The organism is Gilliamella sp. Nev6-6 (assembly GCF_001690605.1).
GTDB lineage: Bacteria > Pseudomonadota > Gammaproteobacteria > Enterobacterales > Orbaceae > Gilliamella > Gilliamella apicola_C.
Genome location: NZ_LZHP01000019.1, coordinates 1 through 41,750, shown reverse-complemented (window position 1 = coordinate 41,750; position 41,750 = coordinate 1). Strand labels below are relative to the sequence as shown.

Genomic DNA, 41,750 nt, shown 5'->3' with positions numbered 1-41,750 from the left:
AGTTATTAATGCAATTTCTGTTAACTTACATAGTTAAAAAATAACGATGGATTATCCAATAAGCGAAAAATTTGTAAAGGACACATCCTTACTCCCAATCGTTTTATATATACAAAGTTGCTTAAACCATAAATATAAATATAAATCAGATTTTAATAAGTTTGACGATCATTTGGGAAGAAAGCTTTACATATTTCTTTAATTTCTCCGGTCAAATCTTTCCTTTCTAGTAATTATTGCCTAATAACATTTATCTTGAAAAAAATCACTGCATAATTGATAAATATCTACAATTTTTAACAAAATCAGCCACTTAATCAATTGAAATAATATATGCCTAGAAAAACTCTAATGCTCTAATTGTCCACAACTTTTTGATATTAACTACCTAGATTAAAACATGAAATACATTCGACAATAGGTCGTGAAATAAAAAAACTAAAAACATAATCAAGCGCACGAGGCGGCGGCACTTTCTAGAAAAGGCGAAAAAACAGCGGTAATGGTAATGTAAATACCCCCAAACTTAGTACACAACTCACGTAGAAAATCATGCTGCTTGTTTTAGTGTTTTATACTCAATCGGTGTCATGTTATTTAATGCCTCATGCGGTCTTTCGATGTTATAAATCGTTAACCATTCTTCAGTTATTCTCCTTGCTTGCGCTAAGTTGTTAAAAAGATATAAATCGAGTACTTCAGTACGATAGGTACGATTAAATCGTTCAATATAGCCATTTTGATAAGGACTACCGGGCTGGATATAATTAATGGTTATACCATGTAATTTAGCCCAGTTGGTAAAGGTTTTTCCTGTAAATTCTGGCCCATTATCGACCCGTATTTTTAATGGATACCCATGATATTCGGCCAGTTTATCTAAGTAACGGGTAATCCTTCCTGCGGGTAAACTTACTGCAATATCAATCCCTAACGCCTCACGATTAAAGTCATCGATGACATTGAATGTTCTAAAGCGACGTTGATTACGGCTACTGTCACTCATAAAATCCATTGACCAACATTCACCTTGTTTATTGGGAACCGATAACTTTTCTGGCTCCCGAGGTGGAATTCGTTGTTTACGTTTTGTTTTAAGATTAAGCTTTAGCTCACAATACACCCGATATACCCGTTTATGATTCCATTGATAGCCGAGCTTTCTGATACGATTAAAACATTTAGGAAAGCCCCAGCGTAAATGCCGGTCTGTGATAGTATTCAACACCGAAATAATCACGGAATCAGCCTGCAACTTAGGTTGATAATAGTAAGCACAACGGCTTAAACCAACAATGGCACAACTCATAGCAATAGTAACCTAATGATTTTTTTTGTAGTTGTGCGCCCACGTTTTACGTGCCTTTGTGGGTACTAAAGCTTTTTTATAATTTCTTCCTAGAGCTGGGATTTTAAGCTCAGTTCGGCAAACATCTGCTTAAGCTTGCGGTTTTCAGCCTCCAGCTCCTTCAAGCGTTTGATATCCGAAGTTTCCACACCGCCATATTTTTCCCGCTATTTATAAAAAGTTGAATTACCCATGCCATATTTACGGCACAGCTCTTTAACGAGAATACCCGCTTCAGCTTCTTTTAAAATAGCGACGATTTGATGTTCAGTCATTTTTTTCATAATTAAATCCCCTTTTCTTTTATCATAGAGAATTTTCTACTTTTTTTCTGTGCTATTTTAGGGGATAGTTACATTTCCATTAAGCATAAATTGACAAATTAAATTACTTTAAATACTTATCATTATTAGCCCCTGGTAGCTTTACAACCACATTTATAGTACCATCTTCTAGGCATTCGAAATCCGTTGCTTCACGTGGCTCAATTACAATTATATCACCCGAACTATACTCTATACCATTCATTCTCACCTTTCCAGAAAGAATTACAGTATATTCGGTAGCTATTTTATGATAATGCTCTTCTTCATAATCGCCTTTATTATATTTTTTTACAGCAACTTCAACATCATTAGTTTTATAAATAGAAGGCTCAAAGTTTCCGATAAACCAACCTTTTGTCATATCATCTAATTTTGCAATTTTCATTACTTACTGTCCTTTACATCCAATAATTCTGCTAAATATTGAGCTAATTGCATCTCCGTTTTAAGAGGATGAAACTTTTCATTATTAATTTTATAAAGAGAGACTTTTTTTTGTCTCAAAATCATCTCATTAACAGACTGACTCAGATAAAAAGAACCATTGATCAAGTTATCTTTTCGAATAACATCCATAGCACACTCTACAAAATCGGCCCCCTTTTTGTAATAATAAAAGGAAGCTAACGCATTTTTACTAATAGGTTTTTTTTCTGAGACTTCAATCACTAAATTATTTTTGTCTAATTTTGCAAAAGAATATCTTGGATGAACAGAATTAAAAGAAACTACACCTGTATCACTTTTATTATCACGAAAATATTGTAAAATTCTCTCGCTTGAGACTTCAATAAAATCATCTACAGCTAAAAGTATTAATTCTTCATCGTTATTAATATACTCTATACCAAGCAAAGCCGTACATACTGCCCCCTTTGTTTGGTCATTTATAATAACAATTTCACTATCAGGAACCAATTGTTTTATAACTGAATCGACCTGAAAATTTTTAATATCATCATTTTTAACACAAAACAAAAATTTTCTTGGATTTAATCCTTTACAATATTCAATCTGTCTCTCAATTACCAATTTTTCATTAATTTCTGTAAGATAAAGAGGGTAATCTTCACTATTTTTTTCAAAATTTTGCCCCCCCATCAAGAAGATTATTTGCATTTAATATCTCCTTTCTCTATTTCTAAAATACGCTTTTTTATATTTTTATAGTTAACATCATCAACTGTTTTAACTACTAATACATGAGCCCCAGAAGCAATTGCAGCTTTGATACCATTTGCGTTATCTTCAACTATCAAGCAATCTTGAGGACAAAGCTCCATTCTTGATATGGCAGTTAGGTATATTTCAGGATCCGGTTTAGCATTTTTTACATCTTGGTTACTTAGCATAAAGTCGAAATAATCTGTTAATTTAGCATAATTCATCATCATTTCAATCGTCATTCGAATTGAATTAGAGCCTACTGCAAGTCGATAACCCTCTGATTTTAACTTCGATAACGCATATTCATGATTAAAGCGAGGTCTACATAGATTTTGAATCATTGATACAGTGTACTGTTGTTTCATTTCATTAATAAAATTATGTAACTGCGCAGGTAATCCTTTTTCTAAAGTTAATTTCTTTAGCTTCATTGAAGTCGGCAATCCGTCATAACTAGTTAGGTGCTCAAAACGATTTATTTCATATCCAAATAAATTTAAAGCGCGGTTAAGAGCTTCATAATGCCAATCTTTAGCTTCTATTAATACTCCATCCATATCAAATAATACAGCTTTAATTTTCATTTAAAATATCCTCTTGCTACTTCAGGAAAATCAGTACAAAGCATTAAATTTTCATTAGTTACGTACTTACTTTTACGAATCATATCCCATTGTTTTGATACATCCCTTCTATGTAAATCAGCCGAAACTAAACAAACCTTTTTTCCTTGTTTAATAAGATTATCAATTTGCGTGTGATCATACCAATCTGAATTAAAGCAATCCAACCAAACACCACAACAATCATCAATTAAAACTGGTTGATTCAAAATATCACTTAGTCCAGTAAAGACATTGAGTTTGTTATTAATTTGACAAACCATATCTGGTATTGACATATCAAAAGTAAAATAATTAGTATGGTTGTATTTTTTGAGTATTTCTTTGATAATTTTAGATAATCCATCAGCTTTAATATTTAGAGCCAATGGTAAATTTCTTCCATCCATAATGGATAAAAGCTGCTCAAATCTCATTTCATCACCTACAGGCATATCATGTGAAATAACTATTTCACCATCATGATCTCTTAAATCAGTTTCTGTACCAAAACCAAGATCAAAGCTTCTCTTGAATGAAATCTCAGTATTTTTTTCTTCAATTGCTTTCCAATATCCTCGATGAGAAAGAACTATCATTTTTTTACCCTCAAAGAAATAGGATTATTAAGAAAAAAATCCAAATCTTTGGGAATACCTAATCCATACATACCATTATATTCTTCACCTATACCATATATACCGATTTTCTTCCCTTCTCTTATTAGATAGTTATAACAAGGGCAAGTATAAAATTCGTTATTAACTCGAATATTATCCTTTATCATTTGTTCAGCAGCTTTAACAAGATATTTACCTTTAGAAAAATTGAATATTCCAACTGTAGCATCATTTGAGATTACTTTTTTTTCAGCTGTTTCAATCACAAAACCCTCATTATTTGTTTTGGCATATGACCACTTAGGATCATTAGATTTCATCGTCATAATCATACCATCTAGATTTTTGTCAGAAATTGCATCTAAATATTCATTTATATCAAAATCAATATATTGATCAGCATTGGCACTCATTAAAGGTTCATTATTATCGAAGTATTTTTTAGCAAGAAGTGCTGTACAAACTTGACCTTCAGTTATTCCATTAATACCAATAATTTCCACATTTTTTGAATACGATTTCAATTTAGGTATTAAATTATACTGATCTATATGTTGTTGTTGGCAGACAAAAATAAAACGATGTTCACATTTCGGTGATAGGTTATCTACAACAACCTTTATCATGGGAACATCATGAATTGGAATAAATGGTTTGGGTATAGAAAACCCTGCATTTGCAAATCTACTTCCCCTACCAGCCATAGGCAATACGATGTTAAGCATATAATTATTATTCCCAATAAATTAAAATAAATGATTAAATTTTCGCATTTTAACAGAAAAAATTAATTCCTTATTATTTTTTTTCTAATTTTTTTTCGCAATTCTTTATTTTTTTTACCTAAAATAAACAAGGTTACTAACTTTGCAATCGTTTTTACTAATTGATAATTCAGCAAAATGAAATTCAATTTTAATCTTTCACAATTAAATCCAGCAAATTTAGTAGAGGTTAAAGTTACATACTTGTAATACAATCTCTTCCACTCAACATGAGTTATACATGAAAAATGATCTAATTTACGATAATTATAAAATTTTTTAGGAGGCTTTAAATTAAAATTTTTCCAATCTAAAAAAATAAAATTAGAAACAAAGTAACGTTCTGTTTGCGTTATTTGGTCTTTGTTAACAGCTACTTTATTATTACACAATACTTTTCGATTATTTTGTTGTAAAAAACTAATGAATATATACTGTTCGGGAGCATATCTTCTATCCGATTTGCCATTTTCTTGAAAATAGAATTCATCAGATTCGCTCATTAATTTGATATCAAATAGTCTTAATAAATCATTTTTCAGACCAAAAAAGGCAATATCTGAAGGATGATAGGGCAAATTAACCTTGTTGGGATTGCGTGAAAAATAACTACAAGCCAAAACTTTATGCTCAAATAAAACATACTTTTGCTCAACAAGATTGTACAAATTGAAAAACTTTAGAAAGGAATTTCCTTTTAACAAAAAATCACTACGAATCTTAAACACATACCGACTTTTTACCTCTCTAATTCCATTTAAACTTGAAATAATGAGTCGATTAACATTATTGATTTTTATTCCATCACAGTAAGTGTGAGCAAATCCGCCTGGATCTTCATTAAGAACTAATTCATCAAAATCTAATCCTTCCAAATTAGAAAAATTCCAAGTAGATAATATAATTTTAGATTCAGGAAGGTACTTTCTAATACTTAGCAAGCTAAGTTTTGTCAAAATAGGTACCACAGGTCCTTGTACAACTACTGAGATATCCTCATTTTTTATCATTTTTTCGCAATCCACTTTCAAATGTTTCTTGTGGCTTCCAGCCTAACTGTTTTTGTATTTTCGATGAATCGATAGCATATCGATAATCATGACCAAGTCTATCGGATATAAATTGAATTAAATCTTGGTATCGTTTGATTCCAATTGGGTGTTTGGGAACAAGGTAATCCATCATTGAACAAATAATTTGCACTATATCTAAATTGGTATGTTCATTATTAGCACCAATATTATAAACCTCGCCAATTTTACCATTTATTAGTACTGCATATAAAGCTTTAGCGTTATCTTCTACATATATCCAATCACGTATTTGTAAACCATTGCCATAAATGAGTATAGGTTTACCAGCTAGAGCATTTATAATTACAGATGGAATCAATTTTTCAATATGTTGAAAAGGGCCATAATTGTTGCTACTGTGGGTTATAATTGCAGGAAATCCATATGTACGAAGCCATGCTTTAACTAAATGATCACTTGATGCCTTTGATGCGGAATAAGGGCTGCTTGGGGAATAGGGGGATGCTTCGGCAAATAATAACTTCGTACTACCTAAATTTCCATAAACTTCATCAGTTGAAACGTAGATAAATCGGAAATTGCCTTTATCTTTCTCTGATAAATTGCTCCAATAATTTCGCGAAGCCTCCAAAAGAGTAAAAGTTCCAATAATATTGCTTTCGATAAAATTAATTGGACTGATTATTGAGCTATCGACATGGCTTTCGGCGACTAAATGAATAATAGCGTGAGGTTGATATTGTCGAAATACACGTTCAAGTCCTTGCCGATTACAAATATCCATCTTTTTAAAGATATATCGACTGTTGCTTGAAACCTTTGCTAATGAGCACAAGTTTGCTGCATAAGTTAATTTATCAATATTAATTACATAACTTTGAGTATGTTCAATAATATAACGAATAACAGCAGAACCGATAAATCCGGCTCCACCTGTTATTAATATTCTTTTAACATTATTTAGCAAAATCACCGCCCTATCCCATAATCCCTCAACTTATTAGCAATTGCTGTATGCGACACTCCGAGCCTTTTAGCCAGTTTTCGGGAGCTTGGGTATTGGTCATAAAGTTTTAATAAGGTTTCTTTTTCAAACTGCTTGGTTATTTCATCCAGAGTTTTATTTTCGATATTGTTGACCCATGATACTTGTGATTTAGGTGTTGGCAATACGATATTTTTAACCGTTAATATTGGGGTAGTTAATTGGGCTAATGCAGAGTATAAGATATTTTTAAGTTGTCTTACATTGCCTGGCCATGAATAGTGAACAAAGTAGTCAATAAGGTCATTATCGATCGCAGGTGGTATGAACCCTTGTTTATTGGCAAATTCATTAACAAAGATATGCGTAAGTGGCAAAATATCATCTTTACGTTCTTGCAATGAGGGTAAATTAAGCGACAGTACATTAAGTCGGTAGTAGAGATCTTTTCTAAATTTACCTTGTTCGACTAAATCAGCTAAATCGACTTTTGTTGCACAAATAATTCTTACATCGACATAGACTTCATTATCGTCACCTACTCGCCGAAAATAACCATCATTAATAAAACGTAATAATTTGGTTTGCATTTGAAAAGACATTTCATCAATGCCATCAAGCAATACTGAACCACCATTAGCTTGCTCAAAAAAACCTTTTTTACTTTCAATCGCCCCTGGGTAAGCGCCTGCTGCGTGCCCGTATAATTCACTTTCTACTACCTCATCAGGCATAGCTGCACAATTTAATGCTAGAAAGGTTTGATCGCCGCGAGGGCTATATTGGTGACAAGCATTAGCTAGTAAGTCTTTACCAGTACCTGTTTCGCCTGATATTAATAAAGGTTCACTTTGCATAGAAAAAGCTTTAGCTTGTGCAATAAGTTTTTGCATAACTAAACTTTGAGTGGCAAAGATATCGAAAGCATGGTGCCCGACGACTTTGATTTTCGACAATCGTTTTTTTAAGTAAGCAATTGGTTGCACAACAAAGACTGTTTTAGATGGATCAACCATTTTTTGCAATAAAAAGTGCTGAGAATTTAAAACGATGATTGCATCATCTTGTTCATTTATATTTATTGTATTATCAAAATTAAATATTTTTTGATAATCAAAAGGTTGATTTAATACTAAAACGTTATGAGGAAATAATGCTTTAGCCGTATCATTATACGCAACTAGAAGTTGGTTATTATCAATTTCAATCATTGCTGCTTGCATATTCTTCCCACTTTTCACTAAGTTTTTTTAAATTATCACGTCGATGTTGCCACTGAGAGTTGTTTTTTAATTCAGCATAAGTGATTTTTGTATTAGTTAATAGATGTTTCGCTTTATTTGATATTAATGGATAAATCTTATTTAGCTCTGTTAATCTTTCTAAAATGGCAATAGTGCCTTGTCGATTATTACAAGCTAGCAGTAGATCACAGCCTGCCGCTAATGCTGCTTGGGCTCGCTCGGCATAGCCTCCCATTATTGCTGCACCTTTCATCGATAAATCATCGGAAAAAATCACCCCCTCAAAACGTAATTGCTCACGCAGCACTGTTTTAAGCCAATAAGGTGAACCACTAGCAGGCTGATCATTAAAAGCAGGATAGATAACATGAGCAGGCATAATGGCATCGAGTTTTTTATCAGCGATCAATTTGGCAAAAATTTGCATATCGTGTTCAATGAGTGATTTTTCACGATGATCAATAGGTGTTTCTTTATGCGAGTCAGCAAGCACATGACCATGCCCAGGAAAATGTTTACCGGTTGTTTTCATTCCTGCAGCATGCATACCATCAATCATAGCAGCAGCAACTTGATAGGCGATATTGGCATCTTGATGAAATGAACGAGTGCCGATAGCAAGACAATGATGACCTAAGTCTAAAACGGGCGCATAGCTAAGATCGATATCAAAAGCAATAAGTTCCATTGCAAGTACCCAACCCGCATCAAAAGCTAACGATTTAGCTTGCTCAAGCTCATTAAGAGCTGCAAAAGATTGCGCAGGTGGAATAGCAGTAAAACCATCACGAAAACGTTGAACGCGCCCACCTTCATGATCAACCGAGATTAATAAACGCTGTGTAGAAACTGCCCGAATCTGTTTTATCAATTCTCTTAATTGAGTTTGATCCTGATAATTGCGACTAAATAAAATCACCCCACCAACCAACGGGTTTTGTAATAATGCCTTATCTTCTTCGGTTAATGATTTACCTTCAACATCAATCAGCAATGGTCCCATTATTTGTTATCCTCAATAACTTGATTTGATCCCTCGTTAATATTGGGTTGTTTAGAAAAATCTTTAGAGGTAGATCTAGCTAGAATTTCTCCACTTTGTGTTGAAATTAATTCCATTGCAAGATCTGCTCCATGGCTTTCATCAGGCACTTTATAGATAGTGGTGAAAAGAACATAGTTGGCATTTATTGACTTAGCCAACCCAATCATCTTACCGCGAGAAACTAACTTATCATCAGCCGAAATACCCAGCGTTTGTTTAGCTTGATTTATGACCTGCTTATTAACCACTGTGAACGTGTTTTGTTTATGCATTAATTGGTGTAAAGCTTCATCAATTTGATTGCTTGCAAGATAATCACCGCTACGATTTTGAATATCGCTAATTAAAATAAGCTTATTATCAGAACTTGCAAGTGATGTATTAGCCAACTTATTGATAAAAGGCGATAAGATTAAATGCCAATCCGTTTGTTTAACAATTTGAGGAGGCATTTCAATGACCGCCGTATCGCTAGACTGCGTTTCATCTACTGGCGGTTTCACTTCCACTTTTGGGGTATTGCTAATAAGATGACAGCCAGTTAACGCAAAAATTAATGCACTAGTAACAAATATACCTTTGAACTGTTTCATATAATGATTAACCTATTAATCGCCCTAAATTTTTACCGCCCAATAGATGCATATGAATATGAAAGACCTCTTGCCCTGCATCTTTGTTGCAATTCATGATTAAGCGATATCCGCTTTCATCAATACCTTCTTGCTTTGCAATTTTAGCAGCAACGGTCACCATATGCCCTAATATCACTTCATCTTGTTCAGTAACATCATTAATAGTTGGAATAAGTTTGTTGGGAATAATTAAAATATGCTTCGGCGCTTGAGGAGAAATATCACGAAATGCCGTCACTTTATCATCTTGAAAAACAATATCAGCAGGGATTTCTTTTCGAATAATTTTACTAAAAATAGTTTCCTTCAAAATAATTTCTTGAGCCATCAAATTCTCCTTACTATGCATATACCTACAATTAACATTTTACATACTCAAGCATAACATATTTTAACAATAAAAATGTATAGAAATCGTTACATTTTAAAATGCATTTTACACCCTAAAAACCGTTCAGAAAAACCATTGATTTTATTTAAGTTTTTATTGTGAGTTATATTTTAATATCTCCTATAATCTGAAATACTCAAATGCAGAAGGGCTTGCTTATAACGATCAAAGTAAGTATTAAAACCACTTAGCATATTCATTTGTCAAATATAATAAGTTGATATATAATGCCACGTCGATTTCAACCGCCTATTTTCATGTTCCTTGCTTTCAATGGGTTGCGGTTGCCCCGACAGAAAGCTGATTAATCCGTAGGGAGCGATAATGCGTCATTACGAAATAGTATTTATGGTTCACCCAGATCAGAGTGAACAAGTACCTGGTATGATTGAACGTTATACTGGTACATTAACCACTGATGGTGGTAAAATCCATCGTTTAGAAGATTGGGGTCGTCGTCAATTAGCCTATCCTATCGAAAAACTGCACAAAGCACATTATGTGTTAATGAATGTTGAAGCAACTCAAGAAGCTGTTAATGAACTTGAAGATAACTTCCGCTTCAATGATGCAGTGATTCGCAGTTTAATTATGCGCACCAAACACGCTGTAACTGAAACTTCACCTATGTTAAAAGCTAAAGAAGAACGTCGTAGTTCTGAAGAAGATTTTAACGAAGTAAACATGGACGATGATTCCGACGAATAATCGTTTAGTGTTATCGGGTATTGTAAAAAAAACACCGATAAGAAAAGTCAGTCCAAGTGGGATTTCGCACTGCCAATTTTATTTAGAACATGTTTCTAAACAAATCGAAGCAGAACTCACAAGGCAAGCATGGTGCATAATGCCCGTAATTGCTAGTGGACAACAAGAGTTAAGTTACATAAAAAAAGGCAGCAAAATTTTAGTCAGTGGATTTATAAGTACCCACACTAAACGTAACCAAACAAGCCAACTTGTATTACATGCTGACCAGATTAAACTATTAGGAGAATAGCCAAATGGCACGTTATTTCCGTCGTCGCAAATTCTGCCGTTTTACTGCAGAAGGCGTTAAAGAAATTGATTATAAAGATGTTTCTTTATTAAAAAGCTATATCACAGAAAGTGGTAAAATTGTACCAAGCCGTATCACTGGTACTAGCGCAAAATATCAACGTCAATTAGCTCGCGCAATCAAACGCGCTCGTTACTTGGCATTATTACCATATACTGACAACCATCAGTAATTAGCAACAGAGGGAACATATAATGCAAATTATTCTACTCGATAAAGTTGCTAATTTAGGCAGCTTAGGTGATCAAGTTAATGTAAAAGCGGGTTATGCTCGTAACTATTTGATTCCACAAGGTAAAGCAGTAGTAGCGACTAAAAAGAATATTGAATTCTTTGAAGCTCGTCGTGCTGAATTAGAAGCAAAACTTGCTGAGACATTAAAAGCCGCTGAAGCGCGCGTTGCTGAAATTAATGCTCTAGGTAAAGTCACTATCGCTTCTAAAGCTGGTGATGAAGGCAAACTATTTGGTTCAATTGGTACTCGTGATATCGCTGATGCAGTTAAAGCTCGTGGTATTCAAGTATCGAAAAGCGAAGTTCGCTTACCAAATGGTGTATTACGTACAACAGGTGAATACGAAGTATTTTTCCAAGTACATAGTGAAGCTTTTGCTAAACTGACTGTTGAAGTTATTTCTGAACAATAATAACTCAAATTAAATAAAAACCCGTTTAATCTAAACGGGTTTTTTATTATCTATTTTTCAGTGGCAATGATAAAAATAAAATTAAATATTTATTATATACATCAACATGAAAAATATTTTTATCTTACAACCATTGATTTACCTCTACCACGGATATCTGATACTGCTTCAGGTTTTTTATCTGTGATTTTTATCGCCTGAATATCACCGCTAAAATCTTGCTGCTCAAAGTGGTAGCCCATTTGCTTGAGTTTATCTTTTAAATCCTCTGGTACTTTGTTTTGAAATCGTTCAATAAAAATAAGATTAGTTGGTAATAATTGATGATGATAACGAGGTGTATCCATTGCTGCTTTTAATGACATATGATTATCAAAAACATTAGTTACAACTTGAAAGATGGAGGTAAAAATTCTTGAACCACCTGGCGTACCAATAACCATTGCAACATCATTATTTTTAATAAAAATACTTGGTGTCATAGAAGATAAAGGACGCTTATTAGGCTCTATGGCATTAGCATCTTTGCTCACTACACCAAACTGATTAGCAACACCTGGCTTACTACTAAAATCATCCATCTCATTATTGAGTATAATACCTGTACCCTCAATCACAACCGCAGATCCAAACCAACCATTAAGAGTGTAAGTATTAGATACTGCATTACCCCATTTATCTACAATAGAAAAATGCGTTGTCTGTAATTTTTCATGGTTGTTGTTCAGACCAGGTTTAACTTGTTCGGTAATAGAAATCGCTTTTGGGTTAACTTGTTTTGCTCTTTCTGCCAAATAATTAGCGTCAATCAGTTTAGCAACAGGAACCGAGATAAAATCAGGATCGCCCATATATTCTGCTCGATCAGCAAACACACGTTTTTCTATTTCTGCTAATAAGTGAATATATTGAGGTGAATTGACCTTAACATTCTTAAAATCATTCGCTAAATTTTGCTTCATTAATAATAGTTGAATTAAACCTACACCGCCTGAACTTGGTGGTGGTGCAGTTACAATTTGCATATCTTGCCAGTTAGCAACTAATGGTTCTCGCCATTTAGCTTGGTAATTAGCTAAATCATTTTCAGTAATTAAACCTGCATTTTCTTGCATCTGTTTTGCAATTAATTTAGCCGTTTCACCTTTATAAAAACCGTCACTACCTTGATCGGCAATACGCATTAATACCTTGCCAAGCTCGGGCTGCTTAAATAGTTTTCCTTCTTGCATAGAACCAAAGTATTGCTTAAAGTGGCCATTAGCCGGCGCTAGTGATTCTACTTCATGATACCGTTTAACGAGTAGTTTATCTACGGTAAACCCTTCATTGGCAAATCGTATAGCTGGCGCCATAACTTCTTTCCAAGATAATTTACCAAAACGTTGATGCACAGCCCACATACCAGCAACCGTACCTGGTACGCCTGAGGCTTTGTAGGAATATAGACTTAAATTCGGGATCACATTTTTATGATCATCAAGGTACATATCTCGATCAGCCTTATTCGGGGCAATTTCTCTATAATCGATAAAATAAGGCTTGCCTTCCATCCAAAGCGTCATAAAACCGCCACCACCAATATTACCCGCTTCAGGATAGGTAACAGCCAGAGTAAATGCTGTAGCTACAGCAGCATCAGCGGCATTTCCCCCTTTTTCTAATATCTCTTGCGCAGCTAGTGCGCCATAATAATCTGGGGAGGCAACGGCTCCAGCCTCAAATTTTTGTTTTAAATTGTCTACAGCAAATACTGGGCTTATCACTAAAAAAATAACAAGGCTACAATACGTTATCAGCCTGCGTTTAAGATAGAACATGTTGTACCTCCTAATAAAATATGATTTATCCGCCCCACCTAACACAAAATCGCATAAAAAAATAGGAAAAATTATGCAATATTTGGTTAAGGGGAATTATCAATATAACATAGAAAATAAAAATGTTGAGTAAATATTGATCATATAGAAATTTCTATACTTGACTTTGTGATGATTTTCTTATTAATTTCGAATCAAGCCTGCTTAGATAATTTTGATTTGCCTATTTTTTGTAAAAAATATTCAGGAATCTATGCCGTTTCAATTATGGTGAGGATTCAATACATGATTAAAAGAAAATACTTTCTTATTCATTACTTTTAGAATTGGATTTCGTGTAATTAGCTCAAAACAATTAAAAAAGAGTGTAGCAAACTAAATGGCATACACCCTTTAATATAAACTAATTAAAACTAAGCTGTTTGAGCTTGATTTGCTGATTTACCTTGTTCATCTTTATAAAGTTTATTGTCATATAGTTTGACAAAAGGAATATAAATTAGCAAAGCTAAAATGGCCGACACGACCGCAATAATAGCAGCTTTATAGTCACCACCCGTACCAATAAATGCGCCTATACCCATTGGTGATGGCCATGGAATTAATGCAATGATTGGATGGATAAAACCCGTATTAATTGCAAAATAACCTAATGTTCCACACGCCATCGGCGCTAAGAAAAATGGAAATGCCAAGTAAGGATTATATACAATCGGCATACCAAAAATAATAGGTTCGTTGATATTGAATATTGCAGGCACTGCTGAAGCTCGTCCCAAGATTTTTAATTGGCTAGACTTAGCGCAAAAAGCAATAAAGAATGTCATTAATAAGGTAGAGCCCGAACCGCCTAGAATCACTAATGAATTATTAAATTCTCCAGCAAAAGGAATATGTTCACCACCAAGTGCATTTTCGTTCATATTAGCTAACATAATTGGGGTGATAAATGCGCCAATAATAGTAGCGCCATGGATCCCAACAACCCATAATGCATGGATTAAAAAGAGAATGACCATAACACCTAGCCAACTTTTGGTTAAATTGGTCACAAAAGCAAATGGCACAGCAATAATATTAAAAATATCAGTACCAAAATAGATAAAAACGCCATTAATAATGATCACAAAAAACGCAATAATAAACGTTGGAATCAGCGCAGTAAAAGACCGCGAAACACCTAGCGGTACAGTTTCTGGCATTTTCACAACCCAATTTCGCCTAACACATAAAAAATAAAGATGAGTTGCCAAAATTGCCATTACGATTGCAATAAATATACCCGATGTACCTAAGCGGAAAATAAAAGGTTTTAAACGTAACCCATTAAAGACTAAATTACTTTGATCATTAAGTAATGTAATCACGCCTTTTTGCATAACTAATTCAGGCAAAGTCATGAAAAAAGCAAAAATAGATAACATAGCGCCGTTAAGAGGGTTAACTTTAAGACCAGTTTCTTCTTCTTCGATTTTAGTCAGTTCATAACCAACAACAAAGTTAAAATAGAGAGCTAAAATGCCGATAGTTGCTGTGTTGGCAATCATATAAAGATCGCTCACTCTAAAAAAAGTATTTTCAAAAAAGCCTTCTAATCCTGTAAATGTCATTGGTAAAGTATTGAATACTAAAAACATAGATCCCACAATTGAGAAAGGCACTGAAGCCATCCCCGCGGCCATTACTGCTCGAACAATTTTAAATTGCGATACTTTAGCCATTGGCGCCATTAAAAATTTCTGTAAAATTACAAATCCGGTATTCATTTTGTTATCCTCATCTAATTAATGACCTGTTGGTAAGCTTGAATTCTTTGGAAAGATTTATCCTTATTAAGCTCAATTTTTTTTATTTTTTTAAGCAGTAAAAAATTAATTAATAAACTTGCTGTTAACACTATCATTACGGTATTTAAGACATATTGAGTGTTTTTAAAAAAAGGAAAGAATAGATGAAATAAAGATGTATTTACCGAAATCAGCAAAACAATACAAATTACCGATAATGTGGAATAAAACACCTTTGCATAAGGTAAACGATTATTATGACTTCGATAAAGTTTAATCTGCTCATACATCGTTAATATCGCTAGCACAAGGATCGATAGTGGCAAAAAGGCCACAATAGATAATGATCCACCTAAAAATACAAACCAATACAGATTGATAAATAAAAAAAATGCCGTGCTATAACGAATAGCTAAAAAGCGATTAAAATAGAGGTTGGTTAGGCTCGTTTTTTGGTGCATTTCTAATTTTTTAGTTGTCATATGATGGATTCCCCCCCTAATTTGACTGCTAAGCGGTGGTTTTGCTCATACAAATGAGCCATCTCAAGTGCAATTTCGCGCATTGTCATTGTTGTCATTAAGTGATCTTGCGCATGTACCATAATAATTTCCATGGTAATTTTTGTACCGTTAGCATAATTTTGTAGTAACTCTGTTTGTGAGTAGTGAGCTTGTAAAATATCTTCATTCGCTTCGTCAAGAAGCTGGTTTGCGGTAATAAAATCGGCTTGTCTCATTGCCTTAAATGCATCATGAATTTTAGTTTTAGCATTACCGCTATATAAAATAATATTAAAAGCGATAAGTTGAATATCTTCTGAGCTCATTTCATCGTTCATTACTATGCTCCTTTTTCAATAAGTTGGATAAAAAGCCGTTTAAATTGGCCATAGTTATGCGTTTTCAACAGTTTTGATTGCATTGCTAAATCATCAATTAAATTAATAATGGCTTTAGTTATCATCGCTAAAGTTGAATTTTGATAAATAGAAGGGGAAATCATAAAAACGAAGCGAACCTGTGGGTAATTTTCATCCCAAAATAATCCATCAGGGATCATCGCAACACCAATTTTAGATAATTTCCCTACAGGAATTGCAGGGTGTGGCACCACTATCGCTTGGCTAAAGAAGATGTCACCTAATAGCATACGATTTTGCATTTGCTTTATCATTTGTTGCTTATAATTGCTATCTTCATTTAACGCTAAAAGATCAAGTAAAGAATCTAAAATATGTTCTTTGCTTTGAGGTTGTCGGCATGGGTAGAAATAATCTGCAAATAAATCATCAATAATTTGCTCAATATCAATAAAATGATTGCAAGATTTTTGTGTTGCGAACATTGGAATTTGCGTTTTACGCTCAGAGACAGGCATATTTCGTGATGCAAGATAACGGCGAATTTTTTGTACATCATCATCCGTTAAGAATACAGAAACATGAAAAACAGGCACTTTAAATACTTGCGCTGATAAATCAACGGACGAAATAATAAAATCGACCTTATTTAACGTTTCTGGTTCAATTTCATAATATCCTTGTGTCGCAACAATTTTGATTCGTTCATCAAACTCACATTCAACTCGGTTTTTTAATAGCTGGGCACTGCCAAGACCCGTTGCACAAATAATTAGCACTTTGGTTTTTTGTTCATTTTTTAATTTTTCAATCGAAGCTAAAAAGTGCAAAGTCAAGTAGCCCCACTCATCATCGTGAATCGTAAATTGATTAAGCTGAGGTAGCTGGCTAAGGTAATTTTTAACTAATTCAAATAATTCTGGTGAATTAGCTTTAATTTCATCAAGTAATGGATTTTCTAATTTAATATTTTGTTGTAAACGAACGATCATCGGTTTTAAATGTTGAATAACGCCGTTTTTCAATTGTTCGTCATTTAAAAATAAATACCCTGTCTGCTGCTCAATTTCGATTAATATATTAGTCACAGATAAATATAATTCGCAATCCACATCATTATGAGTAACATTCGATTTACTCATCAAATGTAAAGTTAAATACATTTGTTCTTGTTTGGGAAAACAAAAACCAATTACTTTTTCGACTCTATTGATAATTTTCTTAGCAACTTGATATTCCAATGTATTTTTTGTCGATTGTGGCATATCAAGATTTTGAATAGAAAGCCCTGATTGTAAGCGTTTAATGCTAAGTGATAGATGTAACACGATATTTTGCATCATGACATCAGATAATTTTATCTTTGCCTCACGACATTCATCTAAAATAATAATGGTCAAGGAGTCAAAACTAATTACATCACTAAACTTGTTCAAATAAGTAAGATTTTGTAAAAAGTTAATTGATTCTTCATGAAAAAAATAACTTAAAATAAAATGCCTTTTAGCTTTTTCCTCGCCTTCAACATAAAACAAGGATCGACTTTTTTTGACAGTTAGCCCATAAGGTTGAAGCTGGTGTTTGATTTCTAAAATATCTTTATTTAGTTGAGAAGAGCTAATAAATAATCGTTCTGATAACGCCTCTATATCAATTTTTTGGCTTTCTAATAATAATAGATTAAGAATATGGTGCTTTCTTTGACATGCTTCTCGGCAGTTTGCTTGCTCTTCGTTACGATAGAATAAATGATGTTCAATTAAAAATAAGTTGAAAGCCGTTCTATCTTTAATTTGTAATTGATAACCATAACCTTGTTTACTAACAATAGTTCCGCCATTGTTTTCAATCAACGGTTTTAAGTCATTAAGGTAAGTACGAACAGTTCGATCTGATAATGATAATTCACTTGCCAGCAATGCGCTGCTTTTGAATAGATTTTTAGAGCGAACCATTAAACTAATTAGATCTCGTTGTTTGTTCTTAATCACAATCATCCGTACCTGTGACAGCTAAAACTAGGCTGTTAATCATAGTGTAGTTACTCTGATATGTTAGATAAGCACACATCAAGCAAGTTAATAAGGCGCTGCCATGTCTGGTAACCTAATGACAACGCCAAGCCGTTTTTCTAAAACAAAGGCTTATTTTGGGCTATTTGATATTGTCTTCGGTTAACTTAGCCAATTGCTCAATACCCGACGGTATAGGGATATAGGCCTGAAAAGGAATACTTACTACAGGCTTACCCACTTCATCACCCAAATTTTTTAACTTATCAAACATCATCATCGTTTGTGGACTGATTAAAAATAATGAGAAATCACTATTTTTAATCATATTGCTTCCTTCGGTTGCCGATACTGCATCAACCGAAATAGCTTTATCTTTACTAGCAAAATATTCTGTTACTTTTTTAGCCATTAATGATGATGACATTCCTGCTGCACAAATAATTAATGCTTTTTTCATGGTTTTTCCTCAACGCAATTATGATCCCTTAATAAAACTTTTATAGAGCTTCTATTCTACTTTTATAGAGCTTCTATAAGTTTCTATAAAACTTCACCGTTTGAAGCAATGACATTCTTAAACCAAGCAAATGAATCTTTTCGGCTACGTTTTAAGGTTCCATTACCTTTATTATCTTTATCCACATAAATGAACCCATACCGTTTTTCCATTTCACCAGTGCCCGCCGAAACCAAATCAATACATCCCCAAGGGGTGTAGCCCATTAAATCAACGCCGTCTTCTTCAACAGCAATCTTCATTTGTTTGATGTGTTCTTTTAAATATTCAATACGATAAGTATCATGAATGCTACCATCTGCCTCGACTTTATCATATGCACCAAACCCATTTTCAACAATAAACAGTGGCAATCGGTACATATCTGTTAACCAATTTAAGGTATAACGTAATCCTTCAGGATCAATTTGCCAGCCCCAGTCAGATTTTTTAACGTATTGATTACCAATCAGATCCTTTTTTTCGTCATAGCTATAGCTGTTATCATTTTCCTTTTTCCTAATAGCATTAGACATGTAATAGCTAAAACCAATATAGTCAACCGTACCTTTAGTAAGCACTTCAAGATCCTGCGCTGTAATATCAAGCTCAAAACCATTGCGTTGCCAATATTTTTTAATATGATTCGGATACTCGCCATGCACATGAACATCCGCAAAGAAGTATTTACGCTCCATTGCTTTTTGTGCCATCAAAATATCACCTGGTTTACAGGTTTCAGGATAAATTGGTATTACCGCCAACATACACCCAATTTTAAAATCAGGGTTAATGGCATGACCTATTTGTACTGCTTTAGCACTAGCAACTAATTCATAATGGGCAGCTTGATACATAATCTGTTCGCGATTATCGCCTGCTTTATAGTAAATACCTGAATTAGTAAATGGTGCAAAATCTTCATTAAAATTAGCTTGATTATTAATTTCGTTAAAAGTCATCCAATATTTGACTTTATTTTTATAACGATCAAAACATACTTCAGCAAAGCGAACAAAAAAGTCGATCAATTGACGATTACGAAATCCGCCATATTCAGTGACAAGATAATAAGGCAACTCAAAATGAGAAAGGGTTACAACAGGCTCTATATTATGTTTCAGACATTCATCAAATAGATCATCATAAAATTTTAAGCCCTCTTCATTAGGAGCAAGCTCATCTCCGTTTGGAAAGATACGTGTCCAAGCTATCGAAGTTCGAAAACATTTAAATCCCATTTCGGCAAATAGCTTAATATCTTCTTTATAGTGATGATAAAAATCAATTGCATCGTGGTTAGGATAATATTCTCCTTCAATAATGCCTTCGGTGATCTTACGATAACTTTTAGGCGACCCCACCGTCATCACATCGGCAACACTAATACCTTTACCACCCGCTTGCCAAGCCCCTTCTAATTGGTGAGCAGCAACTGCACCTCCCCACAAAAAATCTTTTGGTAACCCGTTATTTTTCATAATCAAATACCTACATTTATTAATAATTCAAATTTAGTATAAAAAGAAAAAAATAGAATTACTAACCAACTTTTTCCGTATTGATCAGGAAAAAGATAAATACATTGTGAAAAATTTTACTTAATAACATTATTAAACAATAATTTTATGCGACTAGTTATACACATTTAGTGTGTAACTAGCTTTGTGCATGATATCAAGAATATAGGCATGATGTGCCAGAGAAAAAGGCAAACTGGTCATGATAAAAATCATTCAGAAAAGCCATTGATTTTATTGGAGTTTTTATTTTAACAAATAATAACATTACTCCTTTTGCGCAAGCCTATCTTATGATGCAAGGCTCAATACATTAAATAGGTAGTTTAATCCAGAAAAAACAATACAACCTTAATAACGCATTTATATGGGTGGATGCTGCTAATATTTTTGCTAGGATGAGATATTTTTTACAGGTGCATTTTGACGCCAAATCCTTTTCTTGCATGATTCAACCAATTCGGCATCTACTGTTATGACTTACTTTCTAAGCGCTGCCGCTGCCTGTCGCATTCTTGTTCCATAAGCTTGATAGTGATAATACCTCTCACCCACTTTGGCACTGAGCGCTTTGTTGTTTTTTCCAGATAAATTGGAATTGAGAATTAAATCGATCTCGTAGTATATCCATACTTTTCAGTAGCAAAAAGATAAAATCATGGAAATAAACACTAATTAGGATAGCCTATCCAAGCAATAATTTTGTGGAATTTAATGATTTATCGAAATGCGACAAACACAGCTACACTAACTTTTAGCATATAAGTAGCTTTTAAGTAAGTAATATATCATCAAAAATTCTTTTCTGCTCAATCAATGAGAAAGGGTATATAGGTCAGTATATCGATAAAAATAGTAGTTTTTCTCACTAATCGGGCAGAAAAAATTAAAGATGTTTAGTTTTATGGTTCAGCTTAAATTATTTAGCAACCCAGTTACCCTCTTCATCTTTATGATAGGTCTTTTCAACAGCAGCCCAAGCTACTTTGAAGGCAATCGTTTCTGGATCACTATGATCACGCCTTTTGTGGGGATCTTGATATTCTTTTATTGCACTATTAAATGCTTCTTTAAAAATATCTTGCGCATGCGTTGGCAAAACATGACGCACAGAAGCTGGCAAATCATCACGAGTTTGATACAGCATATAGATTTCCTCCATAAATTAATCTTTTATGGTTAAAAATTCCAAATAGCAATCGCAGACATCATTTGCAAAACAACTTATAAGCGTCAAATTTATGCCTTTTTAGAAAGAAACACAAGCATTATTAATAGTTAATAAACAGTATATTTTCTTTTCAGTTTTCCAAAATTAATATATAACACTAAAATAAACACATATTTTATTGGAAAAAAAAGAAAAAAAAATGTAAAGTATCAAATTATTAAACTAATAATAACATTAAGGAAAAAAGATGCAGAAAAAATTCTTAACAATATTTATTGCTGGGCTTTTAATGATTGGTTGCAATGATCAATCAGAAAGTAAAACCGCTCAGTCGACCACAGTTTCCGAAGCAAAAACTTCAGAAAAAACTTCAGAAAATACTTCACAACAAATAGCAGCAAAAGCGAATAAAGGTAATCTGTGGTTAAGTGTTTTTAACACCAATTTTACTTTAGCCGAGCAACAGTTAACAAACAGAGTTTCCTTACCATCTACACTGATTAATCTTGATAAGCAAGTTGACAGATATTTAAAACAATTTCAAGACAAAAATGGTAACATCGATTACAATCGCATAAAAAATGACCCAACAAAACGTATAAATCTTCTTGTCGGTTCCAATCCTTCTCCTGAAGATCTTGATGATTATAAGCAATTGATTAATAAATTAATAGCAATCAAACCAGAACTTCCTGAGCTTGATAGTGCTGGCAAAGCCTTAGGTGATAAATTTGTTGAGTTAGGCTTAGCTTATGACAAAGTTGCTAAATATTATACAACGAATGAATATAAGTTAGATGAACTGGCTAAATTACCTGAGCTATTCAACAATCTAGAAAATGCCTATAATCAATATATTGAAGCAGAAGATATTGCTCTTATCGCTTACGATAAATTATATAAAGAGATCCACGCATTTCAAAAAGCAGAAATTAAAAATCAAGGATTAATGCTTCACTACAATTGTATTGAATTCATAGATATATCTGAGGAAGTTGTAGCATTAATTAATCGAAATTTTGCTGAAAATAATGACTTTAAAAATCTTGATAAATCAGCAATTGAACCAAAAATCGAACAACTAGAATCTATAGCCAATGAATTAATTGCCAATAAAGGCAAAACTGACTTAATCAAAAAACAAGCTTTGAACAATATTTATTATGATAGGTTTGCCGATAAATTACCTGAATTGGTTAATCAAATGAAAGTTGTTTTAAAAGATTTACAGACTGCCAAGATAGAAAATGAAGTCAAGTATTTGAATGGTACACTTGGCAATGTTATTGACAGCTATAATTCTGTAATCAATTAAAATTACGTTATAAACTAAGTTGGTGGTAATGCTGAACTACCAACTTTTAAGCGTTTGAGTGACTACAGGTGCTATTGTTCAATATAATCATTATAATATGACGATTTAGCCCAATCTAAGCATCCTAAGTCGATTTGTTTACATCAACAACACAACGCCCCTTTATTTGCCCAGCTATCATTTTATTTGCTGCCTCAACACATTCAGTTAATGAAATTGTATTGCTAATATGCGATAGCAGTTTTTCATCTAGGTAATATGCCAATAAATTCCACGCAGCAATACGCTTATCATAACTCGCCATCACGCTATCTATACCAGTTAACGTAACACCGCGTAAAATAAACGGTGCAACCGTTGTTGATAAATCTATACCTTGAGCAAGTCCACAACAAGTTACAATACCACCATATTGGGTTTGCGCACAAATATTGGCTAAAGTATGTGACCCAACAACATCCACAGCAGCTGACCATTGCTCTTTTTGTAATGGCTTGCCTGTTTCTTTTAATGTTTGGCTATCAATGATATTAACTGCGCCAAGTTGACGTAAATAATTCTCTTCATCAATTTTACTAGTCGATGCGGTAACTTGATACCCAAGTTTGGCCAGTAACGCAACGGCAATTGAGCCAACGCCACCTGTTGCACCTGTCACTAAAATCAGACCATCTTGTGGTTGTACACCAACATCAATAATTCGTTGAACACAAAGTGCAGCAGTATAACCCGCTGTGCCAATAGCCATTGCCTGATGAGCGGTAAACTGATTGGGCAAAGGTATTAACCATTCAGACTTCAAATAAGCATATTGTGCCAAGCACCCCCAATGAGTTTCACCGCACCCCCAACCATTTAAAATAACCGTATCACCTTTTTGATAACGACCACTACTACACTCAATGACAGTTCCAACACCATCGATACCGGGTACCATCGGCCATTGCCTTACAATAGGGCTTTTGTTAGTTAAAGCTAACGCATCTTTATAGTTAATACTGCAATAAGCTACTTTGATTAACGTATCACCTTGTTGGTCTAATAGTTGCTGTTTGTTAATGGCTTTAAGTGAACATGTAAAACCTGTTGTTTTATCTTTTTCTAAGACAATAGCATTAAATGACATAATATTTCCTTGTAGCTTAAGGTAATAAATTACTCAAGCAAAGTAAGCAGTCAACCTCAATAAAAACTTTTAATAATAAATAGCCATTGGAGAAAAAGCAATGAAACATATTACTTATGGCTACAAGATGATAAATTCTATCAAAAGAGGAAAGGTTCACTATCTATAAATCATTGAAAAACTGAGCAGATAATCAAACAACCACCATACTCAGCCTATAAAAAACAAGTAAATAAACTTAACTATTGAATAAAAGTTAAGATCATCTTTCATTAATAATGATTAACTTTTATTGTCTACCATTTTCTTGTGCAGCCGAGGAAACAGCGCCAATAAATACTACATCACTTGACGAATTTAACGCCGTTTCAACCGAATCTTGAATAACACCGATGGCAATACCAATACCAATGACTTTGGCTGAAATTTCATTAGGTATACCAAACATACTACAAGCAACAGGAATTAGTAATAATGAACCACCAGCAATCCCCGACGCACCGCAAGCACACACAGAACTGACTATACAAAGTAATACCGCAGAATAGATATCAACATCAATATGCATTGAGTTAACTGTTGCGAGTGTTAAAACGGTAATTGTTACTGCTGCCCCTGACATATTAATCGCAGCACCTAAAGGAACAGCAACTGAATAGGTATCTTCATCCATATTTAATTTTTTGCATATTTCGATATTAACTGGGATATTAGCAGCTGAACTACGAGTAAAAAAGGCAGGTATTGCGCTATCTTTTAATGAGGTAAAAACTAATGGATATGGATTTTTTCGCATTACACAATAAGCCAATAATGGATTAAGAACTAATGCCACAATCAACATGCATGATACTAATACACCTAATAGATGTGCATATTTTAATAATTCGCCAAAACCTGTTTCGGCCAGCGTTGAAGAAACCAGCCCAAACACACCTAATGGTGCAAAACGGATAATAATTCTTACAATAAAAGAGATAGCATAAGATAAATCATTCATCATCGTTTTAGTCGTTTGGCTTGCATGCCTTAATGCTAACCCTATACCTATTCCCCATATAATCAAACCAATATAATTTGCGTTAACAAGGGCATTAACAGGATTATCAATCATTTTATTCAGTAATGTTTTTAAGACATCTTTAACCCCGTTGGGTGGAGTCAACTTGATCTGCTCCAGTGCATCGCCAAATGAAATTTGAGATGGAAATAGGAAGCTGGCAAATGTAGCTAATAAAGCGGCTAATATCATACCTGATAAGTAAAGCATGATTAACGCACGCATATTTGCTTGCTTACCTTGTTGGTGATTAGCGATTGATGCAACAACTAAAATCAGTACAAGTATTGGCGCAACTGATTTTAAAGCATTAATAAATAGCTCTCCGATAAGTGACATCCCTAAAGCGGTCTCTTTCGACACGGCAGCGAGAATAATACCAAGTATTAAGCCCAATAAAATCTGCGGTATCAACCCTACTTTTAAGTAAAAACGAACCAACGGATGAGAAGAATGAGTCATAATATGCCTTTCTTATTAAAATAAAGACAAAACAGTAACATAATTCAATATGATGTTTTAGAAAATAATGATTATCATAATGTTTTTTTATATAACAATTTGAATAATTACTAAATTTAATTATTCACAAATTAAACATGCTTAACATTACCAAATGTATTGTTAAGAAATAACTACATTACTTAATAAACTCAAGCAATTGTCTTGCTTTATTTACTGCCGTTGATTTTACTTTTGCATGGGCTATGTCGGCTAATCCTTGCCAATGGGAATCAGATTCAGAGAGATAACCACGCTTTGTTGCTTCTTGTAAATAAGGCACATAAATGAATGACATATCTAAAATTCGATTGATCCAAGCAGGTATTTTTTCATCTCGTTTTGCTATTTTTCCTACAAACTTAATGCACTCAATTAATACAGGGTAAAATACTGATAATAAATTAGGTTTTTTTTCCAGTAATCGGATTAATTTAGCTGGACTAAAATCGGGATAGTCAAGGAATAAGATAATTGCTTTACGCATGATGTCAGCGTCAATGACGCCTTGTTCAACATTTTGTTCAAAAATTGAATTTGTGTGATAGGTATCACTATCTTGCGCTAATAATCCAATAATCACCATTACCAATGCGTTAGAAAAAATTAAGTTATCGGCATTTTTACAATTTTCCAACCCATATCGGCTCTTTTCAACAACAAGACATTGGCTCGCCTCACTCCAGTGTAACCAAACGCTTTCTGTTTGAGAATCAATGCAAAATTCTGAATGATTCAATGGCGCGGGATAAGCTTCGCATTGCCATTCGTTTTCTAAATCATAATACCAATCACCTTTAACAATCTGGAAAACTTGATTTGCTACATTAGGAAGTTTCAAAGTAAATAATAACGATTTAGACAAACGTTTAGAAAATTGAGAAGATGGGTTAATGACAGGTTTACTCACAGCAATAGAAACATTATCTTCAGGTACAACGCTAGTTTTTTCCGTCTTTACCCATACTTGATCAAAATCATCAGGCGCTAGCATAGACACTTCTTGTTTTAACGGCGCTGGTGCTATATTAGGGAGCTTGTCAACTATCGCTTGGGCTTTCTTTATTGCATTAGCACTACCTTTTTTACTGGCTAACATCCTGATGCCTAATAATTGTAATTGGCTTGCATCAGCTATACCCTGATCAACAGCATATTGAACTTCAGGTAAAAATTCAGCGATGGCATCGACCGTTTCAACAGTGCCTGATAACATTCTTAGCGCATTGCATGAAGCAATAATTAATTGATCGAAAATGGGCCAAACTACCGAAAGCATCCCTTGTTTTCCAATATCAGCTAATACAGCAACTAAACTTGCTATACGGGAAGGGGGCGAGCCTAAACGCTCCAATAGCAAAACATCGGCCACTCCAGGTCTAAGCAATCCTCGTTGCCATGCTTGATTCACGGCTTGTGCTATATTACCAAGCACATGAGAGGAATGAGATCGCTGTGCTGCTAAAAGTGTAATTGCTGAACGAGGGGGAAAAGGAGAGCGTTTTTTAACAAGTTGCTCAAACACAAAACCTTGATGATATGATTTGGCCCAATCAATATCGGAAGGTATAGCACTATCGCCCCATAAAGGAAAAATAGAAAAAAGCTCAGCAGTATACCAACTATTGCCTATTCGTTCTGGAAAATCACTTAATGATTGAGGAAGAAACGATACATCATTAATATTAGCATTTAACGCTAATTTTGGTTCAATCACGGGATCATTAAGATACTGTAAGACCAAAGCCTCGGCATTTTGCGACATTTTTTGCCCTGACGGCAAAGTGACAGTAATTTTTAGTTTACTAAGTTTTTCTTTCGTTGATGATGATTGTATCGATACATCAAGACGAGTCAATGCTAAAAATAGATCCGCTTCTAATACATCAATATTTAATTGCTGATAAGTCTCTAATCGCTGACAAAGATCATCCACAGTTATTGACAGATCACTCATACTTGGCGTTGACAGTAAACAAGGGATTTTTCCTAAGTTTTTACAGACAATATAATCGCGCGCAGTTAATAAACAAGTAAAATTATCGTGATACGGGATCTCTTTGCCTTTGCGCCAATAAAATATAAAACCGAGTAACTCATCAGCTCGCAATTTTACGCCGACTAAACTCGCTTTTGCGGCTTGAGGATCGTTATAAGCGATCGTATTGGCGACAGCTAAAAACCGTTCCATCACACAATCATGGGCAGATACGTCCCTTTTTACCAATTCAGAGGCTAGCTCTGTTAATATATCGGGTGAAATAGGCGCTAACTCGAAAGGTGGTAATTGCCAAAGCGATGGCGTTGGATGCCAAAGTTGCTTTAATGCCACTGGGCTAGCTTGCATAAAATCACCATCAAGCTGCCACTGTGTAATTATTTTTCTGGTTAAAGCAACAATCGAGTCATCGGTTTGGCTAAGTAATAAAGTAAATAAAGGCATAAACCGATCAGCATTTTGGGGTATATTACGGTTGAGTGCTGTTTTTAACACCAATTTTTGCGTCGATTTTATTTTAGACGATAAACTGGCCATCATCACTTCAACTAGTAATTCATCATCAACAAACGGAATTAAAACAGGTGCTAATCGATTAATCATCGCAGCCTCTCCCGTTGTTAGCAATGGAATTAAAGCAGATGCCCGTTGGCAAAATTCAGCATCAGTAATACCTAAACCATCAAGTGTATAAAGCCATGCTTTACGATCTACAGGACGAGAGGCAATATCTAGGGCTAAAAAAAGAAGCTCTTTTGCTTGCTCATACTCAAGCCAACCTAATGCTACCCCTAAACTAAATAACTGAGTAAAAGATTGTGTTGCTGGTATATTTAACGCTATAGCAATATGAATGTGTTCAAAAAATCGGCGTTGACATTGCGCTAAATTTGGCGGGGTTTTATCGTAAAAATGCTTTACAATATCGTCACCCCGCATAGCAACGGCTGCGTACAAAGTCCAATCACTGATATAATTGGGATTTTCTGGAATCGCTAAATTTAATTGATCGACTAACTGAGCAACAAGATCTGTTGGCGCTGATGCTGATTGTACAAATTTCTGCGCATAATTCTCACCGCGCGCCATAATAACGGGCAATAACAAAGAGGAATGGGCATAACGCACAAGCTTTAGTGCTCGGCTGGCTGATACCCCAATCCTAATAGCATACAACACTAAATATGCTTTATTACACTTAACATAGTCTTGTAGCTCGAAAGAGTCTCCCCTACGAACATACCCATCCCATTCGCCACTTTTTAATCCAGAAAGGGCAATTTTTTGCTGTTCCTTACTGCCTAACGGCTGTTGCAAAATATTATCTGGTGTAACATTATTCCAGTTTAATGAAGTAAAAATAGCTTCTGCTTTTTCTAAGTTAGCATTCATAAATATTTTCCTTAATTTGAACCGCTAAAATATGTTTGCAAGGTCCTTTTTTAAGCTGATGATTTAAATACCATGAGCAATTACATTGCGATACCATTTCATTATTCTGTCTAACTAAACGGACTTGATAATCTTCATCATTAGAATGAACAATCCAAGTGGTTTCATCAATCTGATCAATAAATTCAACTAGCTTATAGGCCGATTTTAAACGTGGGTTATCTTTTATGACTCGATTAGGATCTTCAGGCAATTGGCGATGAAAATAGTTTTTTTGATAGGCATCAAAACCAAGTTTGCCTGAAACAGCAAGGTAAGCCAACGCACTATCGATATTCCGAGCATCTAAATGAGTTTTTGAAGATAATTGCGCCGGATCAATCTGCGAATCAAATTGCAAAATAGATTGAACAAGTTGAACATTTTGTAATTGCTGTTTTGGCACAAGCGATTCAAGTAATACTCCTTCACCTGAATACCCCTGCCATGGCTGAGCAGTTAAGCTTAAGGTAAGCCTTGCACCATCAAGAGCGACTTCAACCATGCATGGCCCTTGTTCTCCGCTTTCCAATCGATAAAACGTTAAGCTTTTTATGTTGGTCATTAACCGCTTCAGTGCACTTAATCTATGTAAGCCAGAAATATAGACACTATTAATATCACCTTGAGACGCCAATTTAACGCCCGTATTAGATGGAACGACCCAACTTGCTTGTTGTTTGCTTGTTACTGCTGGCAATCTTGCAATAAAAGTTTGCGCATGAATTCCCGATACAGTAAAAACAGCCGCCATTTTAGTATGAATTTCAGTAAGATTGCCAAGTGCTCGAATCCACCTATCGGGCATTTCAACTGGGCGCTCAACAACAGTTTTTATACTGATCACATCGTGATCTTGTTGTTGGATATGGCGCGTTGCTAAGCCTTGCTCACCAATATTGAGGTGAAGTTTATCCTTACTATTAACCTGATTTAGTGCTTGCCTTAAACCAAGGCCAATATCGACATTGGTTGTACCGCGTAATATTTGCCCATCGAAGCCTTGTTGTAATAAATCCAAACGAGCATAAACACTATTACAGGCAGAAAAAACCTCAGCTCTTAATTGATCCCCCTGAGCAGATAAAATAGGATCTCGCAAAGCCACTGGTACGGGTTTAAAATATCGGGTCGCAGTAATATCTGCTAATACAAGTAAACATCTAGCAAGAATTTGTGGATAAAGTGCGTAACCAGTAAAAAATTGAGGGTTATCAATAATCCCATTAGGTGTTAAGGCTGATGATAATGCTAAAGCTAAAGCCCCATTTGTTAACGTTGATTGCTGAGAAAACTTCAATATAAATCATCCTACATATGAACATAGACAAACTATCTGACGCAACGAGTATAAAATAAGCTTAATATATCGTCTATATTTGATTATTTCAGTGATTTTGATAAAAAACATGATTGTTTTTTCTGTTTAATCTATACAATTTCAGCAATGGCAACATCCGCATTGACATAGTTACCTTCTTTGATTATTTGTTTTAAAACACCATGTCGATGTGCTATAACTTGCACTTCCATTTTCATGGCTTCCATAATAGCAATCACATCCCCTGCATTTACCCTTTGATTATCGTTTATCGCCCATTTAAAAAGGCTACCTGAGACAGGCGATGGGACAATTAACTCAGAAAGCGCCGCTTTGCCACAAGAAGGTGTAGCCAAATTAACATCTGTTTGCAAAGATAATCCAGCTAATAATTGTGCAGGTAAACCAAGTTTACAACGCTTACCATCAATTTCAATAAAAGTATGTGTAAGTATTTCTTCTTTTTGTGGTACTTGCCTTTTTGCTGACGCTATCGCGGTATCAAATTCAGTTTCGATCCAACGTGTATGCACGTTAAAATCATCACAAAAATCAGGGTGCTCAATGACCGCACGATCAAATGGTAATACACACGCAACGCCCTCAATTGAAAATTCTGCTAATGCACGCCGAGCTCTTGCTATAGCTTGCTGTCGGTTATTTCCAACAATAATAAGTTTTGCAATAAGTGAATCAAACATTGCAGGAATGGACGATCCCGCAACTACGCCACTGTCTAAGCGTACACCAGGACCTGTTGGCGCATCAAAACGCGTAATCATTCCAGCTACGGGTAAAAAACCATTTGCCGCATCTTCAACATTAATACGAAATTCAATAGCATGACCTTGTGGTTTAGGCGTTTGAGCAATACTAAGTGGTAAGCCTTGTGCAATGCGTAGCTGTTCAATAACAAGATCAACACCAGTTGTTTCTTCTGTAACAGGGTGTTCAACTTGCAACCGAGTGTTGACTTCAAGAAAAGATAATTTGCCATCTTGGCTAAGTAAAAATTCAACTGTCCCTACTCCTACATAGTTTGCTTTAGTACAAATAGCAATCGAAGCTTGAATAATTTGTTGTTCTACATGCTCGGAGATAAAAGGTGCGGGTGATTCTTCAATTAATTTTTGATTGCGACGTTGCAATGAACAATCACGTGTTCCAACAACTACGACATTTCCTAACTTATCAGCAATAATTTGTGCTTCAATATGCCGAGGGTTATGTAAAAATTGTTCTAAAAAGCATTCTCCACGCCCAAATGCCGCTGTCGCTTCACGTACAGCGGAATGGTAAAGCTCTTCAACCTCGTCCTTGTGCCAAGCGACTTTTAAGCCTCTACCACCTCCACCAAAAGCAGCTTTAATCGCAATCGGTAAACCATGGGTATGAGCAAACTCAACGACTTCTTTAACATCTTTTACTGGCTCTTTTGTTCCAACCACTAAAGGAGCGCCAACTTGCAAAGCAAGCTGTCTGGCTTTCACTTTATCGCCCAGTATTTCAATCGTTTCTGGATTTGGACCAACCCATATCAAACCAGCATCTTGTACTGATTTAGCAAATTCAACACGCTCTGATAAAAAACCATAACCAGGGTGTACCATTGTGGCACCTGCTTTTTTTGCTATCGTAATGATTTTAGCAATATCAAGATAAGTTTCACTTGGTAGATTACCTAACAACCCATAAGCCTCATCAGCCATTTGCGCATGAAGTGCATCAATATCTGCATCGGCATAAACTGCGATAGACAAAAAACCCATATCACGACACGCTCGTATAATACGTACGGCAATCTCACCTCGGTTAGCAATCAATACTTTATGAGTTATTTTTTGACTACTTTCAGACATGATCAACATCACTCCCTTCAAATTCTTTAAATATCCCGATAGGATTAAATTTTATTCTAGCATTAACTGGAATTTGACCGGCTAAGTCTAAATGATAATTACACACAGCGCCAATAACAGGATATCCCCCAGTTAATGGGTGATCATTTAAAAATAGCACAGGTTGTCCATTAGCAGGAATTTGTATTGCACCAATACAAGTCCCTTCGCTTGGTAATTCTTGTTGCTTGTCACGACTTAAAGCTATGTCACCAGATAAGCGTAAACCAATGCGATTAGAGGCTGGTGTAACCTGCCATAGTTGCGAAGAAAGTAATTCTACGGCTTGCTTAGTAAACCAGTCAGTGCGTGGCCCAAGCACAATATCTAATACAATAACATCGTCACAAGTAGGATAGTGCATAACGGGAGTTTCCATTAATGACACCGCATTTAAGTTTTGATTGTGCTTAATAGCTAGCGTTTGACCAACATTAAGTGGTGATGGCCCAACTTGCGCAAGAGTATCATAAGAACAACTTGTTAAAATAGGCGATAGCTGAAAACCACCGCGTACAGCAAAATAACTACGTACACCACATTTTGCGCTGCCTAAGCTAATAATATCACCAGTTTCCAATTGGATAGGTTGATACATTGCAGCATGATACATTTCACCAGCTGATGTTGTAATGCTTATCTCGCATTCAGCCCCTGTGACGGCAACTAACATACTACGGTTTATCTGTGCTTTAAACCCACCTTGCGTAATTTCTAATACTGCTTCATTAATTGGATTTCCTAAAATACGGTTGCTACTGTGCAGAGCTCCCTTATCCATGGCGCCAGACTCAGAAATACCTAATGCTGCCTGACCAATTCTACCCTTATCTTGTATGAGTGTTTGTAATCCCGTTGCTAATATTTTAATATCTTGTTGTTGGTTAATGCTTTTACCGACTTTTTTAGCAGTCGGTAAATAATATTTTTTAGATGACTTACTAGCATCAATAAAATTAACGCGGTTACCTGGCTTCAATAACGCAGGTTTATCACGGTTTAAGTCCCACACTGCTGTATCAGTTGTTCCAATAAGTTGCCAACCACCAGGGCTTGCTTGGGGATAAACACTGCTAAATTCACCCGCTAATGCAACAGAGCCTGCAGGAATACGAACTCTTGGTGATTGACGGCGTGGCACGTTAAGTTCAGCATTTTTAGCTACCATATAAGCAAAGCCTGGAGCAAAACCACAAAAAGCCACTTGATATTCATTATTGGTATGTCTGGCAATGACTTCACTAACGGTTATCCCTAGATATTCAGCCACTTGGGATAAATCCTCGCCATTATACCTAACTGGTATTATGATCAATTCGCCAGATTGCATTACATGTTCTGCAATATCTAATTGAGCAATATGCTTAGCAAGCGTATTAGCATCAGTCACAATGGGATTATAACGAATTAATATCGTGCGTGCAGCGGGGATTATTTCTTCTATATTCCAATGTGAAACAACATGTTGAAGTGCATCAGTCAACGCCATTGTTTGTTCAAGGCTTTTGAGTTCAACAATAAGCGCATCAAGATTAACAGGTAAAAATCTCATTAAGCACCTCTATACATAGATCAAGTCCTAATTATCAAATATATAAATTTTATTTTGTTGTATCATGTTAAAAAATACATTTATAGACAACTTAAGCAGCAACTATCTTGGCAAATGGGGTTATTATGATGCCATTTTGGTGTAATTTCTCCCGTACTTTTTGTGCCATAGCTAAGGCTCCAGCACTATCGCCATGCACACAAATTGATTCAGCATTAATATCCACAAACTGCCCTTCTACAGAGATAACTCCCCCATCATTAACAAGCTGTAGCATACGCTCAGCTACTAAATCAGGATCGTGTAACACAGCACCAGCTTCTTTGCGAGAAACTAATGTTCCATCAGCACAGTACGCTCTATCAGCAAAAGCTTCAGCAACTACACACAAACCACTTTCTTTAGCCCATCCAATGAGTGGTGATCCAGCAAGAGCAACCAAAATCAACGAAGGGTCAATAAGGCAAATCGCATTAATTACCGCCATTGCCTGACGTTTATCATATGCTATAGTATTATATAATGCGCCGTGTGGTTTCACATACCGAACGTTGGCACCAATCGATTTTGCTAATCCTTTAAGTGCACCAATTTGATAAATTACATCAGCACTTAGCTCATCGGTGGCAATGTCCATATTACGGCGACCAAAACCAACTAAGTCAGGATAACCGACATGGGCTCCCACCGTCACATTATTCGCCTTAGCGGCTTTTAAGGTTTTTAAAATACCCTCTGGCGAACCAGCATGAAACCCACAAGCAATATTAGCACTACTAACAACATTTAGTATTGCCTCGTCATTGCCCATTTTCCATTGTCCAAAACTTTCGCCAAGATCACTATTTAAATCAATAAATTTAGTTATTGTCATATTGTCCTTCTATTTTAAATAGTTAAAGATAGTGGCTACAGACATCGCCCCCATATACCAAGTAATGGCACAGACAATCAGACCTGACCACAATAACCATCTAGGATAATGATAGCCTGACATAAGATCGGCACGCTTCCAACCAATATAAATAAAGATAGTTAAACCAATTGGCAATACTAGACCATTAAAACCACCGGCAAAAACCAATAATGATACAGGTGCCGTTCCCATTGCTAAATAAATAGCCAGAGAAGCCATAATAAAAATAGTGGTGGCAAATTGGCGTTGCTTTTCAGTAATAGAACGCCTAAAAGGAGTAATAAAAGTCATTGAGGTATAAGCAGCACCAATAATACTAGTTATTGCAGCAGCCCATAAAATTAATCCAAAAATCCGTAATCCTAATTCACCCAAAGCTGCCTGAAAGGCTTGCGATGCAGGATTGGCAGCATAACTTGAAATATCAATAGTGACACCACTTGCTACCACGCCTAAAATGGCTAAAAATAAGATATAACGCATCAAACCCACAACTATAATTCCTTTTGTTGCTGCGCCTGAAACATATTTAATATGCTGAGCGCCAACCATCCCTTTATCAAGTAAACGGTGAGCTCCAGCATAAGAGATATAACCACCAACCGTACCACCAACAATGGTCGTAATTGAGGCAAAATCAATATTGCTTGGAAAAACGGTTTCTTTTAAAGCTTGTCCAATTGGTGGATGTGATGCAAATACCACAAATAAGGTCAAAATAATCATCAACAAACCAAAACCAATCATTAAGCGATCAATAAAATTGCTGGCTTTGCGTGATGAAAATATATAAACCGCTACTAATGCGCTGATTGCACCACCCCACTTAGGATCAAGCCCAACAAGTGCATTTAAACCTAAGCCTGCACCCGCTATATTACCAATATTAAACACCAACCCACCAAATATGATCAGTACTGCGAGTACATAACCACTGAATGGAATAGTCGCATTAGCAATATCCGAAGAGTTCATTTTAGTTAATGCAACAATTCGCCAAATATTTTGTTGAACAACAAAGTCGATAATAATAGAGGCTAAAATACCAAAACCAAAAGCAGTGCCAAGGGTAACAGTAAAAGTCGCTGTTTGAGTAATAAAACCTGGGCCAATTGCTGAAGTTGCCATTAAAAAAATAGCACTGATTAACGAAGCTCGCCGATTTTTAACAAAAGCAACGGCGCTACTGCTATGATCTTGATCTTTCATGTGCTTATCTCCTTTTAATTTGTTTTTTTTAATTATCGACACGGCCACCCTATTTACGAATTTTTACTACTTTTGTAAGTAATGCAAACATTATGCCATAGGCTAACAACATCTATTAATAACAAGAATGGTTCCTATAATTACTGTTTTCGAGTAAAAAAACTAATTAAAAATAATTATAATTACCTACCACCAAGGAATGATAAGCGAATAATTAACACACAATAACGCTAATTTGCACCAAAATGAACATTAATAACTTAATTTAGTGCATCTTGCGTTAGTAAAAGTTAGTAAAATTTTCTATCTTGGTATGTGATACCCAACTTTTATTAGTTTTATTCATTATTGATAAAATCCTTAATCAGATAATTCTCCATATAACTTTAAGTTATAACCATGTGAATATTTGCTATTTATTCATTTGATTCTTTATTGATAGACTTTAAACGTAGATAAAAACCTTTATAGTGGAGAATCAAGATGAAATTATTAACCAAATTACTTACGACTATTACCTTAATAAGCACACTATTAGGTACCAGTTCTGCCTACGCAGATCGGCTTGATGATATTGAAAAACGAGGCGAAATCAAAATAGCGGTATTTGATAGTAACCCGCCGTTTGGGTACATTGATGAAAAGACCAATAAAATTACAGGACTTGATGTTGATTATGCTAACGAGATAGCCAAAGGGTTAAACGTTAACGTTAAGCTAATCCCAACTAATCCCGCTAATAGAATTCCGTTATTGACATCAAAAAAAGCTGATTTAATTGTCGCTAATTTTACCATTACTGATGAAAGAACAAAAACAGTTGATTTTAGTCTGCCTTATTTTGCGACTGGTCAAAAATTTGTAGCAAAAAAGGGGGTATTAAAATCAGCTGACGATTTGAAAAATCTTCGTATTGGTGCTGATAAAGGTACAGTTATGGAAATTACATTACGTGAAAAATATCCAACGGCTAAGGTGATTTCTTATGATGATACGCCATTTGCATTTGCAGCATTACGTAATGGTGTTGTGCAGGCAATCACTCAAGATGATGCAAAATTAATTGGCTTATTAGCCAATTTACCTGAAGAGCAACGAGCAGCATTTGAAATTTCACCATTTAGTATTACTGAAGAATATCAAGCTGTTGGTATACCAAAAGGGGAAACTCGTTTAAAAGATAAAGTAAATCAAATTTTGTTAACGCTTGAAAAAAATGGCGAAGCATTAACAATTCATAACCGTTGGTTTGGACCTGAAACAACATCGGCTATGCCTCGTGGTGATTTTAAAATAGGTAAAGGTCAGTAGTTATGTACGAGCAATTACTTGAACCACGTTATTTGTGGTGGTTATGGGATGGTTTTTTAGTTACGTTGGCTATTTCATTGCTTACCATTATTTTTTCAACATTACTGGGTTTTTTACTAGTTATTGCTCAACAAAGTCGAATTAAAATCATTCAAATAATCGTAATGGGGTATAGCGCAATTTTTCGTTATTCTCCGTTACTACCTCAACTCTTTTTTTGGTATTTTGGGGTAGGTAGTTTATTGCCAGTCGAATTTAAATTATGGTTATTTGAAGAACCACAAATTCAATTGTTCTTTTTTTCAGTGAAAATGCCATCATTTGAATTCATCATAGGCTCAATTAGTTTAACTTGTTATTCCTGCGCTTTTATTGCCGAAGAGTTTAGAGCAGGTATTGCTGGAGTTAGAGGAGCGCAAGAACAAGCCGCATTAGCATTGGGTTTAAGTTGGTGGCAAAGTATGCGCTTTATTATTTTACCACAAAGTTTTCGCATTGCTTTTCCACCTTTAATTGGTCAGTACATGAATATTATTAAAAATTCATCGTTAACCATGGCTATTGGTGTGTTAGAACTTTCTTATGCCTCACGCCAAATCGAAACTGAATCATTAAAAACCTTTCAAGATTTTGCCATTGCTACTTTACTTTATATTATAACGATAGTAATAGTTGGAACTTTAGGCAATATTTATCAAACAAAACAATTGCAAACAGGTAGGGTGTGATTATTTATGGGCTTTAAAGGATTTGAAGTTATTTGGCATAATTTAGGTTACTTAATGTGGGGAAATTTCCCTGGAGGTATTTTCTTAACATTATTAATAAGTATTATCGCTATCTTGTTTTCAACAATTTTAGGCATTTTTGCCGGGGTAGGATTAACGGTTTTAAAAGGGATTTTACATAATTTATTAATTAGTGTGCTTAGTTTTTTTAGAGCTATTCCGGTTATTATGCTTATATTTTGGAGTTACTTTCTGTTACCTATGGTGCTTCATGTTGATATACCAGCAATTGCAACCGTGATATTTGCTCTATCTTTAATTGGTGCTGCATACATTGGTCATTCCGTTCATGCCGGCATGATTGCGGTGGCTAAAGAGCAATGGCAAGCAGCGTTTTCATTAGGTTTAACTAAACAACAGGTGATTATATTTATTATATTACCTCAAGCCGTTAAAATGATGTTACCGTCTTTTGTTAACCAATGGGTATCACTTATTAAAGATACCTCTTTGGCTTATATTGTCGGGGTGGCTGAATTTACTTTTGTTGCAACGCAAATTAATAATCGCAGTATGGTCTATCCAACGGAAATCTTTTTATTTGTCATTGTAGTTTATTTTATTATTTGTGCCACACTTGATCTTGCGGCTTCGATTTTACCAAAATACTTATTATGCTTTTTTAAATAATACTTTATCTATTTTCTATCCTTATTTCTTAATTGTTTTTTTATTTTAAGGTTGCCTTAAGGTTTTTGCGTTAAATTATTACTAGGTTAAATAGATCTAGAAAATGGTTTATCTGCATAATTTACAAGCAACCTTTTATTTTTGATTAACAAGTCAAAATATAAATCCCACTTATTTTTATGTGACATGTTTTGGATATTCAATTGTCATTAGGGATTATTGTTGGATTTATTGTGAGCCTCATATCCGCATGTTTAATTAAAAGCTTGGGATAAATATTCATAAATTTCTTAATCGATTGTCGCTTTATTGGACTAAATAAACAGATTTAGCAATGTAAAGCCCAATATAAAATAAATTATTGCGCATGTTCAATAATGCTAAAATCGGTATTAAGGTAATGAACAATGAAGATATTAATTGTTGAAGATGATAGTTTGTTACAAAAAGGACTATACGACGGTATAACTTCAAACGGTTATGTCTGTGAAGTTGCACAAAATGGTAATCAAGCTGAACAATATATCCAATTTGGACAATTTAGCTTAATCATTTTGGATTTAGGGCTATCTGATTATGATGGACTTGAATTGCTAATGCATTGGCGAAAAAATGGTATTACAACACCAGTCTTGATTTTGACAGCACGAGATACAAGACTACTAGCACGTAATTTAGTTGAAAATAGTTATCAATACAGCCCCAATGAGACTAAAATCTTGGTGAGTTGTAATAAGGATAAAAAAGACATCCTTATCACTGTACAAGACCAAGGTAACGGCATTGATGAATCTAAAAGCGAAAAGCTAACCCAAACCTTTTTTCGTATGGCTCGCAAACATAATGGTATAGGGCTTGGTTTAAGTATTGTTAATCGTATTGCTAAATTACATCAAAGCCTATTTACCTTAAAAAATAGAACAGATAATGCAAAAGGTGTTATTGCAGAATTCAGGATGACTGCTTCACTTCATCAACTAAACGAGTAATTAATCGATTATTGCTATTCTCTTTAACAATTGAGTTTAAAAAACGTTGCCAAGTTCGTTCAATTTTCGCTTTAGCAAAAAAAGAAATGTAATTAGCAATAGGGATAAGCGTCGAATTACCAATATTATCAATAATAATCAAACGACTTTTATCAGCACTTAAGTGCTGAAACAAGATATTCTTGCTTTTTATTGTCATAGTAATAATACGGTTTTTTAATAAAGCCGATTTTAAATTTTTTAATGAAATCACTAAATCAGCATAATATTGTTGTGTTAATTTTTCATCCGCAAGATATTTTTCAAGTGATGTCGCTGTTTTTCCATCATAATCACGGATAAGTTCAAAAACATGACCTTGACCATAATTGGTTAACACCGAGCCATAATATTTAGCTAACGCTTCAAATGAAATATTGCGCCTGATCAGGTGTTTATAATAGGCAATTTCGCGGTTAGTTTCCTCTTCGGCACCATCATTATAATTTACTTTAATACACTTATTAAGATCACTAGGATGATGATAACATTTACGATGCAATCCTTTGTTAATATAATCTTTTTCTGAAAGTTGAATAGTTTTGTTCATTTGTATAAATATTGTGTTATTTAATGTTGATTTTAAGTTTATCAGTAAGGCTTCTTTCTCGCCATGATTTTTTATTTTTACTCTAGCGCTTTTATATTATTTCTGTATAATATTGCCACCCACGTTACGACAACATTTTTCCCAATGTTGTTTTAGGTTGTGAGCATTAATATAACCACTCGAAGGGGTGTGTTGCTTAATAGTAACAATCAAAAAGTGTAAATAAATCAACTGATTTATTAACGTGAGATTAATTAAAAATTGGATAATTACGAATGAGTACTTTTTCAGCTAAACCAGAAACAGTTAAACGCGACTGGTACGTTGTTGATGCAGCAGGTAAAACGTTAGGTCGTTTAGCTACTGAAATCGCAAGCCGTTTGCGTGGTAAACACAAAGCAGAATACACACCACATGTTGATACAGGTGATTATATTATCGTTATCAATGCAGAAAAAGTTGCTGTAACAGGCAAAAAACGCACTGATAAGATCTATTATCGTCACACGGGTTACATCGGTGGGCTAAAAGAAGCGACTTTTAAAGAAATGATTGAACGTCATCCTGAACAAGTCATCGAGATTGCTGTAAAAGGCATGTTACCGAAAGGTCCTCTTGGTCGTGCAATGTACCGTAAACTAAAAGTTTATGCTGGTAATGAGCACAATCATGCGGCACAACAACCGCAAGTATTAGATATTTAAGGGGATAGAAGATGGCTGATAATCAATATTACGGTACAGGTCGCCGCAAAAGTTCTGCTGCTCGTGTATTTATCAAACCAGGTAGTGGTAACATCGTTATTAACAAACGTTCATTAGAGCAATACTTTGGTCGTGACACAGCTCGTATGGTTGTTATGCAACCGTTAGAGTTAGTTGAAATGACTGACAAACTTGATCTTTACATCACTGTTAAAGGTGGTGGTATTTCAGGTCAAGCTGGTGCAATTCGTCACGGTATTACTCGTGCATTAATGGAGTATGACGAAACTTTACGCTCAGCGTTACGTCAAGCAGGTTTTGTTACTCGTGATGCTCGTCAAGTTGAACGTAAAAAAGTGGGTCTACGCAAAGCGCGTCGTCGTCCACAATTCAGCAAGCGTTAAGTGCGACAAGCAGCACTAAGTGCTTGATTTTTATGAAGTTTTTCGTAAAATCAAGTGAGATAAAAGGCGGAAATGAAATACTTTCCCCTTTTATCAGTAAATAAGCGCGAAGATGAAATATTCTTTCCTTATTTACAAGCTTGTAAACTCCTCGAGGGAGCCTTCATACTCCCGAAAGGGAGATAATACAGAAAGCGTTATAGAGATAACCTTTCAACCCGTATACAAGAGGGGACGTATTCTTGTAAGCCCTTTGTAAGGTATAAACCTTACCAGTCCAGAGTTGAACTATATACAACTACATGATGAGCCGAAGATATAGCTGACATCAAAACTTCGCCATGAAGTAAACTGGAGCCTTTTGAGAGTCTTACACTCTCCAGTCATAGTTGGACTATACACAACTACAAGGCGAGCAATAAAACGATTGCCGACGTCTCTTTTTAACTAATAAGATACGACTTAATG

38 protein-coding genes and 2 pseudogenes are annotated in these 41,750 nt (G+C 34.9%); 11 read left to right on the top strand and 29 right to left on the bottom strand.

Annotation, left to right across the window (positions count from 1 at the left end; translation table 11 throughout):
• Positions 1-550: 550 nt before the first annotated feature.
• The 12 genes and pseudogenes from A9G42_RS03880 to A9G42_RS03820 all read right to left on the bottom strand — a co-directional run bounded on the left by A9G42_RS03880 (position 551) and on the right by A9G42_RS03820 (position 10,083).
• Positions 551-1,632, bottom strand: a pseudogene (locus A9G42_RS03880) (IS3 family transposase).
• A 103-nt stretch (positions 1,633-1,735) separates the two neighbouring features.
• Positions 1,736-2,059, bottom strand: a complete 324-nt coding sequence (locus A9G42_RS03870; protein WP_065581372.1) for a hypothetical protein — start codon at positions 2,057-2,059, stop codon at positions 1,736-1,738.
• Entirely contained in the window at positions 2,059-2,793 is a 735-nt protein-coding gene (locus A9G42_RS03865; RefSeq protein ID WP_065581373.1) for a glycosyltransferase family 2 protein, read from the bottom strand. Before A9G42_RS03865 ends, A9G42_RS03870 begins: the two co-directional genes overlap by 1 nt.
• Positions 2,784-3,425, bottom strand: coding sequence for an HAD family hydrolase (locus A9G42_RS03860; protein ID WP_065581374.1), 642 nt, complete (start codon positions 3,423-3,425; stop codon positions 2,784-2,786). The genes A9G42_RS03865 and A9G42_RS03860 overlap by 10 nt, the downstream gene beginning before the upstream one ends.
• Positions 3,422-4,042, bottom strand: a complete 621-nt coding sequence (locus A9G42_RS03855; RefSeq protein WP_065581375.1) for a phosphodiesterase — start codon at positions 4,040-4,042, stop codon at positions 3,422-3,424. Before A9G42_RS03855 ends, A9G42_RS03860 begins: the two co-directional genes overlap by 4 nt.
• Complete coding sequence (locus A9G42_RS03850) at positions 4,039-4,788, bottom strand: glycosyltransferase family 2 protein (RefSeq protein ID WP_065581376.1); 750 nt, start codon at positions 4,786-4,788, stop codon at positions 4,039-4,041. Before A9G42_RS03850 ends, A9G42_RS03855 begins: the two co-directional genes overlap by 4 nt.
• 62 nt (positions 4,789-4,850) lie before the next feature.
• Positions 4,851-5,837, bottom strand: coding sequence for a WavE lipopolysaccharide synthesis family protein (locus A9G42_RS03845; RefSeq protein ID WP_065581377.1), 987 nt, complete (start codon positions 5,835-5,837; stop codon positions 4,851-4,853).
• Entirely contained in the window at positions 5,824-6,828 is a 1,005-nt protein-coding gene (rfbB, locus tag A9G42_RS03840) for a dTDP-glucose 4,6-dehydratase (protein WP_065652711.1), read from the bottom strand. The genes A9G42_RS03845 and rfbB overlap by 14 nt, the downstream gene beginning before the upstream one ends.
• A 2-nt stretch (positions 6,829-6,830) precedes the next feature.
• Positions 6,831-7,742 (bottom strand): annotated as a pseudogene (locus A9G42_RS03835) (sigma 54-interacting transcriptional regulator); the annotation flags it as partial.
• 307 nt (positions 7,743-8,049) lie between these two features.
• Positions 8,050-9,093 (bottom strand): beta-N-acetylhexosaminidase, encoded by a 1,044-nt coding sequence (gene nagZ, locus A9G42_RS03830; protein ID WP_065652706.1) that lies wholly within the window; start codon positions 9,091-9,093, stop codon positions 8,050-8,052.
• A complete protein-coding gene (locus A9G42_RS03825; RefSeq protein ID WP_065580024.1) occupies positions 9,093-9,728 on the bottom strand; it encodes a hypothetical protein in 636 nt (211 codons plus the stop codon). Before A9G42_RS03825 ends, nagZ begins: the two co-directional genes overlap by 1 nt.
• A gap of 7 nt (positions 9,729-9,735) precedes the next feature.
• Complete coding sequence (locus A9G42_RS03820) at positions 9,736-10,083, bottom strand: HIT domain-containing protein (RefSeq protein WP_065566941.1); 348 nt, start codon at positions 10,081-10,083, stop codon at positions 9,736-9,738.
• A gap of 402 nt (positions 10,084-10,485) precedes the next feature.
• Here A9G42_RS03820 and rpsF point away from each other — a divergent pair, with 402 nt between their 5' ends.
• From rpsF to rplI, 4 genes are read left to right on the top strand one after another with little or no spacing between them, the layout of a single operon-like run.
• Entirely contained in the window at positions 10,486-10,869 is a 384-nt protein-coding gene (gene rpsF, locus A9G42_RS03815) for a 30S ribosomal protein S6 (protein ID WP_065566923.1), read from the top strand.
• On the top strand, positions 10,853-11,161 hold the full coding sequence (gene priB / locus A9G42_RS03810) for a primosomal replication protein N (RefSeq protein WP_065566922.1): 309 nt from the start codon (positions 10,853-10,855) through the stop codon (positions 11,159-11,161). The genes rpsF and priB overlap by 17 nt, the downstream gene beginning before the upstream one ends.
• 4 nt (positions 11,162-11,165) lie before the next feature.
• Positions 11,166-11,393: a 30S ribosomal protein S18 gene (rpsR, locus tag A9G42_RS03805; protein WP_025314965.1), complete on the top strand. Its 228-nt coding sequence runs from the start codon at positions 11,166-11,168 to the stop codon at positions 11,391-11,393.
• Positions 11,394-11,415: 22 nt separating this feature from the next.
• Positions 11,416-11,868: a 50S ribosomal protein L9 gene (gene rplI, locus A9G42_RS03800; RefSeq protein ID WP_065652705.1), complete on the top strand. Its 453-nt coding sequence runs from the start codon at positions 11,416-11,418 to the stop codon at positions 11,866-11,868.
• A 119-nt stretch (positions 11,869-11,987) separates the two neighbouring features.
• Here rplI and ggt read toward each other — a convergent pair whose 3' ends face one another.
• The 8 genes from ggt to A9G42_RS03760 all read right to left on the bottom strand — a co-directional run bounded on the left by ggt (position 11,988) and on the right by A9G42_RS03760 (position 21,515).
• A complete protein-coding gene (ggt, locus tag A9G42_RS03795; protein WP_065652704.1) occupies positions 11,988-13,688 on the bottom strand; it encodes a gamma-glutamyltransferase in 1,701 nt (566 codons plus the stop codon).
• 413 nt (positions 13,689-14,101) lie between these two features.
• Complete coding sequence (celB, locus tag A9G42_RS03790; RefSeq protein WP_065652703.1) at positions 14,102-15,454, bottom strand: PTS cellobiose transporter subunit IIC; 1,353 nt, start codon at positions 15,452-15,454, stop codon at positions 14,102-14,104.
• 14 nt (positions 15,455-15,468) lie between these two features.
• On the bottom strand, positions 15,469-15,957 hold the full coding sequence (locus A9G42_RS03785) for a hypothetical protein (RefSeq protein WP_065581383.1): 489 nt from the start codon (positions 15,955-15,957) through the stop codon (positions 15,469-15,471).
• Positions 15,954-16,316 (bottom strand): PTS cellobiose transporter subunit IIA, encoded by a 363-nt coding sequence (locus A9G42_RS03780; RefSeq protein WP_065566915.1) that lies wholly within the window; start codon positions 16,314-16,316, stop codon positions 15,954-15,956. The genes A9G42_RS03785 and A9G42_RS03780 overlap by 4 nt, the downstream gene beginning before the upstream one ends.
• Positions 16,317-16,318: 2 nt before the next feature.
• On the bottom strand, positions 16,319-18,328 hold the full coding sequence (locus A9G42_RS03775; RefSeq protein ID WP_065652710.1) for a BglG family transcription antiterminator: 2,010 nt from the start codon (positions 18,326-18,328) through the stop codon (positions 16,319-16,321).
• 163 nt (positions 18,329-18,491) lie between these two features.
• On the bottom strand, positions 18,492-18,809 hold the full coding sequence (locus A9G42_RS03770) for a PTS cellobiose transporter subunit IIB (protein WP_065566914.1): 318 nt from the start codon (positions 18,807-18,809) through the stop codon (positions 18,492-18,494).
• Positions 18,810-18,892: 83 nt separating this feature from the next.
• Positions 18,893-20,329, bottom strand: a complete 1,437-nt coding sequence (locus A9G42_RS03765) for a 6-phospho-beta-glucosidase (RefSeq protein ID WP_065588733.1) — start codon at positions 20,327-20,329, stop codon at positions 18,893-18,895.
• A 958-nt stretch (positions 20,330-21,287) separates the two neighbouring features.
• On the bottom strand, positions 21,288-21,515 hold the full coding sequence (locus tag A9G42_RS03760) for a ChaB family protein (RefSeq protein WP_065652702.1): 228 nt from the start codon (positions 21,513-21,515) through the stop codon (positions 21,288-21,290).
• A 271-nt stretch (positions 21,516-21,786) separates the two neighbouring features.
• Between A9G42_RS03760 and A9G42_RS03755 the strand changes: the two genes are divergently transcribed.
• Positions 21,787-22,854 (top strand): DUF3829 domain-containing protein, encoded by a 1,068-nt coding sequence (locus A9G42_RS03755; protein WP_065588732.1) that lies wholly within the window; start codon positions 21,787-21,789, stop codon positions 22,852-22,854.
• A gap of 124 nt (positions 22,855-22,978) precedes the next feature.
• Here the strand turns inward: A9G42_RS03755 and acuI are convergent, their stop codons facing one another.
• From acuI to A9G42_RS03715, 8 genes are all read right to left on the bottom strand, one after another.
• Positions 22,979-23,980 (bottom strand): acrylyl-CoA reductase (NADPH), encoded by a 1,002-nt coding sequence (acuI, locus tag A9G42_RS03750; protein ID WP_065588731.1) that lies wholly within the window; start codon positions 23,978-23,980, stop codon positions 22,979-22,981.
• 289 nt (positions 23,981-24,269) lie between these two features.
• Positions 24,270-25,502: a serine/threonine transporter SstT gene (sstT, locus tag A9G42_RS03745; protein WP_065652701.1), complete on the bottom strand. Its 1,233-nt coding sequence runs from the start codon at positions 25,500-25,502 to the stop codon at positions 24,270-24,272.
• Positions 25,503-25,680: 178 nt separating this feature from the next.
• Positions 25,681-28,932 (bottom strand): hypothetical protein, encoded by a 3,252-nt coding sequence (locus tag A9G42_RS03740; RefSeq protein WP_065652700.1) that lies wholly within the window; start codon positions 28,930-28,932, stop codon positions 25,681-25,683.
• Complete coding sequence (locus A9G42_RS03735) at positions 28,922-30,271, bottom strand: SWIM zinc finger family protein (protein WP_218057810.1); 1,350 nt, start codon at positions 30,269-30,271, stop codon at positions 28,922-28,924. Before A9G42_RS03735 ends, A9G42_RS03740 begins: the two co-directional genes overlap by 11 nt.
• Before the next feature lie 131 nt (positions 30,272-30,402).
• Complete coding sequence (locus tag A9G42_RS03730; RefSeq protein WP_179854593.1) at positions 30,403-32,160, bottom strand: ATP-binding protein; 1,758 nt, start codon at positions 32,158-32,160, stop codon at positions 30,403-30,405.
• Positions 32,144-33,742, bottom strand: coding sequence for an urea amidolyase family protein (locus A9G42_RS03725; protein ID WP_065652698.1), 1,599 nt, complete (start codon positions 33,740-33,742; stop codon positions 32,144-32,146). Before A9G42_RS03725 ends, A9G42_RS03730 begins: the two co-directional genes overlap by 17 nt.
• A 91-nt stretch (positions 33,743-33,833) precedes the next feature.
• The gene (locus A9G42_RS03720) at positions 33,834-34,610 is read right to left on the bottom strand and encodes a LamB/YcsF family protein (protein WP_065652709.1); all 777 of its coding nucleotides are present in this window, start codon (positions 34,608-34,610) and stop codon (positions 33,834-33,836) included.
• 15 nt (positions 34,611-34,625) lie between these two features.
• Positions 34,626-35,867, bottom strand: coding sequence for an NRAMP family divalent metal transporter (locus A9G42_RS03715; RefSeq protein WP_065580016.1), 1,242 nt, complete (start codon positions 35,865-35,867; stop codon positions 34,626-34,628).
• 477 nt (positions 35,868-36,344) lie between these two features.
• Here A9G42_RS03715 and A9G42_RS03710 point away from each other — a divergent pair, with 477 nt between their 5' ends.
• From A9G42_RS03710 to A9G42_RS03695, 4 genes are all read left to right on the top strand, one after another.
• A complete protein-coding gene (locus tag A9G42_RS03710) occupies positions 36,345-37,178 on the top strand; it encodes an ABC transporter substrate-binding protein (RefSeq protein ID WP_442902999.1) in 834 nt (277 codons plus the stop codon).
• Between the two features lie 2 nt (positions 37,179-37,180).
• Complete coding sequence (locus tag A9G42_RS03705; RefSeq protein WP_065652697.1) at positions 37,181-37,906, top strand: amino acid ABC transporter permease; 726 nt, start codon at positions 37,181-37,183, stop codon at positions 37,904-37,906.
• A gap of 6 nt (positions 37,907-37,912) precedes the next feature.
• Positions 37,913-38,596 carry an amino acid ABC transporter permease gene (locus tag A9G42_RS03700; RefSeq protein WP_065652696.1) on the top strand — a complete coding sequence of 228 codons (684 nt, stop codon included), beginning with the start codon at positions 37,913-37,915 and terminating at the stop codon, positions 38,594-38,596.
• Positions 38,597-39,003: 407 nt separating this feature from the next.
• Positions 39,004-39,585, top strand: coding sequence for a response regulator (locus A9G42_RS03695; protein ID WP_065652695.1), 582 nt, complete (start codon positions 39,004-39,006; stop codon positions 39,583-39,585).
• On the opposite strand, the gene A9G42_RS03690 is transcribed toward A9G42_RS03695, so the two are convergent.
• On the bottom strand, positions 39,548-40,174 hold the full coding sequence (locus A9G42_RS03690; RefSeq protein ID WP_065581398.1) for a YrbL family protein: 627 nt from the start codon (positions 40,172-40,174) through the stop codon (positions 39,548-39,550). The two genes, A9G42_RS03695 and A9G42_RS03690, sit on opposite strands and share 38 nt — an antisense overlap.
• Before the next feature lie 275 nt (positions 40,175-40,449).
• Here A9G42_RS03690 and rplM point away from each other — a divergent pair, with 275 nt between their 5' ends.
• Both rplM and rpsI read left to right on the top strand, forming a co-directional pair.
• Positions 40,450-40,878 (top strand): 50S ribosomal protein L13, encoded by a 429-nt coding sequence (gene rplM / locus A9G42_RS03685; protein ID WP_065566227.1) that lies wholly within the window; start codon positions 40,450-40,452, stop codon positions 40,876-40,878.
• Positions 40,879-40,889: 11 nt separating this feature from the next.
• Positions 40,890-41,282 (top strand): 30S ribosomal protein S9, encoded by a 393-nt coding sequence (gene rpsI, locus A9G42_RS03680; RefSeq protein WP_034915459.1) that lies wholly within the window; start codon positions 40,890-40,892, stop codon positions 41,280-41,282.
• The last annotated feature ends 468 nt before the right edge of the window (positions 41,283-41,750 follow it).

Coding starts and splice junctions, on each gene's coding strand:
- A9G42_RS03870 (WP_065581372.1), bottom strand. CDS start 2,059: ATGAAAATTGCAAAATTAGATGATATGACAAAAGGTTGGTTTATCGGA.
- A9G42_RS03865 (WP_065581373.1), bottom strand. CDS start 2,793: ATGCAAATAATCTTCTTGATGGGGGGGCAAAATTTTGAAAAAAATAGT.
- A9G42_RS03860 (WP_065581374.1), bottom strand. CDS start 3,425: ATGAAAATTAAAGCTGTATTATTTGATATGGATGGAGTATTAATAGAA.
- A9G42_RS03855 (WP_065581375.1), bottom strand. CDS start 4,042: ATGATAGTTCTTTCTCATCGAGGATATTGGAAAGCAATTGAAGAAAAA.
- A9G42_RS03850 (WP_065581376.1), bottom strand. CDS start 4,788: ATGCTTAACATCGTATTGCCTATGGCTGGTAGGGGAAGTAGATTTGCA.
- A9G42_RS03845 (WP_065581377.1), bottom strand. CDS start 5,837: ATGATAAAAAATGAGGATATCTCAGTAGTTGTACAAGGACCTGTGGTA.
- nagZ (WP_065652706.1), bottom strand. CDS start 9,093: ATGGGACCATTGCTGATTGATGTTGAAGGTAAATCATTAACCGAAGAA.
- A9G42_RS03825 (WP_065580024.1), bottom strand. CDS start 9,728: ATGAAACAGTTCAAAGGTATATTTGTTACTAGTGCATTAATTTTTGCG.
- rpsF (WP_065566923.1), top strand. CDS start 10,486: ATGCGTCATTACGAAATAGTATTTATGGTTCACCCAGATCAGAGTGAA.
- priB (WP_065566922.1), top strand. CDS start 10,853: ATGATTCCGACGAATAATCGTTTAGTGTTATCGGGTATTGTAAAAAAA.
- rpsR (WP_025314965.1), top strand. CDS start 11,166: ATGGCACGTTATTTCCGTCGTCGCAAATTCTGCCGTTTTACTGCAGAA.
- rplI (WP_065652705.1), top strand. CDS start 11,416: ATGCAAATTATTCTACTCGATAAAGTTGCTAATTTAGGCAGCTTAGGT.
- ggt (WP_065652704.1), bottom strand. CDS start 13,688: ATGTTCTATCTTAAACGCAGGCTGATAACGTATTGTAGCCTTGTTATT.
- celB (WP_065652703.1), bottom strand. CDS start 15,454: ATGAATACCGGATTTGTAATTTTACAGAAATTTTTAATGGCGCCAATG.
- A9G42_RS03785 (WP_065581383.1), bottom strand. CDS start 15,957: ATGACAACTAAAAAATTAGAAATGCACCAAAAAACGAGCCTAACCAAC.
- A9G42_RS03780 (WP_065566915.1), bottom strand. CDS start 16,316: ATGAACGATGAAATGAGCTCAGAAGATATTCAACTTATCGCTTTTAAT.
- A9G42_RS03770 (WP_065566914.1), bottom strand. CDS start 18,809: ATGAAAAAAGCATTAATTATTTGTGCAGCAGGAATGTCATCATCATTA.
- A9G42_RS03765 (WP_065588733.1), bottom strand. CDS start 20,329: ATGAAAAATAACGGGTTACCAAAAGATTTTTTGTGGGGAGGTGCAGTT.
- A9G42_RS03760 (WP_065652702.1), bottom strand. CDS start 21,515: ATGCTGTATCAAACTCGTGATGATTTGCCAGCTTCTGTGCGTCATGTT.
- A9G42_RS03755 (WP_065588732.1), top strand. CDS start 21,787: ATGCAGAAAAAATTCTTAACAATATTTATTGCTGGGCTTTTAATGATT.
- acuI (WP_065588731.1), bottom strand. CDS start 23,980: ATGTCATTTAATGCTATTGTCTTAGAAAAAGATAAAACAACAGGTTTT.
- sstT (WP_065652701.1), bottom strand. CDS start 25,502: ATGACTCATTCTTCTCATCCGTTGGTTCGTTTTTACTTAAAAGTAGGG.
- A9G42_RS03740 (WP_065652700.1), bottom strand. CDS start 28,932: ATGAATGCTAACTTAGAAAAAGCAGAAGCTATTTTTACTTCATTAAAC.
- A9G42_RS03730 (WP_179854593.1), bottom strand. CDS start 32,160: ATGTTGATCATGTCTGAAAGTAGTCAAAAAATAACTCATAAAGTATTG.
- A9G42_RS03725 (WP_065652698.1), bottom strand. CDS start 33,742: ATGAGATTTTTACCTGTTAATCTTGATGCGCTTATTGTTGAACTCAAA.
- A9G42_RS03715 (WP_065580016.1), bottom strand. CDS start 35,867: ATGAAAGATCAAGATCATAGCAGTAGCGCCGTTGCTTTTGTTAAAAAT.
- A9G42_RS03705 (WP_065652697.1), top strand. CDS start 37,181: ATGTACGAGCAATTACTTGAACCACGTTATTTGTGGTGGTTATGGGAT.
- A9G42_RS03700 (WP_065652696.1), top strand. CDS start 37,913: ATGGGCTTTAAAGGATTTGAAGTTATTTGGCATAATTTAGGTTACTTA.
- A9G42_RS03695 (WP_065652695.1), top strand. CDS start 39,004: ATGAAGATATTAATTGTTGAAGATGATAGTTTGTTACAAAAAGGACTA.
- A9G42_RS03690 (WP_065581398.1), bottom strand. CDS start 40,174: ATGAACAAAACTATTCAACTTTCAGAAAAAGATTATATTAACAAAGGA.
- rplM (WP_065566227.1), top strand. CDS start 40,450: ATGAGTACTTTTTCAGCTAAACCAGAAACAGTTAAACGCGACTGGTAC.
- rpsI (WP_034915459.1), top strand. CDS start 40,890: ATGGCTGATAATCAATATTACGGTACAGGTCGCCGCAAAAGTTCTGCT.